This window comes from Pantoea sp., assembly GCF_028283705.1.
GTDB lineage: Bacteria > Pseudomonadota > Gammaproteobacteria > Enterobacterales > Enterobacteriaceae > Pantoea.
In genome coordinates this window covers 115,344-172,866 of record NZ_JAPWKD010000015.1, presented here as the reverse complement: position 1 = coordinate 172,866, position 57,523 = coordinate 115,344, and the positions used below count along the sequence as shown (strand labels likewise).

The following is a 57,523-nucleotide window of genomic DNA, read 5'->3' as shown; positions in this document are numbered from 1 at the left end:
CTGCCAGGCTTTTTGCAACGCTTCCAGCTGTTCGTACTGCGGTGTCAGGCCACATTTCGACGCCACATTCACCACCAGCAGGACCTTACCCTGCCACTGCGCCAGTGTGGTTTTTTCACCATCAAGCGTCACCAGTTCTGTTTGATAAATGCTCATTGTCAATTCCTGTTGTGAATACAAAGGGAGCCAGCCGCAGCTAGCGCGAGGATTTTACTAATAACACGATAAAGAGCGGAGCACCGAGTGTGGCCGTGACCACACCAATCGGCAATTCAGCTGAAGTCAGTACCAGCCGGGCGATGATGTCCGCGCCCAGCAACACCACCGCACCGGCGAGCGCGGCGGCTGGCAGTAGATAGCGGTGATCGCTAAAGCCACTCAACCGCAACAGATGCGGGATCACCAGCCCGACAAAACCAATGGCACCGGCCATCGCCACGCTGACCCCTACCAGCCAGCCCATGGTCAGCACCAGCAGATTGCGCCACAGTAACAGCGGTAATCCCAGCTGACGTGCAGATGTTTCTCCCAATGCCAGCAGGTTGAGCACGCGCGCTGTCGCAATCAGCGCAAGGATGGCGGGGATTAACGCCAGCATCATCCAGCCATAGCGCCAGTCGATGCCGCTAAAACCGCCCATCATCCAGTACATTAGCTGGCGCAGGTCTAGGCTGGTGCTGAAATAAACCGCCCAAGTCATGACTGCGCTGCAAATAATGCCCAGTGCCACACCGGTCAGCAGCAGACGACTGACGGAAAGATGGCGATGGGCGAAATGTAGCAGGATCAGGGTAATCACCAGCGCCCCGGCCATTGCTGCCAGCGCCAGACTCCATAATGAGCCATTACCGAGCATCACGCCAAGCACCAGGCCAATACCGGCACCATTGGACACCCCAAGCAGCCCCGGCTCAGCCAGCGGATTGTTGAACAGCGCCTGCATCACGACTCCGCATACTGCCAGCGCTGCGCCCACCAGTAGCACCGCCAGCGTACGGGGCAAGCGTAATTGCCAGACAAACAGCTTCGCATCGCTGGAGAACCAGCGCGTTGGCGCAATCCAGCTATCGCCTGCGCACAGGCTGATAACCATCAGGATGATAAGTAACGCGCAGAGCGCAATAAGCCAGCGTTGGCTGCGGCGATCTGCCCGGCGGCCCAGCTGATCCAGCAGAGTCATAAATAAGATTGGCTGAGAAAACAGAGATTTGATTGTAGTGAGATTACAGCAAAAAGAAAGGTCACGATTGCGGCGTCAGGGCGACGCCGCAGGATCAGGCATTAATTCCGTGGCGGAATCGGCTGACCATTGTGGTTGTCACGTTGGTCATGCTTCGGCTGTTGCTGAGGTTTGTTATCGTGCTGCGGCTTGTTATCGTGCTGCGGCGCACGTTGCTGCGGTGCTTTATTGCCCGGATGCTGTGCCTGCCAGCCGTTACCGTTCCAGTAACCGTGCGGGCCTTTGGTACCGACGCGGCGGTTGTGGTGTTGCTGCCACCATGACGGTGAACGCCAGTCATAACCATCCCAGAAGTAACCACGTTTATCCTGGTCACCGATATGAATCGATACGCCCGGGGTGTTGATATTTACGGAAACATTCGCATTGGCGAGCAGCGGCAACCCTAACAGGATGCTTAATAAAAGTGCTGTCTTTTTCATCAGCTTAACCTCTTGTTTTGTGTTGCCGCTGTTATAACAAAAGCGCGGAAGAGGTCACTATCAGTAAGTGCCGATTTTCATGCTATTTTCTGCGCACTGACGAAATCCTGACATTGTGGAAAAAGCATGGAGAACGTTGATTTTCTAACCAAAATAAAAAAGGCCGCTAAGCGCGGCCTTTTTGTTTTACTGAAATCAGTCAGCATCCTTGGGTGACGCGTTCTCGACGCGGCTTTTCAACTTCTGACCGGGACGGAAGGTCACCACACGGCGGGCCGTAATTGGAATATCTTCCCCGGTTTTCGGGTTTCTACCCGGACGCTGGTTTTTGTCACGCAGATCAAAATTACCAAATCCGGACAGTTTAACCTGTTCTCCGTTTTCCAACGCGCGGCGAACCTCTTCAAAAAATAGCTCGACCAACTCTTTGGCGTCGCGTTTGCTCAGCCCGAGCTTTTCAAACAGGTACTCTGACATTTCAGCTTTTGTAAGCGCCATAGGTTCAATCCCTCAAGGTTGCCTGGAATCGCTCTTTTAATGCCGCAACACATTTGGCAACGGTCGCGGCAATCTCCTCTTCTTCGAGTGTCCGGCTGGTATCCTGCAAAATCAGGCTAATCGCAAGGCTCTTTTCACCTTCGTTTACGCCCTTACCACGGTACACGTCAAACAAGTTTACGCCAACTACCTGATTTACGCCAACTTTCTTACACTCTGCGATGATATCTGCTGCGGGCACGTTTTCAGCCACTACCACAGCGATATCGCGACGGTTCGCCGGGAAGCGTGAAATCTCGCGCGCGTCAGGCAGGACGCGGTCTGCGACCTTATTCCAAAGCAGTTCAAACACTAAGGTGCGGCCGTTGAGATCCAGCTTACGTTCCAGTTCCGGATGAACCACCCCGATAAATCCGATTCGTTCGTCGCGTAAATAAATTGCGGCGCTTTGTCCCGGATGCAGGGCAGGATTCGCTTCTGCGCGGAAAGAAATCTCATCCAGTTTGCCAGTTAAATCCAGCAGCGACTCTAAATCGCCTTTTAAATCATAGAAGTCAACCGTCTGACGCGCCAGATCCCAATGCTCTTCATAGCGATTTCCGCTCAGCACGCCCGCCAGCATAAGATCCTGACGGATACCGAGATCGGCCTGAGTATCAGGAACAAAGCGCAAACCGCTCTCAAATAGACGTACACGGCTCTGTTGACGGTTCTGGTTATACACCACCGCACCCAGCAAACCGGTCCACAGGGACAGGCGCATCGCCGACATATCGCTGGAAATCGGGCTCGGCAGAATCAGCGCTTCTTCGCCCGGATGCAGCAGTTGCTGCATTTTCGGATCGACGAAACTATAAGTAATCGCTTCCTGATAACCTTTATCTACCAGCAGGGTTTTCGCACGTTTCAGCGACAGGTCTGCTTCACGGTGCTGGGTCATCACCAGGCCCGCTTTCACCGGCACATCAGGAATATTGTTGTAGCCGTAGATACGCGCGACTTCTTCAACCAAATCTTCTTCGATCGCCATATCGAAACGCCAGCTCGGTGCAATTGCCTGCCATTCACCGGCGGCAACGGTCACTTCACAGCCCAGACGGGTCAGAATATCAGTCACCTGCTCATCAGCAATCACATGACCAATCAGACGATCCAGCTTCTCACGACGCAACGTGATGGTGGCGCGTGGCGGCAATGCAGCCGCGTCAGTCTGATCGATAACCGGGCCAGCTTCTCCGCCGCAAATCTCCAGCAGCAGTTGGGTAGCACGTTCAATGGCTTTGTATTGCAGTGCCGGGTCCACACCACGCTCGTAACGGTGCGAAGCATCGGTATGCAGACCCTGACGGCGTGCACGGCCAGTGATCGCCAGCGGATCAAAGTAGGCACATTCGAACAGAATGTTTTGCGTCTCTTCATTTACACCGGAATGCTCGCCACCAAAGATGCCACCCATTGCCAGCGCTTTATGGTGATCAGCAATCACCAGCGTATCGCTGCTGAGTTTTGCTTCACTACCGTCCAGCAGCGTCAGGCTTTCACCCTCTTTCGCCATGCGTACTACGATGCCACCGTCGATACGGTCAAGGTCGAAGGCATGCATCGGCTGGCCCAGCTCCAGCAGAACATAGTTGGTGATATCCACGATCGGATCGATAGAGCGGATACCACAGCGGCGCAGTTTTTCACGCATCCACAGTGGCGTAGCGGCCTTCACGTTGACACCTTTAACGACACGGCCAAGGTAACGCGGGCAGGCAGCTGTCGCATCAACGCGAATCGGGAAAGTATCAGTAATGGTGGCCTTCACCGGCTCAATAACCGGTGCATTCAACGGTAAACCATTCAGCACCGCCACATCACGGGCAATACCAATGATGCCAAGGCAGTCGGCGCGGTTCGGCGTTACGCTGATTTCGATGGTATTGTCGTCGAGTTGCAGATACGCACGGATATCAGTACCAATTGGCGCATCAGCAGGCAGTTCGATGATGCCGCTGTGGTCGTCGGAAATACCCAGCTCAGAGAAGGAACACAACATTCCTTCTGACGGCTCGCCACGCAGTTTGGCGGCTTTGATTTTGAAGTCACCCGGTAACACCGCGCCTACGGTGGCGACGGCGACTTTCAGGCCCTGACGGCAGTTCGGTGCACCACAGACGATATCCAGCAGGCGATCGCCGCCAACATTGATTTTGGTGACGCGCAGTTTATCGGCATTCGGATGCTGGCCACATTCAACCACTTCACCCACTACCACCCCATGAAAGGCACCGGCAACCACATCCACGCCGTCCACTTCCAGACCTGCCATGGTGATCTGTTCAGCCAGCGCAGCGCTGTCCAGGGCTGGATTTACCCATTCGCGTAACCAGAGTTCACTGAATTTCATTGGATAACCTGCCCTTATTTAAATTGTTTGAGGAAACGTAAATCATTTTCGAAGAAGGCGCGCAGATCGGTCACGCCATAGCGCAGCATGGTCAGACGCTCCATGCCCATACCGAAGGCAAAGCCAGAATAGACTTCCGGATCAATACCCACGTTGCGCAGCACATTCGGGTGCACCATGCCGCAACCCAGCACTTCCAGCCATTTGCCGTTTTTGCCCATCACATCCACTTCAGCGGAGGGTTCGGTGAACGGGAAGTAAGACGGACGGAAGCGAATCTGCAGGTTCTCTTCAAAGAAGTTATTCAGGAAATCGTGCAGCGTGCCTTTCAGATTGGTAAAGCTGATGTCTTTATCCACGATCAGCCCTTCCATCTGATGGAACATCGGGGTGTGCGTCTGATCGTAATCGTTACGATACACACGACCCGGCGCGATGATGCGAATCGGCGGCTGCTGGTTTTTCATGGTACGAATCTGTACGCCAGAGGTCTGCGTGCGCAGCAGGCGGGTTGCATCGAACCAGAAGGTGTCGTGATCGGCACGCGCCGGGTGGTGACCCGGAATATTCAGCGCGTCGAAGTTATGATAGTCATCTTCAATTTCCGGCCCGGTGGCGACCGCGAAACCCAATTCACCGAAAAAGGTTTCGATACGATCGATGGTACGGGTTACCGGATGCAGCCCACCGTTCTCAGAACGACGACCCGGCAGTGAGACATCAATCGTCTCTTCTGCCAGACGCGCATTCAGCGCCGCGCTTTCCAGCGTATCTTTGCGCGCGTTGAGGCGATCCTGCACCTGTTGCTTGGCTTCATTAATTACCGCACCGGCAGCAGGACGTTCCTCTGCTGGCAGCTCGCGCAGGGTGGTCATCTGCAGTGTCAGATGTCCTTTTTTACCCAGGAATTCGACGCGCACGGCGTCCAGAGCGGCGATATCCGACGCCTCGTCGATGGCGGCCGTGGCACGGGCCACCAGGTCTGCGAGTTGGGACATGATTTCCTCTTCTTCCAGTCAGGCTGGTCTGTTCTCGTTGGGATCCGTGGATCCAATGTAGTGTCGCCAGAAACAAAAAAGCCTCCACGAGGGAGGCTTTCAGCGCGATTTTTCGTTTCTTTTCTTATGCGCAAAAGCCCCCGAATGTCAGGCGCTAAAGTAAAAAAAGAAACGGAAAATAGCAGCGTGCATGCTTGCGTTACCTTGTCATGATTTCAACGGCACTATTGAAAAGCGCGGCGCGTAAAATGTCAATCTTTTGCGTGGCTTGCGGATAATAAAAAAGGGAGCAAGCTCCCTTTTTTACCTGACTTACGCCAGAGCTGATTTTGCTTTTTCAACCAGTGCAGTAAATGTCACTTTGTCGAATACAGCGATGTCAGCCAGGATTTTACGGTCGATTTCAATGGACGCTTTTTTCAGGCCATTGATGAAACGGCTGTAAGAGATGCCGTTCTGACGCGCCGCAGCGTTGATACGTGCGATCCACAGCTGACGGAACTGACGCTTACGTTGACGACGGTCACGGTAAGCATACTGACCAGCTTTGATAACAGCCTGGAAGGCAACGCGGTATACACGTGAACGTGCACCGTAGTAGCCTTTAGCTTGTTTTAAGATTTTTTTGTGACGTGCGCGAGCAATTACACCACGTTTTACGCGAGCCATGTGACTCTCCTGTTTCTATATTCTGAATTTTCCCTTTATCTTTCGTGCCGCAGCGGCGTTGGCTGCCTTCGTTCATCCCAGTCACTTACTAATGTAAGCTCAGGTCTTCACTCAGTTGCCGCCTTGCTGCAACCCGAAATCTATCGGGACTGAAAAAAATTAAACTTATGCGTACGGCAGGCAGGCAATAACCAGACCCAGATCGCCTTTAGACACCAGGCCTTTCGGACGCAGGTGACGTTTACGCTTAGTTGATTTTTTGGTCAGAATATGACGCAGGTTCGCGTGCTTACGCTTGAAGCCGCCAGAAGCGGTCTTCTTGAAGCGCTTAGCCGCGCCACGTACAGTTTTAATCTTTGGCATTTTTACAAATATCCACTTCGCATTGTTAATAAAATGAATCAGACAGGCGAATAAAAAACCGCACAACGCGAACGCTGCGCGGAATTTATTACTTGAAAGCCTACTGTTTCTTCTTAGGTGCGAGCACCATGATCATCTGGCGGCCTTCGATCTTCGATGGGAAGGATTCGACCACTGCCAGTTCAACCAGATCTTCTTTCACGCGGTTAAGCACTTCAATACCGATCTGTTGGTGCGCCATCTCACGACCACGGAAACGCAGCGTGATTTTGGCTTTATCGCCCTCTTCCAGAAAACGAATCAGGCTGCGGAGTTTTACCTGATAGTCGCCTTCGTCGGTACCCGGTCGGAATTTAATTTCCTTAACCTGGATAACTTTCTGCTTCTTCTTCTGTTCCTTAGAAGATTTGCTCTTTTCATAGAGGAACTTGCCGTAATCCATAATACGGCAAACCGGCGGTTCGGCGTTAGGGCTGATTTCAACTAAATCTACGCCAGCTTCTTCTGCTTTCTCGATAGCTTCGCGCAGAGACACAATGCCAAGTTGCTCGCCATCAACGCCAGTCAGGCGCACTTCAGTAGCGCGAATTTCGCCGTTGATACGATTAGGACGCGTCGGTTGTACTCGTTTTCCGCCTTTAATACCTTATTCCTCCAATTGGTGAAGATGTCGGCTGCGAATTTCTTGTTGCAGCTTCTCAACAAACACATCTACGTCCATGCTTCCGAGGTCTTTACCACGGCGGGTACGCACGGCAACTTTGCCTGCTTCCACCTCTTTCTCGCCGCAAACCAGCATATAAGGGACGCGACGTAATGTGTGCTCGCGGATTTTAAAGCCTATCTTCTCGTTTCTCAAGTCTGCTTTGACACGAATGCCCGCATTTTGCAATTTCTTTGTCAATTCGGTGACATATTCTGCCTGACTGTCGGTGATATTCATCACCACAGCCTGGACCGGAGCCAGCCAGCTTGGGAAGAAGCCAGCAAACTCTTCGGTCAGAATGCCGATGAAACGCTCCATCGAGCCAAGAATCGCACGGTGAATCATTACCGGCGTCTGGCGATCATTGTTTTCACCAACATAAGTGGCATCCAGACGCTTCGGCAAAGAAAAGTCTAGCTGAACGGTACCACACTGCCAGGCGCGATCAAGGCAATCATGCAGGGTGAACTCAATTTTCGGGCCATAGAATGCACCTTCACCCGGTTGATATTCAAACGGAATCTGGTTTTCATTCAGTGCTTCCGCCAAATCCACTTCCGCACGGTCCCACATTTCGTCAGTACCGATACGTTTTTCCGGACGAGTGGAGAGTTTCACCACAATTTTTTCAAAGCCGAAGGTGCTGTACATGTCGTACACCATACGGATACAGCTGTTCACCTCATCACGTACCTGATCTTCGGTACAGAAGATGTGAGCATCATCCTGGGTAAAACCACGTACGCGCATCAGACCATGCAGCGCGCCTGACGGCTCATTGCGATGGCAGCTACCGAACTCCGCCATACGCAGCGGCAGATCGCGATAGGATTTCAAACCCTGATTGAAGATCTGCACATGCCCTGGGCAGTTCATCGGCTTGATGCAATATTCACGGTTCTCAGAAGAGGTGGTGAACATCGCTTCTTTATAGTTTTCCCAGTGCCCGGTTTTTTCCCACAGCACGCGGTCCATCATGAACGGACCTTTTACTTCCTGGTACTGGTACTCTTTCAGCTTACTGCGTACAAACACTTCCAGCTCACGGAAGATGGTCCAGCCGTCGTTGTGCCAGAACACCATGCCCGGTGCTTCTTCCTGCATATGGTAGAGATCGAGCTGCTTACCGATTTTACGGTGATCGCGCTTCGCCGCTTCTTCCAGACGTTGCAGATACGCAGCCAGCTGCTTTTTATCCGCCCAGGCAGTGCCGTAAATGCGTTGCAGCATTTTGTTGTTGCTGTCACCGCGCCAGTAAGCACCAGAAATTTTCTGCAGCTTAAAGTGATGACAGAAGCGCATATTCGGCACGTGCGGACCACGGCACATGTCGATGTATTCTTCATGATGGTACAGGCCAGGATGGTCATCATGGCTGATGTTTTCATCAAGAATGGTGGTTTTATAGTTCTCACCGCGTGCGGCAAAGACGTCACGCGCCTCCTGCCAGCTCACTTTTTTCTTGATGACGTCGTAATTCGTTTCAGCCAGCTGGTGCATACGCTTTTCCAGCTGATCCAGATCTTCCTGCGTCAGGGTGTGTTCCAGATCGACATCATAATAGAAGCCATTATCAATCACCGGCCCGATCGCCATTTTGGTGTTCGGCCACAGCTGCTTGATAGCATGGCCCAGCAGGTGCGCACAGGAGTGACGGATAATTTCCAGACCTGCGTCATCTTTAGCGGTGATAATCGCCACCTGCGCATCGTCATGAATCAGATCGACTGCGTCCACCAACTCGCCATTCACACGACCGGCAATACAGGCTTTCGCCAGACCAGGGCCGATGTCCAGCGCGATATCCATCACGCTTACCGGACGATCAAAACTGCGCTGGCTGCCATCAGGAAGAGTAATTACTGGCATTTCATATCCTTAATTGCAGTGGTAAGCCACACGAAAGCCTACATGCAACATTGAGTTTAAATAAGGGTAACCCGGCGTAATGTCAGACCCACATTGTCGGAATGACGCCTGGGAGATAAAGCGCCGGTGATGATAACAGCTTTCACCGGCGAGCAAAACCCGCAGAAAATGCGCTAAGCCTGCGTCAGCTAAAAAAAAACCGCTGCGTGGCGCAGGCCAGGCAGCGGTGTTCACCTTTAGCTGGTTACATTGCGTAAGTCAGCTGGATGGTAGTTTTGGTATCGGTACGATCCGGCGCAGATTCCGGCGGATTGTTATTCCAGGTCACGTTGTAGGCCAGTTTCAATGCGAAATGTTCGTTGATCGCCACCTGCAGACCGGTTTCGGAGTTCAGGGTGGTATCTTCGCCAAAGCTGGTCAGAACAGACACGCCCTGAATAAATTTGGTGGTGTCAGTCAGCTGCCACTGGTAGCTCAGCGCGCCATAGCCCAGCGCCTTGGTCTCATGTCCACCGTCGTGGAAATCGTCATAACGCACACCCGGACCGAATTCAGCACGCAGTGAGTGAATCGGACCGCTCATCAGCTGACGACCATAACCGGCAGTCAGTACATCACGTGCGTCGTAGCCGTTGAAACGATCGCTCAACCAGCTGGCCTGACCGAACAGATAGTCAGCGCTGTTGAGGTTATAACGGGAACGGCCACCGATGTTGTAAGTCTCAGAAGAACGCACATCGTTGGATGAGTTGTTCGCCGCGTTACCCCACAGACTGAATGCGGTACTGGTTTGGTACCATGTCATAGAGGTTGCTGCACTCAGTGAGGAGCTGGTGGTGTTACCGGTCTGCGCCATGTAACCCGCTGACGCGCTGCCTTCAAACGGCTTTTTCGCCGTTGATGGGTCATCCATGGAAGTGAATACGGTGTTATCTGCAAATGCCTGGTGACAAAATGCTCCAACAGAGAGCAAGAGAACAGCGGACAGCTTATTAAAGGCTTTCATTTAAGTGTGACCCGTACGACGGTTTAAAAAGTGATGAGTCTGAAGAGTTTTCCCGGACGATCAACGCAATTTACTGTAAGTTTTGTAAAAAAGTATGAAGTCACCGGAAAAGCCAGGTTTTGCGCTGAGGCCGCGCCGCTAATGGGATTATTCTCATTAACGGCGCGCATTATAGAGGGCAATTAGCGAAATAGCAGCCGAATTGCTACAAGAATTTTCTGAACCCCGGGCAGAGAAAATCCGGCCATATACTTCCGCTAATTGCTGCAAATTCGCTCAATTCATCACGCTGGTCTACGCTGAAATCTGTTCCAGAACAATGAGGTGAAAGATGAGCGACCTGAAGCGTTACATTGTGACCATCCTTTATCAGGAAAAAGGTCTGAGCGATGTGCAATCGCTGAACAGTGTCATGGTCAATGGCGGCTACAACACCACCTTGAATGATGCCGATGGACATCCGCACGAGCTGGGCACCAACAGTTTTGGTTTGGTCAGTGCGCTGGAAGAACAAGAGCTGGCTGAGCAGGCCGCCGGGTTAGCCTCCGTTGCGCTGGGCGAGAAACCGGAGGTTGCAGTCACCACCCTGGAAGCTTTTTTGAAAGAACAATCCTGATTGGTGTGAAAAGCGCGCGTCCATACTGGTTTTGTTCAGGTTTTGAGCGTTACAATTGAACTCAGGCAGCGAATAAAGAGGATTACCCCCATGTGGTCAGCCATTAGTCGACTGTTAAGCGAGTATGCCGGCGATGCCGAAATCACCGAGCGCCATGAACTCCCCGGGGGTGATGTCCATCCTGCCTGGCGCATTCGTTATGGCAAGCTCGACGTGTTCGTCAAATGCAATACCCGCGATATGCTCACCCTGTTCAGTTGGGAAGCCGACCAGCTGGCACTGCTGGCGCGAACCCAGACGGTACGCGTACCTCAGGTATACGGCGTAGGTAACGATCGTGATACCAGTTTTCTGCTGCTGGAGTATCTGCCGCCCGACCCGCTTAATGAACACACCGCCTTTCAGCTTGGCCAGCAGCTGGCGCATCTGCATAAGTGGAGCGAACAGCCACAGTTTGGCCTTGATTTCGACAACAACATCACCACCACGCCACAACCCAATAGCTGGCTGCGCCGCTGGTCAGTGTTTTTTGCCGAACAACGTATCGGCTGGCAGTTGCAGCTGGCGGCGGAGAAAGGCGTCAGCTACGGCGATATGGATCGGATCGTTGACTGCGTGCAACGCGCCCTGGCGAACCATCATCCGCAACCTTCATTATTGCATGGCGACTTGTGGCCAGCGAATTGCGCCGGTAGTCCCGGCGGCCCCTGGATTTTTGACCCTGCCTGCTACTGGGGCGATCGCGAGTGTGACCTGGCAATGCTGAGCTATTACGCCGATTTGCCGCGGCAGATTTACGAAGGCTATCACGCCGTATGGCCGCTGGCGGAAGGTTTCTCGCAGCGTCAGCCGGTGTATCAGCTTTACTATCTGCTGAACCGCGCTAACGTATTCGGTGGCAACTGGTCGGACGAAGCGCAATTCGCCATCGACCAGTTGCTGGATGAAGATGCGGTGGTACAACGTCAGGCCAGACCGGCCTGACGGTTTACAGCAAACCGAGCAATTTCAGTACGAAGTAACCGGCAATCGCGATCACAATCGGCAGGATGTACAACGGAAAGACCTGCAACAGAATGGTATGACGCGGCACGTGGATTTTCTCCTCCAGCTGTGCACGGTTACGTCCCTCGCTGCCTTTCGCCTGCTCCAGAATCAACTGGTCCTCAATGCCTTCCTTTATATGGCGTGACTGACGCCACATGCGTGCGCCTGAGGCCTGCATCGCAATACCAACGAAAATCAGAAAGTAGATAATCCAGAAACCAATATTTGTTTCCCCTTTAAACTCCGGCACCGGGGAGTTTTGCCAGAAAAAACTCAGAAACGGCGTATTAAACTTCACCATATCAATCATGACATGCACAAAATCGAGCATCACCGCATCGATACCGGGTTGCTTTTCGCTGTGCTTAAACATGAAACCTAAGACGGAGATGATGGTGGACAAAAGCGCCGGAATAAAAATCACCCAGCCAGCCACTCGCTTAAGGATGGCGATGCGGCCAGCCTGTTGGTAAGTCATGGTGTCTCCCTGAACAGAATAAGATTTGCCCTAAGTCTACCTGTACTGCGGCTTTTTTTCCTGAAAAATGCGCGGCATGGTGGCGGGTCGGTTTTCATGCTGAGTCGTGTTAAGGTTAGCCAAATTTCAAACGGAGCCGCTGTATGTCATATCGTCGCCCTGTTCTGGCCGCCATTTTTGATATGGACGGATTGCTGATCGACTCAGAACCGCTGTGGGATCGCGCCGAACTGGATGTTTTTGCCACCCTGGGGGTGGATCTCACCCGCCGCCACGAATTGCCAGACACCTTAGGTTTGCGCATCGATCAGACTGTTCGCATGTGGTACGAAGCGCTGCCGTGGAACGGACCGGACCAGCAGGAAGTCACCGACCGTATCATTGCGCGCGCACTGACGCTGGTGGAAGAGACCCGCCCGCTGCTGCCTGGTGTTGAGCAGGCTCTGCTGTTATGCCGCCAGCAGGGATTAAAAATTGGTCTCGCCTCCGCCTCACCGATGCATATGCTGGAGCGAGTGCTGGAGATGTTTAACCTGCGTCACTATTTTGACGTGCTGGCTTCAGCGGAGCGGCTCCCCTACAGCAAGCCGCATCCGCAGGTTTATCTTGATGCGGCGGCAAAGCTGGCTATCGACCCCCTGAACTGCGTGGCGCTGGAAGATTCCTTTAACGGCATGGTTGCCAGCAAAGCGGCGCGAATGCGCTCAATCGTCGTCCCGGCAGCCGAACATCGCGCTGATGCGCGCTGGGCGCTGGCGAATGTTCAGCTGGACGACCTCACCCAGCTTACCGCTCCCCATCTGCATGGCTGACAGCCCGATAGCCCGCTCTGACAGCGGGCTTTTTTTTGCCGATTTGATCGCTAACACAAATAAATAAAACAACGTTTCATTTTTATTGAATTCATGTCTCATCCTGCCTAAGATGCCAACAGACCCGCATCGGGACCTATTCCTTCTTTAATCAAGAGGCCTGAGATGGACGTACGTCAAAGCATTCACAGCGAGCATGCTAAAACCCTCGATACTGCCGCCCTGCGCCGCGAATTTCTCATTGAAAACATTTTCACCCCGGATGATTACACCCTCACCTACAGCCACATTGACCGAATCATTATTGGAGGCGTGATGCCGCTTCAGCAGGCAGTCACCATTGGCAGTGAGGTGGGTAAGCAGCTCGGTGTGAGCTATTTTCTTGAGCGCCGTGAGTTGGGGGTGATCAATATCGGTGGCCCCGGCCTGATTGAGGTGGAGGATAAAACCTGGGAAATTGGTCATCAGGAAGCGCTGTATGTCGGCCAGGGGGCAAAGCAGGTTATTTTCCGCAGCAGCGATGCCAGCCATCCGGCGAAGTTTTATTACAACAGCGCCCCGGCACACACCCGCTATCCCGATAAAAAAATCACGCTCGATAACGCCGTAAAAGCCACGCTGGGTGATGCTGCCACCTCTAACCGTCGCACCATTAATAAATTTATCGTGCCGGATGTGTTGCCAACCTGTCAGCTCACCATGGGGCTGACCCGTCTTGACGAGGGCAACCTGTGGAACACCATGCCCTGCCACACCCATGAACGCCGAATGGAAGTCTACTTTTATTTCGATATGGCCGCCGACAGCGCGGTATTCCATATGATGGGCCAGCCGCAGGAAACCCGTCATCTGCTGGTACATAACGAGCAGGCGGTGATTTCACCCAGTTGGTCGATTCATGCCGGTGTCGGTACCCAGCGTTATACCTTTATCTGGGGCATGGTCGGTGAAAATCAGGTGTTTGATGACATGGACCACGTCAGCGTCAGCGCGCTGCGTTAAGGCACAGGGGAAATACCATGATTCTGAATGCATTTTGTCTTGAAGGAAAAGTGGCGCTGGTCACCGGTTGTAATACCGGGCTGGGCCAGGGGATGGCGCTCGGACTGGCGCAGGCTGGCTGCGATATTATCGGGGTAAACCGTGCCGGGCCTGATGATACGGCAGAAAAAGTCATCGCGCTGGGTCGCCGTTTCTGGTCAATTCAGGCCGATCTCACTCAGCCGTCAACCGTGCCGCGCATTGTGGAACAGGCGGTGGCACAGGCAGGTCACATTGATATTCTGGTCAACAACGCTGGGATTATCCGCCGTGAAGATGCCCTGAATTTCAGTGAAAAAGACTGGGATGATGTCATGAACATTAACAGCAAGAGCCTGTTTTTTCTCTCACAGCAGGTCGCCCGACAATTCATTGCTCAGGGGCATGGCGGTAAGATCATTAACATTGCCTCGATGCTGTCGTTTCAGGGGGGCATTCGCGTCCCTTCCTACACGGCGTCCAAAAGCGCAGTAATGGGGCTGACGCGGCTGATGGCCAACGAATGGGCGAAGTATGGCATCAATGTCAACGCCATTGCCCCCGGCTATATGGCGACGAATAACACGCAACAGATTCGCGATGATGAATCGCGCAGTGAAGAGATCCTCGCCCGTATTCCGGCCGGACGCTGGGGGTTGCCGGACGATATGATGGGGCCAGTGGTGTTCCTCGCCTCCAGCGCTTCTGACTACGTCCACGGCTACACCGTGGCAGTGGACGGTGGCTGGCTGGCGCGCTAAGCCTCTCATTTCCCGCGTCATTCTGGCGCGGGTATCGTCTTAAATTCACGCCTGGTTACAGCGTCACATATTCTCATTCACTGGATAAATCCCTATACTGGATGCATCGACAGTTTGCAGCCAGGTTTTATCATGACGGCCGAAGGCCACATCATTTTCGCCATTGCCAGCGCTATTTTTGCCAAACGCGCCGAGCTGACACCCGTGATGGCCAGTGCCGACTGGTGGCATCTGGTGCCTGCTACGCTGCTGACCTGCCTGCTGCCGGATATCGATCACCCTAAATCGGTGCTGGGACAACGGCTGCGATGGCTTTCTCAGCCGATTGCACGTGCCTTTGGTCATCGTGGCTTTACCCACAGTTTACTGGCGGTGGCGGTGAGTATCTGGCTATTCCAGATTAATGTTCCCGCCAGCTGGCCGATTCCTGCCGATGTATTGCAAGGCATGACCCTCGGCTATCTCAGCCATATTGTCGCCGATATGCTCACCCCGGCGGGTGTTCCCCTGCTGTGGCCCTGCCGCTGGCGCTTTCGCCTGCCAGTGCTCAATAGCCAGAAAGGCAACCAACTGGAGCGCGCCCTGTGCCTGGCATTGGTGGGTTATGCCCTGTGGTTTCCCCCCGGCCTGCCATCTTTTGGTGCAAACGGCTGGCCGGAACAGTTGTTCAGCACGTTACAAAATGGCGTCAGCCGATTAATTAATAGCCAGAATGAACGATAATCAGACAAAAATCAGCATATTGTTATAATCAATTCCATTTGGATATAAGCCTGCTGTTTTATGAACTGATAACATGCCGCCATTCCTGTTAAGGAATCACCCTGTATTCCGCGCCCGTACATGCGAAGGCGCGGCAAATCTCTGGAGTAGAGCATGGATTTTCCCCTGATTATTAATCTCGTGGTGTTCGCCGCGCTGCTGGTGCTGCTGGCTCGCATCGGTAACGATCGCTGGAGCCTGTCAAAACGCGTTCTGACAGGCCTGGTCTTCGGCGTGCTGTTTGGCCTGGCGCTGCAAACCCTTTATGGTGAGAACAGCCCTGTGGTTAAAGCCTCGATCAGCTGGTTCAATATTGTGGGCAATGGCTATGTGCAGCTGCTGCAAATGATTGTGATGCCGCTGGTTTTCGCCTCGATCCTCAGCGCGGTAGCGCGTCTGCATAATGCCTCTTCGCTGGGTAAAATCAGCGTCCTGACCATTGGCGTGCTGTTGTTTACCACCGCTATCTCAGCGCTGGTCGGCGTGATGGTAACCGGCCTGTTTGGCCTGAGTGCCGAGGGTCTGGTGCAAGGGGCGCAGGAAACCGCGCGTCTGAACGCAATTCAAAGCAACTACATTGGCAAAGTGGCCGATCTCTCGGTGCCGCAGCTGCTGCTCTCCTTTATCCCGAAAAATCCGTTTGCGGACCTGACCGGTGCCAGCCCGACTTCGATCATCAACGTGGTGATTTTTGCGGCCTTCCTCGGCGTTGCCGCCTTGCAGTTGCTGAAAGATGACAAGACCAAAGGCGAGCGCGTACTGGTTGCCATCGATACCCTGCAATCCTGGGTGATGAAGCTGGTGCGTTTGATCATGAAGCTGACGCCTTACGGTGTGCTGGCGCTGATGACCAAAGTGGTGGCGGGTTCTAATCTGCAGGACATTATCAAGCTCGGCGGCTTTGTGGTGGCATCGTACCTCGGTCTTGCCATTATGTTTGGCGTGCACGCGCTGTTGCTGTCAGTTAATGGTATCAATCCGCTACGCTTCTTCCGTAAAGTCTGGCCGGTGATTACCTTTGCCTTCACCAGCCGTTCCAGTGCTGCCAGCATCCCGCTGAATGTGGAAACCCAGACTCGTCGCCTTGGCGTGCCGGAATCTATTGCCAGCTTCTCCGCCTCTTTCGGTGCCACCATTGGCCAGAACGGCTGTGCCGGTTTGTATCCGACCATGCTGGCAGTGATGGTCGCACCGACGGTGGGGATCAACCCGTTTGATCCGCTGTGGATTGCCACGCTGGTAGGCATTGTGACGCTGAGCTCAGCGGGCGTTGCCGGTGTCGGCGGTGGTGCCACCTTTGCCGCGTTGATTGTGCTGCCCGCGATGGGCCTGCCCGTGACGCTGGTTGCGCTGCTGATTTCCATTGAACCGCTGATCGATATGGGCCGTACCGCGCTCAACGTCAACGGTGCGATGACCGCCGGTTCACTGACCAGCCGCTGGCTCGGTCTGACCGATAAGAAAGTGCTGGAAAGTGACGAACACGCCGAACTGGCGCATCGTTAAGCCATCGATACCAGATGCGACTCAGTGCGCATCTGGTCAATCCCCCTCAGGTTTTCCTCCCTAATCCCTACCAATCATGGCGCTACCGTCAGGAAAGTGTTAAACATGGTAAATAGAGGAAAAATCAGCCACTTTTAGCTTGAGTTTTACCGGTGAAAAGCCAATCCTGCTACCAGTCATAGCAGGAGAACTACTCATGAAAAAAGTTATCGCCTCGGTGCTGGCGTTAACGTTATTAACGCCAGCCATCGCCCTCGCCCATCCTGGTCCCTGGGGACCCGGTCCAGGACCACACTGGGGAGGACCCGGCCCGCTGCATTTCTTACCCGATGCCGCGACAGCAGTGTTGATTGGCGGCCTGACCTACTATCTGCTCAATGGCAGCTATTATCAGCGTCAGGGAGAAAACTATGTGGTGGTACAGCCACCGCAGCCAGTGCCGGTAGAAGGGATGCGCGTACTCGATTTCAACGGCAGACGTTATTACGTGCAGGAAGGTCATTACTACCAGCGCGATATCAACGGCAGCTACACTGAAGTTCCCCGCCCTTATGGTTTGTAAGCCCCAATGAAAAACGGCCCGTCAATGACGGGCCGTTTGTTGTTTTGCTGCGCTTACTGTGCGGCCTGCGGATCGGTATCGTAATCTTTACAGCTCTGGAAACCGTAGTTCATTACACGACCGGTGTCGCTATAGCTGACAAAATAGGTCTGCGGCTTACCATCGCGCTCACCCAGAACATAAGTCTGGCAAGTCCCACGCGCATGCACCATGGTGATTTCCGTTGACGGCGGCCCGGCAATCTGACGCACCTGGTCACGGGTCATGCCTTTTTTCACATCCTTCACCACAGGCTTCGTCACGAAGCTTTCAGCGCGATCGTAAGCTGTACACCCAGAGAGAGCAGCCAGCGTCATCGCGGCAACGATACATCCCAGCACTTTATTCATCTTGTTGTTCCTCATCGCTTTGTCCATGTAGCTATAAGCCTGGAACATAAATCCAGATTAATCAACTTTATGGCTGCGGATTCGGTCAGTTCCGAAGCGTCAGGATTGCGTAAAAGTACCTGTGATCATCGATACGCCACCGTATAATCGCCCAATGAGAATAAGCACTCTCAAAACTATTTTCAGGGCGGTTATGACCAGACAACGCGAAAACAAAGACCAGCGCCACCGTCAGCGCCAGGATGAAATCATTCGCGCCGCACGCGAGTGTTTCCGCCGGGAAGGCTTCCATGCCGCCAGTATGGCGCGCTTAGCCTGCGCGGCGAATCTTAGCGTCGGGCAGATCTACCGTTATTTCCCCAGCAAAGACGCCATCATTGAAGAGATGGTAAAACGCATCGTTGATGGGCGCGTGGCAGCAATGCGCGATCGGGTCGACAGCGATCAGCTCGCCGCCCTGCTCGCCGGACGTGAAAACCTGAATAGCGAAGATGACTTGCTGATGCTGGATGTCGCTGCCGAAGCAGGTCGTAATCCGCGCGTCGCCGCCATGCTGGAAGCCGCCGATGCCCGTATGTTTAACCATGCCCGACAGAAGGTTCGTTCCAGCCATCCGGAACTCAGCGATGACCAGGTTGATGGCTGCGTTGAAGTATTGGCGGTGCTGTTTGATGGCACCGCTCTGCGCCGACTAACGCCACAGAAAGCGTCAGCGGTAACCCTGCAACACCTTTATCAGAACCTGATTTCACACTTAATAAAAACAGAGGATAAATGACACCTGCACATTCGAATCGCCTGGTTTACGCCATCATCCTTGGCCTGCTTGCAGCACTTGGGCCACTGTGTATCGATCTCTATCTCCCCGCGCTGCCTGAGCTGGCGCAGGATCTGCATACCCAAACGGCCACCGCGCAGTTAAGCCTGACAGCGGGCCTGCTCGGCCTCGGAGCGGGTCAGCTGTTGTTTGGCCCGATGAGTGACAAATTTGGCCGCCTGCGCCCGTTACTGCTCTCGCTGGTGTTGCTGTTTATTGCCTCAATTGGCTGTGCACTGGCCAAAGATATTAACCAGCTGCTGGTGGCACGTCTGTTTGAGGGCTTAGCCGGTGCCGGTGGTGCAGTGCTGTCGCGTGCCGTGGCGCGTGATATGTACAGCGGTCACGAACTGACGCGCTTTTTTGCGCTGCTGATGCTGGTCAACGGCCTGGCACCGATTGCCGCTCCGGTACTGGGCGGCGTACTCCTGACGCTGCTTAACTGGCGCGGTATTTTTGTCGTGCTGGCCGCAATCGCGATTGTGCTGATCCTGCTGGCACGCTGGAAATTGCATGAAACGCTGCCAGCGGAACGACGCAGTAAAGGATCGGTGTTCTCCGCCTGGGCGGCACTCGGCCAGGTCATTACCCATCGTCCCTTTATGGGTTTCTGTTTGACCCAGGGCTTTATGATGGCGGGCATGTTCGCCTATATCGGCGCCTCCCCCTTTGTATTGCAGCAGATTTATGGTTTGTCACCGCAGGCGTTCAGCCTTTGCTTCGCTGCGAATGGCGTCGGTTTGATTATTGCTTCGCAGACCAGCGCACGCCTGTGTCCATTGTGGGGCGAGTATCGGGTGTTGCAGGGCGGACTGGTGCTGGCCTTTGTCGCCTCACTCGGCCTGCTGCTGGCAGGCATCAGCGGCGCACCGCTGCCGCTGCTGTTGGTGGCCTTGTTCTTCACCATCGCCAGTAACGGCGTCATCGCCACCACCGCTTCATCACTGGCGATGCAAAGCCAGGGACATCGCGCGGGCAGTGCTTCAGCGGTTATCGGCGTGACGATGTTCACCCTTGGTGCCATCAGCGTGCCGGTCACCGGCCTCGGCGGCACCTCGGTTATCAGTATGACGGGTACGATTTTCGGCTGTTTTATGCTGGCGATTGTGATGTTTTTCCTGCTGGCAATGAAGCCGAAAAGCGCCTGATTTACCAGCAAATAACTGAGACAACAAGCCATACGGCTTGTTGTTTTGGCCCAGCCGCGTTAGCTTTAGGACATCATTCGTATTGTGCCGCCCGGCAACTGACTTGAGGAGAGGTTCATGTCACTGCAGCAGGAAATCATTGAAGCCTTAGGCGTTAAATCCGTTATCGATCCCCAGCAGGAAATCCGCGTTAGCGTTGATTTTTTAAAGTCGTACCTGAAAACCAATCCGGGGATCAAAACCCTGGTGCTCGGTATCAGCGGCGGTCAGGACTCCACGCTGACCGGTATCCTGTCGCAGACCGCCATTCGCGAACTGCGTGAAGAAACCGGGGATCAGGACTACACCTTTATCGCCGTGCGCCTGCCGTATGGCGTGCAGGCAGATGAGCAGGATTGTCAGGATGCGCTGGCGTTTATCCAGCCGGACCGTTCGCTGGTGGTCAACATCAAAGAAGCGGTGCTGGCAAGTGAGCGCGCCTTGCAGGACGCGGGCATTACCCTTTCCGATTACATTCGCGGCAACGAAAAAGCGCGCGAACGAATGAAAGCGCAATATAGCATTGCCGGAATGACCAAAGGCGTGGTGGTAGGTACCGACCATGCGGCAGAAGCGGTCACCGGTTTCTTCACCAAATACGGTGATGGCGGCAGCGACATCAACCCGATTTTCCGTCTGAATAAAGGCCAGGGCAAACAGTTGCTGAAGCTGCTGGGCTGCCCGGAGCATCTCTACCTGAAGCATCCCACTGCCGACCTCGAAGACGATCGTCCTGGCCTGCAGGATGAAGTGGCACTCGGTGTGACCTATCTGCAGATTGATGCTTACCTGGAAGGGAAAACCATCGATGCCGCTGCGGCTAAAACCATCGAAGGCTGGTATCTGAAAACTGAACACAAACGCCGCCCACCGATTACCGTGTTCGACGATTTCTGGAAAAAATAACCCCATCCGGCGTTTTCCACCCCTGGACGGAAAACGCCTTTCTCAGCCTCATTTGAAACGTTGCTATGCCTGCAAATTTACCGCGTGCCACCCTGGTAGGGCTGAGCGCGATTTTACTCTGGAGCACCACCGTTGGTCTGTTACGCAGCGTCAGTGAAGCCTTTGGTGCGACGGGCGGGGCAGCATTGATTTACACCACTACCGCCGTATTGTTATGCCTGACGCGCGGCCTGCCGGATTTGCGTCAGCTTCCTGCACGTTATCTGTGGGGTGGCGGGGTGCTGTTCGTTGGCTATGAAATCTGCCTCGCACTGGCGATTGGTCTGGCACAGGATCGCGCTCAATCGCTGGAACTGGGGATGATCAACTATCTCTGGCCGTGCCTGACGATTGTGTTCGCTATTCCGATGAATCAACAGCGGTTTCGTGTGTGGCTATGGCCGGGGTTACTGTTGTCACTGGCGGGTATTATCTGGGTGTTGCAAAGCGGCGGAAGCAGTTCACTCAGCCAACTCGGACATAACCTGCTCAGCAATCCGCTGGCTTATGGGCTGGCATTTATCGCCGCGATCGCCTGGGGGCTGTACAACAATGTGACGCGTCGATACGCCAGCGGCAAAAGCGGCGTCAATCTGTTCTTTGTCATCACTGCACTGGCGTTGTGGATCAAATTTGTTGTGACGGAAGATTTCAGTTCGCTGCATTTCAGCCTGATTCCGGCGCTTGAGGTGCTGTTTATGGGGATATCGACCGCCGTTGCCTATTCAGCCTGGAACCACGGCATCCAGCACGGCAACCTGACGCTGCTGGCGACCGCCTCCTACTTCACCCCGGTGCTGTCTGCCTTGCTGGCCTCGCTGTGGCTGGGTCTGACGCCCTCGCTGGCCTTCTGGCAGGGCGTGTTAATGATCACCCTGGGTTCACTGGTTTGCTGGCTGGCAACGCGCCGCCTGTCGTCGCTGGCGAGAAAAACGCCCGGCTGATACACTGGATAGGTAACCAGTAATCGGAGTGTTCTTTGGTCAGACAATCCACCCGCAGCCGCCTCGAATTTGATGCGGCGGCCATTTATCAATATCCCGAACATTTACGTCAGTGGCTGGAAGGTTTACCCAACCAGCCCGGCGTCTATGTTTTCCACGGCGAGAGTGACAGCCTGCCGCTGTATATCGGTAAGAGCGTCAATCTGCGTAGCCGCGTGATGTCCCATTTCCGCACCCCCGATGAAGCCAGCATGCTGCGCCAGGCCAGGCGCGTCAGCTGGATCCCGACGGCGGGTGATCTCGGCGCGCAGTTGCTGGAAGCGCAGATGATCAAAACGCAACAGCCGTTATTTAATAAACGTCTGCGAAAAAACCGCCAGCTTTGCTCGCTCCAGCTGAGCAATGCCGCCCCGCAGGTGGTTTATGCCCGCGATCTCGATTTTTCCTCTTCCCCCAATTTGTATGGCCTGTTTCGCAGCCGCCATGCGGCGCTGGAAAAACTGAAAAGCATCGCCGATGAACAACGACTGTGCCACGGCTTGCTCGGTCTGGAGAGTCTGCGCAGCGGTCGGGGGTGTTTTCGCGCTGCGCTGAAACGCTGTGCCGGAGCCTGCTGTGGTAACGAGACGATCAGCGCACATCAACAGCGTTTGCAGTCGGCGCTGGAGGATTTACGCGTAGTGTGCTGGCCATGGCCAGGCGCCGTCGGCATGGTCGAACGTGGTGAGGGGATGACGCAGATCCATGTGATTGATCACTGGTTCTGGCTGGGTTCGGTGAGCAGCGAAGAAGAAGCGCGCCAGCTACAGCGGGCATCACAGGGCTTTGATCACGACGGCTATAAAATTCTCTGCCGCCCGTTGTTGTCGGGCGATTACCCATTGATTCCGCTGTAAAAACAAAACCGCCGACGCTGCCCAAAGCACCTGGTGCGATGGACAATGTCGGCGGTCTCAAACCGTCAGGCTAAATGGATTATTCGCCATCAGCCGGTGGTGGTGGCATTTTACCGTCGTGCGGGCCTTTCTCTGTCAGACGTTTCTCAAAATTGGCGTTGAACTGTTTTTTCTGTTCAGGCGTCAAGACGTTATAGAGTTTGTTCTGGGTTTCCATCATCGCCACGGCACGGTCTTTCGCGTTGGCGGTCATTTTCTCTGCCTGCGCTTCGGCTTTCGCACGGTCGAAGCTGTCAGACGCAATGATGGCGTGGTTAGCGCGGCGCTCTTCCAGCGACGGGCGTTTAAAGTCTTTATGGCTTTCACGCATGATGTCATGCATCTGCTTTTTCTGTGCGTCGGTCAGGTTCAGACCCTTGAACATCATGTCCATGCCACCATGGCGCATCATCGGCGGCTTATGCATGGGTTTCTCGCTGCCGGCTGGCGGAGGCGTCAGGTTGTCTGCCGCAGCATGGACGATATTGGCAGCACCGAGAGCCATCGCGGTAGCCAGGAAGAGGGAAGTCAGTTTACGCATAATATTGTCCTTACTTTTCAGTTTCATGACGACAGCCTGTGTCGCGTCTTCGGAAACAAGCATACGACGCTGAACGTCAACTACTCAGAGGCTGAGTAAAGCCCTGAAAGCATAAAAGACAGATATCAGGCGATCATGGAGAGATTGAGAAGAAATGCGTGAGGAATTGCAAAAGAGTATGACAAATAAGGTAAAAAGCGCAGGAATTAAGGAGGAGTGTAACGTTCTTGTCGGTAAAACGAAAGGGTGCAGCGCGATAAATCGCGCTGCTACGGCCTGGTGCGATCGTTACAACGCCAGCGCCTGTGTCTGTTCGTTCTCTTCCACCAGCATCAGGCCAGCGCGTAAACCCGGTGCGACATTCGGATTGGGAAACAGCACATATTCCCGTGCCTGCTGCACGTAATAACGGGTATCCCCCTCCTCCGCCAGCAGGGTGCCCTGCGGAAATGCGGTAAAATTCAGGGTTTCCGGCCCCATATGCAACACGAAATCTTCCCCATGTCGGGTAATTTGCTGGGCAACACGATAATGACGAGGCGACGCCTCGATCGCCGGCAACGCATCACCGTATAACAACGCCGCCAGTGCCTGCTGTGCCGCACTGAACTGGGTAAGATCATTTTCGCCAAACGGCAGCGCTTTACCCAGTTCCAGCGTACAGCTGGCCGCAGAGAAATGTTCGCAGCTGAAATGGGTAAAAGTACCGCCAGGTGAACGATGGAACACCAGCGCTTCCAGACCCGCCGCCGCCAGCCAGTGCATAAAGTCATCCGGCCACGGACGCAGATTTTGTGGCATCACACCAAAGCGGGCATGATACGAACCGCGAATCGCGGTATGCAGATCGAGATGCCAGCGCGTCTCAGTGCCGATGCAGTTATGCCAGAAGGTTTCCAGTGCCTGTTCCAGCCGCATCGCACGTCGCGCTTCCGCTACGTCAGATACCTGCTGCCAGCGGCCACCAAATAACCGATTGATATCATATTGCTGATAGCGCTTGCCGCTACGCAGCGCCTGTGGATTCCCCAGCAACACCAGCAGGCGCACCGCCAGCGGTTTTTCTCCCCGCAGCAGGGGCGTGAGCAGCAGGTTAAGGATCTCAACCGGGGCGGTTTCATTACCGTGGATCCCCGCCGACAGTACCAGCGCCTGAGACGTCGGTGCGTGCGGGGTTAAGGACAGAATGCCCTCATCAAGCCACTGCCAGCTCAGGTGGGCATTTTGCCCCTGACGTTCCTGCGGTACCCGGCCAGACAATGTTTGTTGTAAAAAATCCTGCATTCTCTCTCCTTACGTAAAGCCAGGGGCGAAATATTCGCCCCCGACATTAGCGCTGAAACGCGTAGACACTGCCTAAGTCTAGCAGCTGTGTCAGTTCATCCAGTGCCGTGCGTCCTTCACGTAACAGTTGCGGATCGGCCAGGTCCGCCTGGGTTAAGCGATCACGATAATGACGATCGACCCAGTCATTCAGGGTGGCAAACAGGCGATCGTTCATCAGTACCGCTGGATTCAGTGCCTGACGCTCCGCTTCAGTCAGCACCACGCGCAGACGCAGACACGCCGGACCGCCGCCGTTGTACATACTTTCACGCAGGTCGAAAACCTTCAGTTCGCGAATTGGCCCGCCGCTCGCCACCAGCTCGGTCAGATAACGCCAGACACCGCTATGCTGACGCGACTCTTCCGGCAGCACCAGCAGCATGCCGCCATCGGCGCGCTGCAACAGCTGGCTGTTGAATAGATAAGTATTCACCGCATCGGCAACGGAAACCTTGCTGCCCGGTACTTCAATCGCGCAGAAACCCGGCACCCGAGACGCTAAATCGGCAAGCAGCTGTGGCTGATTGACGAACGCCTCTTCATGGCAAAACAGCACCTGCTGATTACTGACGGCGATCACATCGTTATGGAACACTCCCTGGTCAATCACGCGCGGATTTTGCTGCGCGAAAACCGTCCGCTCCGCGTTGAGCTGATGCAGACGCGCCACCGCCTCACTGGCTTCACGCGTCTGCCGCGCCGGATAACGCGCCGGTTCAGCCCCCGGCTGCTTCCCGTCACGGCCATAAATAAACAGCTGGACCCCGGCGTCACCATAAGCCGCACCGAAGCGGTTATGGTTAGCCGCGCCTTCATCACCAAAGAGTGCGACCTGCGGCAGCGCATCATGCACGCTGAAGTGTTGCGGATCGCGGAAGATCGCCCGCAGCAAATCGGCGGTTTCCGGCGCTTCAATCGCGCGATGAAACTTGTTGTTGAGATTGGCAACGGTGAAGTGCACGCGACCGTCGGCGCTGTCGGCGGAGGGAGAAACTGTCGCAGCGTTGGCGACCCACATCGCCGACGCTGAACTGGCTGCCGACAGCAGTTGTGGCACCTGCTTTGCCGCCTGGGCCAGTACCTGCTCATCGCTTCCGCTGAATCCGAGCTGACGCAGTAACGGCAGATTGGGCCGCTCATGGGGTGGAATAACCCCCTGTACATAGCCCATATCCGCCAGCGCTTTCATTTTCAGCAGTCCCTGTTTCGCCGCCAGACGCGGGTTCGAGGGTTGCAGCTGATTGCGCGTCGAAGCTTCGTTACCAAACGACAATCCGGCGTAATGATGCGTCAGGCCGACCAGGCCATCAAAGTTAGCTTCGAACGCATTCATTCAGAGGCCTCCGCCGCAGAAAAATCGAGACCCGGCGATAAACTGCCCGGCAGATTAAGGTTGGGACTTTCCAGCGATGCCATCGGCCAGGCGCAATAATCCGCCGCATACCAGGCGCTGGCACGATGGTTGCCGGAGGCACCAACGCCGCCAAACGGTGCAGAGCTGGCTGCCCCGGTCAGTGGTTTGTTCCAGTTAACAATGCCAGCGCGCGCTTCCAGCAACAGTTGATCGAACTGCGCGCGCTGCGGTGAAATCAGGCCGCAAGAGAGGCCATAACGGGTCTGATTGGCGAGACGAATCGCCTGCTCAAAGCTGTCATAGCGCACCACCTGCAATAACGGGCCGAAAACTTCCTCATCCGGTAATGCGCGCACATCGGTCATATCAATGATGCCCGGCGTGATGATGGCGCTGTCGCGATCTGGCCAGTGCATACCCAGCAGCACTTTCCCGCCCATATCCACCCGCTTCTGCCAGGCAGCAAAGATCTGTCCGGCTGCGGCCGGGGAGATCACACTACCCATAAACGGCTGAGGTTCAGCATTCCAGGCCGCAGGGTGTAAACGGCCACTCACTTCTACCAGACGTTGCAGAAACGCATCACCCGCCGCTCCGCGTTTCACCAGTAAGCGACGCGCACAGGTGCAACGCTGCCCGGCGGTGATAAACGCCGACTGAATGGCGATATGCACCGCACCGTCTATATCAGCCGGTTCCTCAACAATCAGGGCATTGTTACCGCCCATCTCCAGCGCCAGCATTTTCTCCGGCTGTCCGGCAAACTGCTTATGCAGGTGATAGCCCGTCGCGGCACTGCCGGTAAACAGCAGGCCATCAATCTGGCTTTCCGCCGCCAGTGCCTGGCCGGTGTCACGACCGCCCTGCACCATACCGAGTACCCCGGCAGGGATGCCCGCTTTCTGCCACAGCTGCACGGTTTTTTCTGCGGTCATCGGCGTCAGTTCACTGGGTTTGAACACCACGCAGTTACCTGCCAGCAGCGCCGGTACAATATGACCATTCGGCAAATGACCGGGAAAGTTATAAGGGCCAAATACCGCCAGCACCCCATGCGGACGATGGCGCAACGAGCTTTCACCTTCAGCCTGCTCGCCGGTGCGGGTATGGTAGGCCTTTACGGAAATAGCGATTTTGTTGATCATCGCCTGCACTTCCGTCAGCGTTTCCCAGCGGGGTTTACCGGTTTCCCGGGCGATGGTGGCCGCCAGTTCGTTCTTATGGGCTTCCAGCTGGCGACCAAATGCCTCCACCAGCGCCTGACGCTCGGCAAAAGTTTTGCGCGCCCAGTGCGGAAACGCGGCACGCGCCGCTTCGCAGGCGGCGGCGACCTGAGACGCCGATGCTGATTTGCCCTGCCACAGGGTTTCACCGCTGACCGGGTTTTGTTTGCTGAAGGCGTCTGCGCCACCGGTCAGCCATTGACCATTGATAAAATGCGTCATGCTTTTTTCTCCTCGCGACCGAGCGTCACAACACGCAGGTTGTCGCCATAGCCACAGCACAGCGCATCACGCTGGCTGTCGTTGAGGCGCACGCGACCAGAGGCGATATCCACCGGCAACAGCGCAACACGAAATTGTTGATAATTGAGGTTCGCTACCAGACACAGCGGCCATTCGTCGCTGGCTTCTCCGGCTACCGCCGTCAGCAGCTGGCTTTTACGGATGGCGCGGATGCGGTCGATTTCGCACTCCAGGGTCGGGCCACCGTCAAAAATATCGACATAGTTGAGGTAGCGAAATCCTTCGGCTTCAAGCACCGCCCGCGCAGGCGCAGTTTTGGGATGGGTCACTCCAATCACCTGTTGTGCGGCTTCGCTCAGGTAATGGATATACAACGGATGCTTCGGCATCAGTTCAGCGATAAAGGCTTTCTGCCCGGTGCCGCTAAGGAAGTCAGCTTTGCTGAATTCCATTGAGAAAAAGCGGCTGCCGACACTATCCCAGAACGGCGAATGGCCGTTTTCATCACTGACACCTCGCATCTCCGCCACCACATGCTGCATAAAACGGTTGCGGAAATTAGCCATAAACAGAAAACGCGATTTAGACAGCAGGTAGCCATTCTTACCATCGCGATAATCAGGATCGAGAAACAAGGTGCACAACTCGCTGCTGCCGGTATGGTCGTTACTCAGCGACAGCGTTGGCAGGCTGGCATAGACATTCAACTCTTTTGACGCATGCACCTGCGTACCCACACGAAAGTTGTACCAGGGATCCTGTAACCCCACGGCCACCTCAATCGCGCAAATCCCCACCGCACGATTATCCTCGCTGTCAGCCAGCACAAACACATAGCCCTGTTCGGCACGCGGCAGAGCGTCCTGCCACGTCAGCAATGAGCGTTCGATACGGGCCTGCAGGGTATGGCTATCCGCCGGCAGCGACGTCAAGCCGCCACCGGTTTTGCCCGCCAGCGACAGCAACTGCGCCAGGTCGTCACGTTCGACGGGACGGATTACCATCATAATGCTGCTCCTTTGAGCACGCGTTCACAGGCACGGGCGAAACGCGCCAGCCCTTCTTTCGCTTCCTGCTCACTGATATTGAGCGCCGGGGCGAAGCGCACCACGCTGGCACCGGCAATCAATACCATGACACCTTCTTCCGCTGCGGCCAGATTGAACTGTTTAGCTTTACCGGCGAAATCGTCGTTCAGCACCGCGCCAATCAACAGACCAAGTCCACGGATTTCCTTAAACAACGGCAGACGTCGATTCAGTTCTTCCAGGGCATCAACAAACCACTGATGGCGTTCACTCACTCCGGCCATAAAGGCGGGCTGGTTAATCAGTTCCATCACTTTGCCCCCGACCGCGCCAGCCAGCGGGTTGCCGCCATAGGTGGTGCCGTGGGTACCCACTCCCATCACCAGCGCCAGGTCCTCACGCGTCAGCATCGCGCCGATCGGGAATCCGCCACCCAGAGCTTTGGCGGTAGTGAGAACATCCGGGGTCACGCCGTAGTGCATATAAGCGTAAAGCGAACCGGTACGGCCTACACCGCTTTGGACTTCGTCGAAAATCAGTACGGCATGATGCTGGTCACAGAGTGCTCGCAGGCCGCGCAGAAACGCGGGATCAGCCGGTACCACACCGCCCTCACCCTGAATCGGTTCAACGATCACCGCACAGGTTTGGTCATTGATTAAGGCCGCTGCCGCTGCAAGATCGTTATAAGGCGCGTGCTGGATATCCGGCGGCAGCGGCGCAAAATCGCGGGAATAGGCAGGCTGACCACCCGCCGAGACGGTAAATAAGGTGCGACCATGGAAGGCGTTATTAAAAGCGACGATACCGCTTTTTTCTGCACCGAAGCGGTCATGCGCCACTTTACGCGCCAGCTTCAGCGCCGCTTCATTGGCTTCAGCACCGGAGTTACAGAAAAACACGCGGTCAGCAAAGGTGGCATCAATCAGTTGTTTTGCCAGACGCAGGATAGGTTCATTGGTGTAGCCGTTACCGGTATGCCACAGTTTGCTGGCCTGTTCCTGCAACGCCTGTTGCAGTGCCGGATGCGCATGTCCCAGCGCATTGACGGCAATTCCTCCGGCGAAATCGATATAATCCTTACCCTGCTGATCCCAGAGTGTTGAACCTTCAGCGCGCACCGGAACAAACACGGCGGGTGCATAAACTGGCATCATCCATTGATCGAAATCGTGACGTGAAACCTGCATTGACATAACCCTTCTCCTGCTCCACTTAACGTGAAGCCATTGTTTTAAAAATGTTAAAAACTGGTAACCCTCGGCTTAACTGTATATTGCAGTAACCATGCCAGCCAGAGGAAAAAATGCATAAACGGATCCATGCAACGAAATATCAATGAGTTACACTATGTCATTATTCACTTTAAATGCATAAAAAGTGAATATCAGTCTGATGGCGTCTATATGTCAGAGAATTCTTAAGAGGATTTATGCATTCACAAAATGAAATATTGCTTTTGTGACCGGCCAGCAAATATTTCGCCAGTGCGAGGCAAAACAAGCACCAATTCAGGGCGCAATGATCACTTATGGTGCGTAACGGCACGATATTAGTGCGCGAAAACGCCCCATTGAACTGGCTACTTTTAATACAGATTTTAACAAACAAATAACGCCATTGCGGTTATTTTCGCCATTGTGGAATGGCGCGAGGATGGAAAGTTTTTTAGTGACTAAGGTTATTATAATTTCAGAAATAAACAGAAACAGCGTATTTATAGAAAAAGTGATCAGGCTAACTATTAGGTGACTTCGCTAATATGTTATTGAACAAAATCACATAGACAGATCCTATATACGGACATTAGAAAATCAAATAACATGGCAAAGTCAAAAAACAATAAAATGATTAATTTCATTATGTTAGTTATTTTAAATTCATGATTTCGGTTATGTTCATAGATAAGTAAAAACAATAACTATTTCCATATATTGGAATACGCGAACGACATTCGCACAAAAAGCCAACACGAAATAAATTGTTACATTTATTGCACTTTCGATCTTGAACCTTTTGTGTCATTTTCGTTTCGCCCCATAGCAGGGCAACAATTAAAAAATAACATAGGGTAAAAATTAAATGATGAAGCGTTCTTTACTGGCAGCAGTAATGCCGTTACTGCTGGGACTTTCTACTGCTCACGCCGCGGAAATCTATAACAAAGATGGCAACAAACTTGACCTGGTCGGGAAAATCAACGTTTCACACCTGTTTTCTGATGATGACAACAACAACGGTGAAACTTCCTCTTACACCCGTCTGGGTTTCAAAGGCGAAACCAAAATTACTGATCAGCTGACCGGCTATGGTTTCTGGCAGTATCAGTACAGCCTGAGCAACTCCGAAGGCGGTACTGATTCACAAACCGGTAACCGTACCCGTCTGGGTTACGCAGGTCTGAAATATGGTGAGTTCGGCTCACTGGACTACGGCCGTAACTACGGTCTGGTTTATGACGTGCTGGGCTACACCGATATGCTGCCGTTCTTCGGTGGTGACTCAGGTTACACCGACGCCTTCCTGTCTGGCCGCTCTACTGGCGTGCTGACCTGGCGTAACAAAGATTTCTTCGGTCTGGTTAAAGGCCTGAACGTTGCTGCTCAGTACGAAGGCAAAAACGACCGCACCGATTATTCAACCATCGCGGTACGCCGTTCCAATGGTGACGGTTTCGCCCTGTCGACTTCTTACGATTTCGACTTCGGTCTGAGCCTGGTTGGTGCTTACGCCAGCCTCGATCGTACTGAGACACAGAATGCCGCAACCCGTGGTCACGGTGATAAAGCGCAGCACTGGGCAACCGGTATCAAATACGACGCTAACCAGATCTATCTGGCGACCATGTACGGTCAGACCATGAATGCCACGCCGATTTCTGGTGGTTTCGCCAACAAAGCGGTGAACTTCGAAGCGGTTGCGCAGTATCAGTTCCTGAACGGTTTCCGTCCGTCTGTGGGCTACGTGTCTTCGAAAGGTAAAGACATTGAGAGCATCGGCGATGCGGACATCATCAAGTACACCTCAATTGGTGCAACTTACTACTTCAACAAAAACATGTCTGCTTATGCGGAATACCGCATCAACCTGTTGAAGGACAACAACCCACTGGGTCTGGCTACCGACGACATCACTGCTGTGGGTCTGGTGTACCAGTTCTAAGTTGGTTTACCCTCATTGTCGTCCGGCCCGTGTCAACCGGACGCCCCAAAGGGCAGCGCAAGCTGCCCTTTTCTTTTACGGCTCCAGCACATCAAAACGTGTGCCTTCGGTTTGATTTAGCGTGAACGGTTGTTGCAGCTGTAACGTGATCCAGTTAGACGTCACACGATTATGCTTACTGTCCTCCAGCGTTACCGCGAGGCGATAATGATTGCTCGCCCCTGGCGTGTTGTCCCACGCGGGCATAATGATGCTCCAGCCCTGGGGATCATTCGGGTTGGCTGGCGGGGTAAGACTCAGCGCCTGGGTATCGCCTTGCCAGCTGACCGCGATGATCGGATTGACCGAGTGGATTTGCAGCTTCAACGGTAAACTTTCACTCCCGTTCAGCTGCCACGGCGGTGTGGCAAGAAATACCGCCAGCGTTTTGCGCTGCCGGTACTCCATCACCGGCGTGTAATTACGCGTGACTGTGTCGTAGCGGCTACCGCGAAGCGAACGGGCAGCGGCCACATTAGCGGCATCCAGCTGCTGGCTTAAGGCCACGCCAAAACGATAATTCAGCCGCAGGCCGAACTGGTCCTGACTCTCCCCTTCACTGCCGGTTTTGTGGCTGGCGGAGACGGTAACCAGCGGCACCGGCGTGTAGGAAAGACCGAAGGTCAGTGCCGAGGGATTGTGATAGCGGGTGCCTGAATTAAACAGATCCACATCCTGCCCCAGATACTGTTCCCAGCTGACCGAGACGCCGAGCTGACGATAAAACGGCAGATACCCCTGAGTCGTAAAATCATAGCCACGCGCCATGCGTTGCTGCTGATTAGGATCGCCGTTGTGCCAGCCCGAAAGCGGATAATAGTAGTTAGCAGAAAAACGCAGATAATCCGCCCAGGCCTCCGTACCCAGCGAACCGCGTTGCAAACTGCTATCGAACATATGATCGACAAATGCGTTGTAACCGAGCAACCAGCTACCGGCCACCCAGCGCTGGCCCAGTCCGACGTTGGCCACCAGGCCATCGTCCGTCTGATGAAATCCCAGCTGGCTAAAGGTGAGATAACGCTGGCGATCGGCCCAGGGTGTCAGCAATTCGGCACCACTGCCGGTAAAGTTGCCATCCATATCGACATTCAAATCAATCTGCGCAGTGCCATAAGGTGAGAGCATTGACTGTCCTTCGCTCTGCACCCGTTCTGCTACTTCATCGCGGAAATGGTTAAATGCCCAGACGCCCGCCTGATGGCCAAAAGTGGTATCGCTGCTGCTCTCGCTCGCCTCGCCGATGCTTTTCGCCATATCTGCCAGCTTTTTCGCGAGGTTTTCACTGTCAGCCTGGTAACCAAGGGCGGGTAAATCATCGGCCATCTTCACGAAATGCGCCGCGTCACCAAATGGGGTAGCGGAAATATTGTTGTCAGGCATCAGCGCCTGAGCAGCAGGCACAGCCATAAGCAGTGCCGCAGCACCGAGGGTAAAACGCAGGAATTGAGGTATCAAAACAGCTGGTAACATAACGAAATCGGGTTCAATTCAGATAAAAATTAGAGGTCTCTCACAAAACAGCGTAAAGATAACCTTAACATATTTCTCAATTTCCGCAGTGTCACTCTGTCTGAATAGCCGATTTGATTTCGTGCAATATTTTCCTGGTCGGCATAAATGCCGACCCTGGATTTGTCACGTGCGAATTCATTCGCACCAGGTGGATTGACGTTCAGGCTAATTGCGACGCCCCATCACGTTGTTCACGAAAAGATCAAACCACCGTCCACATTGATGGTTTGCCCGGTGATATAACGCGCATCATCCGATGCCAGAAATGCCACCAGCCCGGCAACGTCCTGCGGCTGTCCGGCACGTTTCAGTGGGATATTCTCCACCCACTCCGCCATCAGCTCGCCTTTGCCATATTGCTTCTTATCATTGCTGAGGATCTCGCCCCAGACGCGGTCGTTGTAATCCCACATTTCGCTCTCGATAATACCGGGGCAAAACGCGTTAACGGTGATGTGCCAGGGAGCCAGTTCCAGCGCCAGGCTTTGTGTAATGCCGATCACCCCCATCTTGCTGGCAGCGTAATGTGGCGTGTAGATAAACCCCTGCCGCCCCTGCCCGGATGAGGTATTGATCAGACTGCCGCTCCCCTGCTTCACCATATATTTTGCCGCTTCACGGCAGCACAACCAGACGCCCGTGGTATTGACCGCCAGAATCTTTTCAAAGTCACTTTTCGGCATGCTGTCGAAGCGATCGATGGTGATCACCCCGGCGTTCTGGATCGAGACATCAATGCTGCCAAAACGCCCAACAGCCTGCTGATACAGCTGCTGCACTTCGGTTTCATTGGTAACATCCACCTGCAGTGCGAGGATCTCGCTGCCATATTCCTGCGTTAATTTTTCCGCCGTGGCAAATACCCGTTCGGCATTGGACACCATCACCAGCCGGGCACCGTCGCGGGCAAAACGTTCGGCGATGCCTGCCCCAATGCCGCGACAGGCCCCGGTAATCACCACTGTCTTCCCACTAAAATCGCGTGTCATATTGCCTCCTGTTATCCATGAGTGACTTCAGACAGGGCGGCTGATTGCTGCTTTTTTTCGTGTCTGCGCAGCAGCACCACCTTGCTTTGTAATTTTTGCTGGAACTGATCGATAACCACGGCGGTGACAATCACCAGACCTTTGATCACCATCTGCCAGAAATCGCTGACGCCCATCATCACCATGCCATCGGCAAGGAAGACGATAACGAAAGCGCCGATAATCGAGCCAGACACCCGGCCACGTCCGCCCGCCAGCGCCGTGCCGCCCAGCACCGTGGCCCCGATGGCATCCATCTCAAACATGTTGCCAGTCATCGGGTGCGCGGTTTGTAACTGTGATGCCACCACTAACCCCACCAGCGCCGCACACAGACCAGAGAAGGCGTAGACAAACACCTTCACCTTGATGATCGGCACCCCGGCCAGCCGGGCAGCCGATTCATTACCGCCTGTGGCATAGATATAACGACCGAGCGGGGTTTTACGCGTCAGATAGAGGCCGAGCAGCAGGAAACCGACCATCAGCCAGATAGGGATATAGATGCCCAATACGGTGCCCGAACCCAGCAAAGCAAAACCGGTATTACCCAGTTCCGGCATCCCCACCAGGTTGGCGTAAGTGCTGCCATCGTTAAACAGCAGCGCCGAACCGCGTGCGACATACATCATGCCGAGGGTACAGATAAAGGGAGCCACACCCAGCCGTGTCACCACCGCGCCATTGATCAGACCGAGAGCGATACCGAACAACGCCACCAGCAGAATCACCTCCGGGACGTTGAAGAACATCACGTTACCGCCCCACAGCGGCAGTCCATTGGTGAGCAATGCACCGGCCACCATGCCGCAAATCCCGGCCACCGCCCCCACCGACAAATCAATGCCCCCGGTCAGGATCACCAGCGTCATGCCGATGGCCAGTAAGCCGGTGATCGCCACATGTTGTGTCATGATCAGCAGGTTGGAGGTGGTGAGAAAGTTCGGCACCATCAGGCTGAAGAAGCCAATAACGATCAGCAGGGCAATAAACGTGCGCGCCTTCAGCAAATACATATACAGCAGATATTTTTGATTCATTGTTCGCCTCACTTAATCATGCGGTGTCGAAGCGCTAATCAGGGCTTCCCTGGTCGCTTCGCTTCGGGGCAGATCGGCGGTGATACGGCCATCGGCCATCACCAGAATACGGTCAGCCAGTGCCATCACCTCATCCAGCTCGGAAGAAGAGAACATCACCGCCAGCCCACGTTGCGCCAGGTTGCCAATCAGGTGATAGACATCGGTTTTCGCCCCCACGTCAATGCCGCGCGTGGGTTCATCCAGCAGTACCACCTGTGGACCGGTCATCAGCGCTTTGCCCAGCACCACTTTTTGCTGATTCCCGCCGCTGAGTGAGGTGATGGGAAGTTCCGCATCGCTGACTTTAATCGCCAGCTGACTGATCATCTCATCCACCCGGCCCCGCTCCTGCTGCGGATTGAGCATCCGCAACGCACGACGAAAACCGCGCAGGCTGAGTTCAGTAAGGGTCATATTGGCGGTGATCGACATTAGCTGTACCACACCCTCGGTCTGACGATCTTCCGGCACCAGGGTGATGCCTTTTTTCAGCCGCTGCTGAAAGCTTTGTTTGTCGAGGGTGGCACCATTCAGACAGACACTGCCCGACTGACAATGCATCATGCCGATCAGCCCCTTAAACAACTCGGTACGCCCGGCACCGAGCAGACCGTAAATGCCGATAACCTCACCTTTGCGCAATGAAAACGACACATCATTCAGTTTGTAGCCGCCGTTCTGATGTAACGCCGTCAGCCCCGTGACATCGAGCACCGTCTCGCCCTGTGGTGCAGGCTGGTAATCAAAATGTTTTTTCTTGTCCCCGACCATCTGTTCAATGATCCACGGGATAGAGGCATCGCGAACTTCGCGTTCACTGATAAAACGTCCGTCACGGAAGATGGTGATGTGATCACCAATTTCCATCAGTTCCTCCAGCCGGTGCGAGATATAGATGATGGTGACGCCACGCCGCTTCAGTTGGTCAATCACGTTAAACAGCACTTTGACCTCGGACTGGCTCAGGGCGCTGGTAGGTTCATCCATAATGAGTACCCGCGTGTCTTTCGACAGCGCCCGGGCAATTTCCACCAGTTGCTGATGGCCGATGCCCAGCTCCCCCAGCGGAGCATAGGGATCCACATCCAGCTCCAGTCGCTCCAGCAGGGATTTCGCCAACGCATACTGATATTTTTCATTGATCACGCCACGCTGGAAAAACTCGTTGGCGATGAAGATGTTGTCCATCACATTCATATTGGGGAACAGGTTCAGCTCCTGAAAGATGATGCTGATACCATGCTGTTCCGCCTGATGGGTGGAACTGAGCGTGACCGGTGCTCCATCAAGCCAAATCTCACCGGACGAGGGCGTCTCCACCCCCGCCAGCATTTTCATCATGGTGGATTTGCCCGCGCCATTTTCACCAATCAGCACGTTAACCTTGTTGCGGTAGACACGATAGTTAACCTGATCCAGTGCGGTGACGCCGGGATAAATGCGCGAGACATTGCGGGTTTCGATAATCACATCCGGCTGTCCGGCGGGCTGAGGATTGTGCATCGCCATCTCCTTATTGCCGGGTGATTTGCGCCGGGGTGATATCCGGTGCCTGTTGCGGAATATCCCAGCTGCTGAACACGCCAGCCAGCACCACTTTATCGCCGGTTTTCGGTTTAAAGGTCTGCATCATGTTAGACGCCTGTTGATTGATGGCCCGGCCATAGTCACCAAACAACACCTGATCGTTGAAGTCCTGATAGCTGGCCCCTTTGTAAACATCGCGCAGGGCAGTACCGCGAATAATTGGTCCCATCTGCACCGTCACCGTTTCGCCGGACGCATCTTTCACCATCATTTTTCCACTGCGTGAAGTGGTGTTAACGCCGGTGACTTCGCCCTGCACGCTCACACTGAATACGCAGGGATTCTCTTCCTGACTGCGATAACCCAGGGTTTTACAGGCGGTATCAAAATCCTTCGCGGATTGCAGTTCTTTCATCAGTTGCGCCAGCGGCTTCGCGTCATGCGCCACCTGTGGCACCAGCTTTTGTTGCCATGTGCCCGCAATATTTGTCATTTGCGGATTGGGGGGATTCTTCAGGTCGGCCAGCTCCTGCTGCGACACAATGCGGCAGCCGCTGAGGATCACAACAGGAAGCAGCAGCCAGAGTCGTCTGTACATCACATTCTCCCTGGCGCCCGACGCGCGGGCGCACCTGCGTGAAATTAAGATTTGTAGTTAAAATCCTGAACGTTTTTCGCATTTTCCGGGGTGATCAGGATGCCGCGGAACATCACGCGCTGTTTCTCAGGTTTGGTGCCTTTCTGGATATAGTTATCAAGATCGGTCACGCCCTGTGCGGCAATTGCCTGTGCCTGCAACATCACGGTGGCTTTCAGTGATCCCGCCTCGACCGCATCACGTTCGTCGTTGCTGCCATCAATCCCCACCACGGTGACATCATTACGTCCGGCCGCTTTCAGCGCGGCGATTGCCCCCAACGCCACCGGGCCATTGCCACAGATCACCCCTTTCACATCCGGATGCGCTTGCAGGATGCTGTCCATGATGCGTTTGCCATCGATCAGCGTACCTTTGGCATCCTGGCGCGCCACGCTCTGCATATCGGGGTATTGATCGAGGACCTGATGGAAGGATTTGGAACGGGTGACACAGTTATTGTCGGCGAGGTTACAGGTCAGTTCAGCGTATTTGCCCTTCTCACCCATCTTCTCCACAAACACATTGGCCACGTCTGAACCCGCCTGGAAATTGTTGTGGGTGATTTGTTCCAGCGCCACATCGTCAACCGGGATTTCACGGTTAATCAACACCACCGGAATACCGGCATCTTTCGCCTTTTTGATCGCCGCGACGCTGGCGGTGGAATCGGCGTTATCCAGCACGATGCCCTGCACCTTTTTGCCGATGGCCGCATCGATCAGCTCACTCTGTTTCTTCACATCTTCACCGTGCGACAGCACGCTGGTTTTGTAGCCGAGTTCCTGCGCCTTCAGGTTGGCCCCTTTCGCTTCAGAGGCGTAATACGGGTTATCCAGGGAATTCACCAGAATCATAATGGTGCCTTTGTCCGCCGCGAGGCTGACATGCGAAACCAGACAGCTGGCAATGGCGGTTAACAGCAGGGTACGGGTTTTCATGGTGATGTCTCTCATTGTAATTATTACGTTTGCAGGGTTGTCGCCTTCTCTGGTGCGGGCGCGGAACTACCAAATAGTGAAGCCACCGTCGATCATCAGATCGGCGCCGGTGATCATGTCGCTGCCATTGCTGGCGAAGAACAGCACTGCCGCAGCGATTTCATCGGTGTAGGCGAAGCGACCCAGCGGAATCAGGGTTTTCATTTGTTCCCCCTTCTCGCCACGCCAGGCTTTTTCACCCATGGGGGTCAACACCACCGTCGGCGACAGGGTGTTGACGTTAATACGATATGGCGCAAACTCTTTCGCCATCACTTTGGTCATACCCAGCAGCCCGGCCTTGGCCGAGGTGTAGGCCACATGGTTATCGATAGCAATAGACGCAGCTTGTGAGGCGATGTTAATAATCTTGCCGCCCTGACCGGCGCGGATCATGCGTCTGGCTGCCGCCTGCGAGCAGAGAAAAGGCCCGGTGAGATTGACGGCAATTTGCTTCTGCCATTCGGCAAACTCGGTTTCCAGCACCGGTTGCAGCATCACGTAACCGGCGCAGTTCACCAGGATATCGAGATGGCCGTAATGCTGTTCAACGCGGGAGAAAGCCTCCTCCACCGATTGCGGATCGGTGACATCACAGCAGACCAACAACACGCGCTCAGCATCAAACTGGCTGCTGACGCTGGCGACTTTGTCGCTTTCGAAGGGAGGATAAAGCAGCGCCAGGCGGGCACCTTTTTCCAGCAGCATCTGGTTACTGGCCATGGCGATCCCACCGAGTCCCCCCGTCACCACCGCGACTTTACCGGTCAGGTCCTGGTCTGAATTCACGCCGTAGCGCAGATTTACATCATATTCCCCACTCATCCTTACTCTCCCTGGTTGTCAGTCGATAGCTCTGGTTATGGCTGGTCAGCGGATGACACTCGCCACTCATTTTCGAACAAAAATATAAGCTATCGTTTGTTAATGGTTTGTGGGTGAGATCAAATTTCATACAAATTACCAGAATAATTTTTATCTTAATGTATTTATTGATATTTATAAAATAACGCGAAAATCAGCATGGATAAAAATGCTGCTTTGTCATTGTGAAATCAATTCCATATCGATTTTATATTTTCGTTCGAAAATCAATGTTTGTATGAGTCACCTCGCAAATCCTCTGTGCGCAGAGTAAAATCAGCTCGGGTTTCTTTTCGCAACGATCAGACCGTGATTGGAAAAAGGGAGAGTTTCGATTGAAAAGTAAAACTGAGCAGCTGGCCGACATGCAGCAGCGCCGTGAGAAAATACTTGAGATGATCCGTGAAGACGGCACGGTCACGGTAAAAGCGCTGACAGAAACCTTTGGCTTAACGGAAGCGACGATTCGTACCGACCTGCGCATGTTGCAGAAGGCCGGGCATGTGCAGCGTTATCATGGGGGGGCCACCCTGATGACCGGTAAGCAAAATACCGGTGCATTGTTGCTGGAACGTCAAACGCATCTGGACGAAAAGGAAGCAATTGGTCGACTTGCCGCGCAGTATGTTGAGAACGGTGATACGGTGATTTTCGATTCCGGCACCACCACTACGGCGATTGCCGAAGCGATTGGCCATATCCGCCGTCTGTCAGTGATCACCACAGCGGTAAACATTGCGTTGAAACTGGGAGGGGAGCCGGGGATCAATATCCTGCTGACCGGAGGGACGTTTAAGTTTCCCACGCTGTCGACGTCGGGAGAAAAAGCCGCCTCGTTTTTTGAGAACGTGCTGGCCGAAAAGCTGTTTCTGGCGACGGCTTGTATCTCTCCTCGTCTGGGTTTAAGTTTCCCCAGCGAGACCGACATCAAGGTGAAGATGGCGATGATTCAGTCAGCCAGTACCGTGTTCGTGGTGGCCGACTCGAGTAAAATTGATAAGGTTTCGATGTTCGCCCTGCCCTGCGACTGGAGCCATATTCACTATCTGATTACCGATAGCGGCATTACGGCCGCGCAAATCACTGCCTTTGAAGCGCTGGGTGTGCAGGTGCTGGTTGCCCCGCCACTGGCCGTGGCGCAGCGTCGGGCGATGTGATCCAGGTACGCATGAATGCGTACCCTACGAATGTAGGGTCGCCATTCATGGCGACCTGGCAACATTAAAACCCTAAACTATCCAGCAAATCATCGACCTGGTCCTGGTTCGCCACCACACCCGGTGCATCGGTGTGAATCTGCGGTCCATTCAGCAGGCTGTTGCTTTGCTTACGCTGCTCGGCACTCACTTCTGGCATGTTTTCCAGCAACACCATCAACAGCTGGCGTTCAATTTCCTGGATAACATCCATCATGCGCTTAATCACCTGCCCCGTCAGATCCTGGAAGTCCTGCGCCATCATGATTTCCAGCAGCTGCTTGTTGGTAAACGCGGTGTGCTCCGGTACGGCGGTGAGGAATTCGCGCGTATCCGAAACCAACTCGCGAGCATCCGCCAGCTCAATCGGGTTTTCAAACCAGGCATCCCAGCGGCCTTTCAGCTGGTTAGCGCCGGCTTCCATTTTGTCCTGGTGCGGCTGCGCCGCTTCAACGCAGTTCAGCGCACGATCTGCCGCCTGTGCCGTCATCTGCACCACATAATCCAGACGATCGCGCGCATCAGGAATCGCTTCCGCCGCTTCAGCAATCGCCTGATCCAGCCCCAGCTCACGCAGGCTGTCACGCAGCATGCGCGTCAGCGAGCCGATGCGGGCAATGATATCCTGTGCCGAGACTTCTTCTGTTGGTTTCGGAAGGTCGCTCATCACATCTCCTTACATACCCAGTTTTTCGAAGATCTTGCCTAATTTTTCTTCCAGTGTGGCCGCGGTAAACGGCTTCACTACGTATCCGCTGGCTCCGGCCTGCGCCGCCGCGATGATGTTTTCTTTCTTCGCTTCTGCGGTTACCATCAGCACCGGCAGTTTGCCCAGCGTGGCATCGGCACGAATGGTTTGCAGCAGTTCCAGACCGTCCATGTTGGGCATGTTCCAGTCAGAAATTACAAAATCAAAGCCGCCTGCGCGCAGTTTGGTCAGCGCATCCGCGCCGTCTTCTGCTTCTTCAACGTTATTGAATCCCAGCTCTTTTAGCAGGTTGCGGACGATACGACGCATCGTATTGAAGTCGTCCACCACCAAAAAGCGCATATTTTTATCAGCCATATCTACTCCTGTGTTGTCTTGCCCGGCAGGACGGGCCTGTTAAATTCGCAATGCCTGTCCGGCGCTAATTTTTGCCAGCATGTGCTGGCTGATGTGGCCTAAATCAACCACTTCACTGGCTCCGCCGAGGGCAATTGCCTCTCGCGGCATACCAAATACCACGCAGCTGGCTTCATCCTGGGCGATGGTCCAGGCACCGGCACGATGCATTTCCAGCATCCCCGCCGCACCGTCGTTACCCATCCCGGTCAGAATCACTCCCACTGCATTTCGTCCAGCGTTAACCGCTACCGATCGGAACAGCACATCCACCGAGGGTTTGTGCCGATTAACCGGCGGTCCGTCGTTCAGTTTCACCACATAGTTGGCACCGCTACGCCCCAGCTCCATATGCATCGCGCCTGGCGCGATATAGGCATGGCCGGGCAGAATGCGCTCGCCATCCTCCGCTTCTTTCACGGTAATCTGGCACAGCTTGTTCAGCCGTTCGGCAAAGGAACGGGTAAAGCCTGGTGGCATATGCTGGGTGATCAGCAGCGCCGGGCTGGTAGCCGGTAACGGTTGAAGGACATGACGAATCGCTTCGGTGCCACCGGTAGACGAACCAATGGCGATCAACTTTTCACTACTCAGCAGCGGTACCGCTTTCAGCGTGACGGGTGGCGGCGTTGCCGCGCGGGCATGCAATTTGGCACGCGCCGCCGCACGGATTTTGTCGGCAATCATCTGGCTATAGGCCAGCATTCCCTCACGGATACCCAACTGCGGTTTGGTGACAAAATCCACTGCGCCCAGCTCCAGCGCACGCAGCGTGATTTCTGAGCCTTTACCGGTCAGTGATGACACCATCACCACCGGCATTGGCCGCAGACGCATCAGCTTTTCGAGAAAATCGAGGCCGTCCATGCGCGGCATTTCCACATCCAGCGTCAGCACTTGCGGGTTGTACTGCTTGATTAGGTCACGTGCCACCAGCGGGTCCGGCGCAGTCGCGACCATCTCCATATCGGGATGGCTGTTGATGATTTCTGTCATCAACTGCCGCATCAGCGCAGAGTCATCCACGCACATCACGGTGATTTTGCTCATCGTCTTTCCTTGGTCAGTCCATAGACTGTCTGTCCACGCAGCCAGAACTCTTTACTGATCTGGCTGAAGTTCTCTGAATGCCCGGCAAACAACACACCGCCCGGCTTCAGCAGGGGAACAAACCGGCGCAGGATTTGCTCCTGCGTCTCTTTATCGAAATAGATCATCACGTTGCGACAGAAAATCGCATCAAACGGCCCCGGCAGCGACCAGTCATTGGCCAGCAAATTCAGCTGCGCATAACTCACCTGACTGGACAATTCAGAACGTACCCGCACCATGCCTTCATGTGGACCCGTGCCGCGCAGGAAAAAGCGCTGTAGCTGTGATTGCGACAGTGTGCGCAGTTCCTCCTGGCGATAAACGCCCGCCACCGCTTTTTCCAGTACCTGGGTATCAATATCGCTGGCATGGACCTGGTATTTCCCCGGCCCGGTGCCCAGCGTTTCCGCCAGCGTCATGGCGATAGAGTAAGGTTCCTCACCGGTTGACGCGGCAGCACACCACACGTTGTAGCTGCCACTGCGCTTACGTGCATGGTCGGCTAAAATCGGGAAATGATGCGCCTCACGGAAAAACGAGGTCAGGTTAGTGGTCAGTGCATTAATAAATGCCTGCCACTCGGCGCTGTTCGGATCCTGCTCCAGCAGACCCAGATAGCGGCCAAAATCATCAATATTCAGCATGCGTAGCCGACGTACCAGACGGTTATAAACCATCTCGCGTTTGTGGTCGGCCAGCACGATACCGGCACGCTGATAGATCAACTGGCTGATACGACGAAAATGCGCATCGGAAAGCGGCAGACGCTGTACCATTTGCGTCAGCAGCGATGTCGCTTCATTTTGATCCAATAACGTCGATTTCTTCATCTCAGGTCACCCGGCAACAAACTGATTAAATTATGGTTACTGCGGTTGCTACTGTGCTGCCAGTGCGCACCCAGGTATGTGGGCCGTGTTGCCACGGCCTCAGGGCTTAAAAGGTTTCCCAGTTATCGTCAGCGCGGACGCCCGCCGGTTGAGCCAGTGCTTTTGGCGCCGCCGGATGCAATAATTTTGGCGCTGTAGATACGTTAACGGCCTGGGCGACAAATTCTTTACCAATATTGAACACCGCGACCGACTGTTTCAGTCGGCTGGCCTGATCTTCCAGCGCGGCAGCTGCGGTGGCAGACTCTTCCACCAGTGCGGCGTTCTGCTGTGTCACGCGGTCCATTTCGTTAACCGCCAGACCCACCTGGTCAATCCCGCGGCTCTGCTCATCCGACGCCGAGGCAATCTCGCCCATAATGTCCGTCACCCGCGTGACCGCGTTGACGATATTGGTCATGGTCTCGCCTGCACTCTCCACCAGCACCGAACCGGTGTTGACGCGGTTTACCGAGTCCTCGATCAGCCCTTTAATTTCTTTCGCTGCCTGGGCGCTGCGCTGTGCCAGGCTGCGCACTTCACCGGCCACCACCGCAAAACCACGACCCTGTTCACCGGCGCGCGCGGCTTCGACGGCGGCGTTCAGTGCCAGGATATTGGTCTGGAAGGCAATGCCGTCGATCACGCTGGTGATATCAGCGATTTTCTTCGAGCTACCGGCAATTTCTTTCATGGTGGTGACCACGCCATCCACCACTTTGCCGCCCTGCTGCGCGGTGTCGGAGGCAGTCAGCGCCAGCTGGGAAGCCTGACGGGCGTTTTCGGCATTCTGTTTCACCGTGGCGGTCAGCTGCTCCATGCTGGCTGCGGTCTCTTCCAGCGAAGCCGCCTGTTGTTCAGTACGTGAGGAGAGATCGTTGTTGCCCATGGCGATTTCGCTGGCACCGGTATAGATGGCGTCAGAGCCATCACGCACGATGCGTACGGTACGTGCCAGTTCCTGCTGCATATGTTGCAGCGAGCTGAGCAGATCACCCATTTCGTTAGTGACGCTGACCTCAACCTGCTGCGTCAGATCACCACGCGCAATATGGCGAATATGTTCGATACTCTGCTTCAGTGGGCGAATCAGTGCCGCACGCATGCCACTCCAGACCAGCGCGATCAAGACCAGAGTGACCGCCAGCAGGGCGACAATCAGCCAGACGGACTTGTGATACGCCGCCAGGTTGTCATCAATACCGCGCTGCGCGAGGATTTTGTTGTAACCCAGCCACGCGTTGTAATCCTTTTCAAATTTGTCCTGGAAGCCCTGAGTCGGCTGGTCGACAAAGCCTTTGAAATTACCGACGCTGAGAAAATCAATCAGTTCCGCCAGTGCACCGTGGAACGCGTTGTAGTTGGCCTGTAACGTCAGCACGTTTTCTGCCGTTTTGCCTTTTTCTGACAGATTGGCGTTAAATTCGGCAAAGCCCTGATCGGCCGCCTTCAGTTCCTCGCTAGCCAGCGCAACCAGTTCTTTCACCGTTGCGCCCGATCCCGCCTGCTGGCTATCCAGCAGATAACGGATTCCGGCACGGTTCAGCGTGTTACGCGCCTGAACCAGAGAAACCCATGAGGTGCCCATCGCCCGTTGCAGAGTGACGAGGCGCTGGTTATAAGCAAAATTGTCCTTATCGGCTTTCACCGTTTGAAAAAACATCCCTCCGGAAAACAGCTGCAGCAAGGCAAACAACACCAGCACGCACAGCAGGCCGGAAACGACACGAATACGACTAAACATAAACACCTCATTGGTTGGCGGATCGCTTCTGTTATCGGCGTGTGAAGTGTGATCTTTATGTTGAAAGGAAGGGGTTGGACCAGCTGTGACAATTGTGCCGCTACCCTGCGGTGCGATTTGTAGCGGCGCAATTTATTGCGCGGGTTTTAAAAGACGCGCGATAAATCACGCCGCTACGGTAAGGCGTCAGTGGGTGATGGTGTTAAAACGTTTCCCAGTTGCTGTCGCTGACCGGTACGGTCACCGCTTTACGTGGCATATCGGGTACTTTCGGTGCAATCTGCGGATGGCGCGTCATCATGGTCGCTTCCTGCGCACGCGGAATCTTAAACACCGATACCGACTGGCTCAGGCGGCTGGCCTGATCTTCCAGTGAAGCCGCAGCGGCCGCAGATTCTTCCACCAGCGAGGCGTTCTGTTGTGTCACGCGATCCATCTCGGTCACCGCCTGGCCGACCTGATCGATACCACGGCTCTGCTCATCGGATGCCGAGGCAATCTCGCCCATAATGTCCGTCACCCGCGTGACCGCGTTGACGATATCGCTCATGGTTTCCCCTGCCGTCCCTACCAGCGCCGAGCCGGTATTGACGCGATTCACCGAGTCCTCGATCAATCCTTTGATTTCCTTCGCCGCCTGCGCGCTGCGCTGTGCCAGGCTGCGCACCTCACCGGCCACCACGGCAAAACCACGCCCCTGTTCACCGGCGCGCGCCGCTTCCACCGCAGCGTTCAGCGCCAGGATGTTGGTCTGGAAGGCAATGCCGTCGATCACGCTAATAATATCGGCAATTTTCTTCGAACTGCCGGCGATGTCATGCATGGTACGCACCACACCATCCACCACACTGCCGCCTTTCTGCGCGGTTTCTGATGCGCTGAGCGCCAGCTGCGAAGCCTGACGGGCATTTTCGGCGTTCTGTTTCACCGTGGCCGTCAGCTGTTCCATGCTGGCAGCGGTCTGCTCCAGCGAAGCAGCCTGTTCTTCGGTGCGGGCAGAGAGATCGTTATTTCCGGCGGAGATTTCGCTGGCACCGGTGAAGATGGCATCAGAACCGTCACGCACGTTGCTGACGGTACGCACCAGCGACTGCTGCATTTCCTGTAAACCTTCTGCCAGCTGGCTCATTTCGTTGCGTCCTTCCACCTGAATCGGCTGCGTCAGATCGCCGGAGGCAATGTGGCGGATATGCGACAGCAGCTGTTGCAGCGGCAGGATCAGCACCGAACGTAAACCAAACCAGCAGCCAATAATCACGGCAATCACCAGCAGTGCCACCGTTGCCAGCAGCCACATCATAGTGTCGAACGCGCGCTGATTCTGCTCTGCCCCGGCTGCCGCCAGCTCGCTCTGTTTGGTACGCCAGACCTCATACGAGGCTTTCATCTTCACCTGTTTAGCTTCGATGTTTTGCGCGAACATGCCTTGCAAATCATCCGCTTTTAACCGCTCCAGCATCGCTTTCAGGCCGTCGTTATAGGCCGCGTAGTCCGCCTCCAGCCGATCGCGCAGTTCCACCGGAAAACCGGGCGTTGCGGGCAGATTGTAATAACGCTGGAAATAGCCTGACGCCGCATCAAGTTGTTTTTCCGTTTGCGCGATAAGCGCACTGAGCTGGCCGCCATTGGTCTGCGCAGCCATACTTCCCTGCATACGTAACATCGCGCGGTTCAGCACCGTGCGTGTCTGGTTAAGTTCAATCCAGGCATCACTCATCGCCGCAACGTTGTCGGTGGACACCTGTGCGACAGCAAATGCCTCCTTATCTTTTTGTAAAGCAGACCAGAACAGCCCGCCAGAAATTAACTGCAAAGCACCAAATACCAGCAACACGGCAATCAGGCTGGTGACTACATTGATTCGTTTTAACATGGGTTCCCCAAAAAGGTGTTTTCGGCTCCCCTGTTATCGACCGCGCCGCTGAATTTCTGAGGATGTTTAAGCCACTTTACAAAGTAAAATCCTGCCTTTTATTCTTGTGGCAGAGTTTTATAATTAAAAAAATTAACATTAAAAAAAATGCGCCTTTAAAAGGCGCATGAAGTTAACACGAATGACAACAACGTCAGAACGTTTCCCAGTTGCTGTCGCTCACCGGGGCCGTCACGGCTTTACGTGGTACATCGGCGACTTTCGGCGCAATCTGCGGATGGCGCGTCACGGCCGGAGCAACCTGGGTGCGGGGGATCTTAAACACCGATACCGACTGGCTTAAACGGCTGGCCTGATCTTCCAGTGAAGCCGCAGCGGCCGCAGATTCTTCCACCAGCGAGGCGTTCTGTTGTGTCACGCGATCCATCTCGGTCACCGCCTGGCCGACCTGATCGATACCACGGCTCTGCTCATCGGATGCCGAGGCAATCTCGCCCATAATGTCCGTCACCCGCGTGACCGCGTTGACGATATCGCTCATGGTTTCCCCTGCCGTCCCTACCAGCGCCGAGCCGGTATTGACGCGATTCACCGAGTCCTCGATCAATCCTTTGATTTCCTTCGCCGCCTGCGCGCTGCGCTGTGCCAGGCTGCGCACCTCACCGGCCACCACGGCAAAACCACGACCCTGTTCACCGGCGCGCGCCGCTTCCACCGCGGCGTTCAGTGCCAGGATGTTGGTCTGGAAGGCAATGCCGTCGATCACGCTGGTGATATCGGCAATTTTCTTCGAACTGCCGGCGATGTCATGCATGGTACGCACCACACCATCCACCACACTGCCGCCTTTCTGCGCGGTTTCTGATGCGCTGAGCGCCAGCTGCGAAGCCTGACGGGCGTTTTCGGCGTTCTGTTTCACCGTGGCCGTCAGCTGTTCCATGCTGGCAGCGGTCTGCTCCAGCGAGGCAGCCTGTTCTTCGGTGCGGGCAGAGAGATCGTTATTTCCGGCGGAGATTTCGCTGGCACCGGTGAAGATGGCATCAGAACCGTCACGCACATTGCTGACGGTACGCACCAGCGACTGCTGCATTTCGTGCAGATTGGTCGCCAGCTGGCTCATTTCGTTACGCCCTTCAATCACGATGGTCTGCGTCAGATCACCCTGTGCGATGTGCTGGATATGTTTGATGTTGCTGTTAAGCGGGTTAATCAGCACTTTGCGCAGACCAAACCAGCACAACACAATCACAGCCACGACGACCGCCATCACTACCCCCAGCAGCCACAGCATATGGTTATAGGCGGCGAGGTTGGCCGTGACACCGGCTTCGGTCAGGCGGTCCTGATCGGCACGCCACTGGGTGTAATCCTCCAGAAATGCGCTCTGCGAAGGGGCAACAGGCAGTTTACCGGCACCTTCAATATCGTTGGCTTGCAACGCATCCTGCATCTGGTTTAACGCCTTGTTGTAGGCACTAAAGGTGTCATCCAGATGTTTATTGAGTTGCGCATCCTGACCGGGGGTATCCGGAATGCTTTTAAACAATGAGTAGAAATCCGCTGCCTTACTCTGAAAGTTCTTGCTCTGCTCAAACATGCTGGCGAGATCGGCGGTCTCACCCGAAAGTTTGCTATTGGCAATACGCAGCATGACACGCGTCAGCAACACGCGGCTTTGGTTAAGACTCATATAAGCGTCGTTGATCGCCGCAGTATTTTTGCTTGCCAGTTGTGCAACATTAAAACTGCTTTTGTCATTGCTTAGCGCTTTGAAAAACAGCGAGCCAGAAGCCAGCTGCAAAAAACCAAATATCAACAGCACCAGTAATAAACTGGTGACAACACGGATTTTCGTAAACATACCTTGCCCTGAAAAGTGAAAAAATGCAGTGGATTTATCGGCCAGAGGGTGGCGAAATTGAGAGCAAAAAGTGAATTAATTGCAAACTTGATGTTGATTTATAAGGAATTATTTCTATCAGAAATGATAACGGGCCGGTCATCCCGGCCCGTGACACAACAATTATGCGCTACGCAGCGTGTCCATCAACGCCATCTCTTCACTGCTCAGCAGCTTCTCGATGTCGACCAGAATCAGCATACGTTCACCCAACGCGCCGAGACCCGTCAGGTACTCGGTTGACATGGTCACGGCAAATTCCGGAGCCGGACGGATTTGGTCCTGGGTTAGCGACAACACATCAGAAACGCCATCCACCACGATACCCACCACGCGGTGTTCCAGATTCAGCACGATCACCACGGTGTTTTCGTTGTAATCCACATCCGGCTGCGAGAACTTCACGCGCAGGTCGATAATCGGCACAATCACGCCACGCAGGTTGGTCACACCCTTGATAAACTCCGGGGTGTTGGCGATGCGCGTTACCTGATCGTAGCCACGAATTTCCTGCACTTTCAGGATATCGATACCGTACTCTTCATCTCCGAGGGTGAAGACTAAGAACTCCTGGCCCACGGTTTCGCCAGCGATTTTCGTCACGGTTGCCATTCCAGTCATTGTATTTACCTTTTCGTTATCGATTACGCTGCGGCACCGGCCACACGCTTTTCACGGTTCAGTGATTGCAGGGCTGAAACATCTACAATCAGCGCTACACTGCCATCGCCAAGGATGGTGGCGGCGGAAATACCCGGCACTTTGCGGTAGTTACTTTCAAGGTTTTTCACCACCACCTGGTGCTGACCAATCAGCTGATCCACCAGCAGGGCGTAACGACGACCCGCGCTTTGCAGGATCACCACAATGCCCTGCGTGGCATCGGTCTTGGCGTGCTGCACATCGAACACATTCCACAACTCGACCAGCGGCAGATATTCGCCACGCACTTCCAGCACACGCTCACCACCGGCCAGTGGCTTCAGTTCTTCGGCACGCGGTTGCAGCGATTCCATCACCGCGTTCAGCGGCAGGATGAACACTTCATCGGCCACACGAACCGACATACCATCGAGGATCGCCAGCGTCAGTGGCAGCAGGATACGGATAGTGGTGCCTTTACCCTGCTTCGAGGCGATTTCAACGTGGCCGCCCATTTCCTGAATGTTTCGTTTCACCACATCCATGCCGACGCCACGGCCCGATACATCGGTGACCTGCTCAGCGGTAGAGAAGCCCGGTGCGAAAATCAGCATGCCGACTTCTTCATCGCTCATGCTTTCGCTCACCGGCAGACCCGAAGACATCGCTTTTGCCAGGATACGTTCACGGTTAAGACCGGCACCGTCATCGATCACTTCGATGCAAATGTTGCCACCCTGATGTTCTGCGGAAAGCGTCAGATTACCGACGGCACTTTTACCCGCACCCAGACGTTTTTCCGGCGATTCGATACCGTGGTCAAGGCTGTTGCGGACCAAATGGGTTAACGGATCGATGATGCGTTCGATCAGGCTTTTATCCAGTTCGGTCGAGCTGCCGAGTAGCGTCAGCTCCACTTCTTTACCCAGCTTACTGGCCAGATCGCGTACCAGACGGGGGAAGCGACTGAAGACATACTCCATCGGCATCATACGAATCGACATCACCGATTCCTGTAAATCGCGCGCGTTACGCTCCAGCTGACCCATGCTGTTCAGCAGGTCGCCATGCGCCACCGGATCCAGTGCGCCAGAACGCTGTGCCAGCATTGACTGAGTAATCACCAGTTCACCAACCAGGTTAATCAACTGGTCAACTTTCTCGACCGCAACGCGGATACTGCTGGATTCGCTGGCTTTGGCAGGGGCTGCCGCGCGTTTGTTTTCACGCTTCACTGCCGGGGTGATCTCGGTGACGGTGGCGCTTTGTACCGGTTCAGCCACGACAGGTGCTGCTGGTGCGGTTTCCACCGGCGCGCTGCTGCCTTCCGGGAAAAGAATCTGCGCTTCTTCAAGCACAAAACACAGCACAGCGACGATGTCATCTTTGCCGACACCTTCAATGGTGGCTTCCAGCGCGTTGGCGCTTTTCACCACATCGCTTAGCGTGCCAAGGTTGCCCAGTTCTTCCAGCAACAAATCCGGTTCTTTCTCTTTCAGATCAACCAGGTGCAGGCGTAAACCCGCGCTGCTGACAGTGGGTGCAACAGGCTCGGCGACTGCCACCGCCGCCGGGGCTGCCGGGGCTCCCCCTTTGGCTTCAAGGGCCAGCTGACGCAGTGCTTCGCAGATATAGTTGAAGCTTTCTGCATTCGGTTCCTGCGCGGTTTTATAGGCATCGAGCTGTTCCTGCATAATATCTTTGGTTTCCAAAAACAGGTTGATGATGTCGGTGCTGAGCGCCATTTCACCACGACGCGCACCGTCCAGAATGTTTTCCAGGATATGAGTGGTTTCCTGTAAAACCGTAAAGCCAAACGTACCGGCTCCGCCCTTTATCGAGTGGGCGGCGCGGAAGATGGCATTCAACTGTTCGGAATCTGGCTCCTGGGGATCCAGTCCCAACAGGTGTTGCTCCATGTCCGCTAACAGCTCATCGGCCTCATCAAAAAACGTCTGGTAAAAATCGCTGATGTCCATGCTCACGGGATCACCTCGGCTGTGAGGAGTGGTCAGTAGTCACCGCACTGGCGTTCGGATTGGCCGGAGCCGCTGGCGTCGTCGTGGCAGCCGGCGCTGCCGGTGTCGCTGATGTTGCCGGTGCTGTCGGCGCAGCCGGAACGGCGGGCGCGGTAATATCGGGAATGATCTGTGCCGGGTCGCTCACCTGAACGGCATCGCTCTCGGCATTTTCTTTTTCAATTGCCGCTTCGGTGTCATGGTTCAACACCAGCAGGCTAATGCGACGGTTTACTGCATCGTCACCACCGCGGTTTTTCAGCTTCATGGTGTCAGCCATGCCCACCACGCGTAGCATTTTGCTGCCATCAAGACCGCCCATCATCAACTCACGACGTGAGGCGTTGGCACGATCCGCCGAAAGCTCCCAGTTGCTGTAGCCGCGATCGCCGTTGGCATACTGGATGTCATCGGTATGACCCGCCAGACTGATTTTGTTGGGGATCGCATTGAGCAGCGGAGCGATGGCGCGCAGGATATCGCGCATATAAGGCTCCACCTCAGCGCTGCCGGTCTTAAACATCGGGCGGTTCTGGCTATCGATAATCTGGATGCGCAGCCCTTCTTCCACCATGTTGATAATCAGATGCGGGCGTAGCGCCTTCAGACGTGGATCGGCTTCGATCAGCTGATCGAGCTTTTCGCGCAGGCGATTCAGGCGGATATCATCCAGCTGGCGCTTCTGTGCATCCATATCCACGGCTTTCTTCACTTCACCTTGCTTCTTCGTCGGGTCATCCCCGCCGCCAGGAATTGGGCTGTCGCTATCACTGCTTCGCTGACCACCGGTTAACGCCACTTTAAGCGGCGTTCTGAAGTATTCTGCAATTTGTATCAGCTGCTGCGGGTTGGCGATCGAGAGCAGCCACATCACCATAAAGAACGCCATCATCGCCGTCATAAAGTCGGCATAAGCAATCTTCCATGAACCATGACCTCCCTCATGCCTTTTATGTTTGCGCCGTTTAACCAGCACAATGGGGCGATTGCCATGCTTCATGAGGCTTCATCCGAGGTTTGTTTAGCCGGGTTTTTAGCATTACGGACGTGTTCTTCCAGTTCCTGGAACGACGGACGTTCGGTGGAATAGAGGGTCTTACGACCAAACTCCACCGCGATCTGCGGCGCATAACCATTGAGGCTGGAAAGCAACGTCACCTTAATGCACTGCATCATCTTGGTGGATTCAGCACATTTCTGGCGTAACACCGATGCCAGCGGCGAAATGAAACCGTAAGCCAGCAGGATCCCGAGGAAGGTTCCCACCATGGCATGCGCCACCAGCGCGCCCAGTTCTGCCGCCGGACGATCCGCCGACGCCAGTGCGTGCACCACGCCCATTACCGCCGCGACGATACCAAACGCGGGTAAACCATCACCGACCGCGGATAAACTTTGCGCTGGCACTTCACACTCGTGCTCGTAGGTTTCAATTTCTTCATCCATCAACGCTTCGATTTCGAATGCGTTCATATTTCCGCTGACCATTAAACGCAAATAATCGGTAATAAAATCCACTAACTGTTTATCGGCCAGAATGCGCGGATAGTTAGCGAAAATTTCACTCTGGCTGGGATCTTCAATATCGCGCTCCAGCGACAACATCCCCTGCTGTCGTGATTTCGCCATCAGGCGATAGAGCAATGCCATTAAATCCATGTAAACGGCTTTGTTATATTTCGAGCCGCGCATTAACAAGGGCAATGCTTTTAAGGTCTTTTTAATTGCCTTGCCATTGTTACCGACCAAAAAAGCACCAATCGCGGCACCACCTATTATCAGCAGCTCAGACGGCTGATAAAGTGCCCCCAGATGGCCACCGACCAACATGTAGCCGCCTAACACGGACCCGAGGACTACGATATAACCCAGAATAATCAGCACAAAAAAATCCTTACGTCCGTAACGTGTTGGTGGAAGTTAAGCCAGAGAGCCGCAGGTGTTATTCGCAAACGCAGAGCAAAAAAAAAGCAGCGGATTAACCGCTGCTGGATGGCTTCCACGATACGAACAAACTTAAACGGCGTGTTTAACCTGTTCATCCAGCAGTTGTGGAAAGGTATCGGCAGATTCGACAGAAAGTTTACGTCTTTTTACGGCGCGTGATGGCGGCTGGCACAGGCTGCAAACAAAGCTGCCGACCGGCTGATGCGCGTGGTTGATAAAGCTGCCGTTACAGCATTTGCAGTCGGAGAGTTCCAGCATGCCACTTTCAACGAAACGCACCAGCGTCCAGGCGCGCGTCAGCGCCAGCAGCGGGCCTTCGTCTGATTGTGGGCACTGCTCAAGATAGAGTCGATACGCTTTAATTACGGCTTCCACACCGGTGCTCAAACCTGTTTTCAGCAGGAACTGCCAGGCGTTACAGAACATCGAAGCGTGGATATTTTGTTCCCAGGTCATGAACCAGTCAGTGGAGAATGGCAACATACCTTTCGGCGGCGGGCTACCGCGCAATTCTTTATACAACTTAATCAGGCGACCGCGGCTTAGCTGCGTTTCACTTTCCAGCATTTGCAGTCGCGCGCCCAGCGTAATCAGCTCCATCGCCAGCTGAATGTCACGCGCTTCCTGAACAATACTTTTTTCGCTCATTATACCGCCCTCTTTTTCGTGCCAACGTCGTCTTTCGACGCGTTACGCAGTAAACGGCTGGATAATAAAATACCGGTGTGGATTTGCTGTAAATCATCCACGCGGGATTCCTGAGTCAGGCGATTAATAATGTTGTGGTCAGTAAAGCGGAACTGGCAAACCAGTTGATTGGTTTCCGCTAATTTTACCATCTCAGGTAAAGTTAATTGTGCCAATGCATCTGCCATCGATTCATCGATGCCCAGACGAAACATTGCTGAAGCTTTTTCCTGGTTAATTAAACGCTGCGCAAGCAGTAAATATGACAGATTGATGTCATATATATGTTTTAGTAATTCTGATGTACCCATTTTTTCCATCCTGATAGACACGACATATATACGGCCATAGAAAATATTTCTCTATGGTTCGGATTGCTGGTTGGTAAATCTAAAGATGGCAAAAAATATTCAGGCATAAGCCAAACGTGTACTGAACTGTTTCACTTCCCACCGGGACACTGATCAGTAGTAGTCATAACTCCAGGCCAATCTTTTCTTGAGTTCTAACCATCTTCCGTGACGTCTGCTTACAGTTTTTTAAGACTAATCTGAAAACAAGGCAAATCTATATCGTCTGATTTCGACATACAACGTGATAAGTGTGAAATTTTAGATAAAGTGTGATCTACGTCACACTTTTAAGGCAAATTTTTTCTTCAACCCTTCAGCATTGCTTTTCTGTTGCTCATTTATTGAGCAGATCTGCTTTATTTCGCTAATATTTCATTGTCGTTTCGCTTACAAATAGCTATGCGGCATAATGTCAATATAAAGCGATCTTTTATCTGTATCGTTGCGATTAGGTCGCTACAATTCTCTGATCTGATAAAAATACACAGCATAAAACTCCAAAACTCAGTGGAATTATTCGCTGACAAATTAATCACTTACGGGGAATATTGCGAAAAGGCACTAACAGCAAGGTGCTAGCATTATGTGAAGAGTCGGCGCGGTGCGGCAACTTATCGTTAACGGTTTGTAGGGAGTGTTTAGTGAACGGCAGTGGATGTAACAATGCGTTACATTAGAGATATGAATGAATCGCTGCGCTTACGCATTGATGTAACCAAACTATCGGCACATTACGCTCAGGCTTTAGGGTTGCATCGAAAAAAAAGCCGTATTCTGCCCCTGATCGTTTACTTTTTCGCCAGATGTGCGCAAATCTCCTGTCTGGCAGGATTTTTACTGGTTAAAGAAATAACGTCGATTGCGTCGGGTGACAGTGAGCAGGATAAGCGTGTGGAAACGCTGTGCAGTGTGTTACAGCACAGCGGAAAACGCGCGATAAATCGCGCCGCTACGAATACGTGCAAATATCGTAGCGGCGCAACGCCTTCATTACGCCAGCTTCGGGAAGGTCGCGACTTTATGCGCAGTACTGTGATCGGCACTGCGCTGTGGCAGCGAGTTCAAATCGCGCAGGAAGCTCTCACGCCAGTGTGAGATATCATGCTGGCGTAATACCGTCATCATGTCGTTATAGCGTGAAATACGCTCGGTACGCGGCATGGACAGTGCCCGGTCCAGTGCTGCCGCCACTTCGTCGCGATCGTAAGGATTGACGATCAACGCTGAGGTCATTTCATTGGCCGCGCCGGCAAAACGCGACAGAATCAACACACCCGGATCATCCGGGTCCTGCGCGGCCACGTACTCCTTGGCCACCAGATTCATACCATCGCGCAACGGCGTGATTAACCCGACATCAGTCAGCCGGAAAATCTTCATCAGCAGACGGCGGTCGAAGTGCTGATTAAGGTAATACAGCGGCGTCCAGCCCAGGGTGCCATATTTGCCGTTGATGCGGCCAGCTTCCGTCTCCAGTTGATGACGAATATCCTGGTACGCCTGCACTTCGCCACGCGAAGTGGGCGCAATCTGCGAATAACGGATTTTGCCGCGATGCTGGGGATAGTGCTCCAGCAGCGCCTCATAAGCGAGGAAACGTTCCGGTAAGCCTTTAGAGTAATCCAGACGCTCACAGGCAATGATGTTTTGCACATCCCCCAGTTCACGCTTCATGGCCGCCATTTTCGGTGGCAGCGCACCTTCCGCCATCTCTTTAATACTGTCCGGTTCGATACCAATCGGATACACCTCAGTCATAAAGGTGTTGCCGAACGCGCGATGTTTCTTCTCGCCTTTATTCTGCAACTGCGTCAGCTGACTCAGACTATCGAGGAAGGCCACGCGATCGGATTCTGTCTGGAAACCCAGCAAATCGTAGTCGCACATCATTTCCAGCAGCGCTTTATGTGGCGGCAGCGCGTTGAAAATCTCTGGCGTCGGAAATGGGATATGCAGAAAGAATCCGATGCGATTATTAATGCCCTGTTTGCGCAACTCGGCGGCAAATGGCAACAGGTGATAATCGTGAATCCATAAAATATCATCCTCCTGTAACAGCGGTTTCAGGCGATTGGCCAGCAGCGTATTGACGCGGCAGTAACCCTCCCAGGCTTCGCGCTGAAATTGCACCAAATCGAGGCGATAGTGAAAGGCAGGCCAGATAACGGTATTGGAAAACTGGCAATAATAGAGATCATAATCGTTTTGATTCAGCGGCAGGGCAGCGTAGGTAATGCCGTCATACTCGCTGACGCTGACCTCCTCCTCTTCTTCGCCAGAAATCTCACTGATTTCGCCGTTCCAGCCAAACCACAATCCCCCGGTGGTTTTCAGTGCATCCAGCAAACCGACGGCGAGACCACCCGCACTGGCTTTTGTCCCATCAGGAATGGCGATACGGTTAGATACGACCACTAAGCGACTCATAACCCAGACTCCTTACCGACGTTGTCATGCTTTGATTGTAATAGTAATTGTTCAAGCCAGCTCCACACCGCATCTACGCTGCTGAGGCGATAGCGCGCATGGCTTGTACCCTCTCCGACCTTGACAGAAATTCCCCCCAGCGCATTAACGGCCAGAAATCCCTTCTCATCGGTCAGA

General features: G+C 54.2%; 57 protein-coding genes and 1 other annotated feature (2 of these 58 only partly in view). Of the genes, 15 read left to right on the top strand and 42 right to left on the bottom strand.

What is annotated here, in order from left to right:
- From PW844_RS13565 to PW844_RS13510, 12 genes are all read right to left on the bottom strand, one after another.
- A protein-coding gene (locus tag PW844_RS13565; protein WP_299452478.1) for a glutathione peroxidase crosses the window boundary here: on the bottom strand, positions 1-156 show its 5' portion. It extends 387 nt beyond the left edge of the window; only the first 156 of its 543 coding nucleotides appear in the window; the start codon lies at positions 154-156; its stop codon lies beyond the left edge, outside the window.
- A 40-nt stretch (positions 157-196) separates the two neighbouring features.
- Positions 197-1,180, bottom strand: a complete 984-nt coding sequence (gene btuC, locus PW844_RS13560; protein ID WP_299452475.1) for a vitamin B12 ABC transporter permease BtuC — start codon at positions 1,178-1,180, stop codon at positions 197-199.
- A 101-nt stretch (positions 1,181-1,281) separates the two neighbouring features.
- Positions 1,282-1,662 (bottom strand): DUF2502 domain-containing protein, encoded by a 381-nt coding sequence (locus PW844_RS13555; protein ID WP_299452473.1) that lies wholly within the window; start codon positions 1,660-1,662, stop codon positions 1,282-1,284.
- Positions 1,663-1,857: 195 nt separating this feature from the next.
- Positions 1,858-2,160: an integration host factor subunit alpha gene (ihfA, locus tag PW844_RS13550; RefSeq protein WP_021506246.1), complete on the bottom strand. Its 303-nt coding sequence runs from the start codon at positions 2,158-2,160 to the stop codon at positions 1,858-1,860.
- A 4-nt stretch (positions 2,161-2,164) separates the two neighbouring features.
- Positions 2,165-4,552: a phenylalanine--tRNA ligase subunit beta gene (pheT, locus tag PW844_RS13545; protein ID WP_299452465.1), complete on the bottom strand. Its 2,388-nt coding sequence runs from the start codon at positions 4,550-4,552 to the stop codon at positions 2,165-2,167.
- 14 nt (positions 4,553-4,566) lie between these two features.
- On the bottom strand, positions 4,567-5,550 hold the full coding sequence (gene pheS / locus PW844_RS13540; RefSeq protein ID WP_084874040.1) for a phenylalanine--tRNA ligase subunit alpha: 984 nt from the start codon (positions 5,548-5,550) through the stop codon (positions 4,567-4,569).
- Positions 5,551-5,621: 71 nt separating this feature from the next.
- Positions 5,622-5,747 (bottom strand) — a sequence feature (Phe leader region).
- Entirely contained in the window at positions 5,698-5,742 is a 45-nt protein-coding gene (gene pheM / locus PW844_RS13535; RefSeq protein ID WP_121626058.1) for a pheST operon leader peptide PheM, read from the bottom strand. (Overlaps the previous feature by 45 nt.)
- 115 nt (positions 5,748-5,862) lie before the next feature.
- Positions 5,863-6,219, bottom strand: coding sequence for a 50S ribosomal protein L20 (gene rplT / locus PW844_RS13530; RefSeq protein ID WP_007892678.1), 357 nt, complete (start codon positions 6,217-6,219; stop codon positions 5,863-5,865).
- 165 nt (positions 6,220-6,384) lie between these two features.
- Positions 6,385-6,582 carry a 50S ribosomal protein L35 gene (gene rpmI, locus PW844_RS13525; protein ID WP_010275699.1) on the bottom strand — a complete coding sequence of 66 codons (198 nt, stop codon included), beginning with the start codon at positions 6,580-6,582 and terminating at the stop codon, positions 6,385-6,387.
- Positions 6,583-6,682: 100 nt separating this feature from the next.
- A complete protein-coding gene (gene infC / locus PW844_RS13520) occupies positions 6,683-7,225 on the bottom strand; it encodes a translation initiation factor IF-3 (protein WP_084874039.1) in 543 nt (180 codons plus the stop codon).
- 3 nt (positions 7,226-7,228) lie between these two features.
- Positions 7,229-9,157 carry a threonine--tRNA ligase gene (gene thrS / locus PW844_RS13515; RefSeq protein WP_299452401.1) on the bottom strand — a complete coding sequence of 643 codons (1,929 nt, stop codon included), beginning with the start codon at positions 9,155-9,157 and terminating at the stop codon, positions 7,229-7,231.
- A 244-nt stretch (positions 9,158-9,401) separates the two neighbouring features.
- Positions 9,402-10,163, bottom strand: coding sequence for a DUF481 domain-containing protein (locus tag PW844_RS13510; RefSeq protein ID WP_084874037.1), 762 nt, complete (start codon positions 10,161-10,163; stop codon positions 9,402-9,404).
- A gap of 331 nt (positions 10,164-10,494) precedes the next feature.
- On the opposite strand from PW844_RS13510, the gene ghoS reads away from it, so the two are divergent.
- The gene (gene ghoS, locus PW844_RS13505) at positions 10,495-10,779 is read left to right on the top strand and encodes a type V toxin-antitoxin system endoribonuclease antitoxin GhoS (protein WP_299452398.1); all 285 of its coding nucleotides are present in this window, start codon (positions 10,495-10,497) and stop codon (positions 10,777-10,779) included.
- Positions 10,780-10,869: 90 nt separating this feature from the next.
- Positions 10,870-11,763 carry a fructosamine kinase family protein gene (locus tag PW844_RS13500; RefSeq protein ID WP_299452394.1) on the top strand — a complete coding sequence of 298 codons (894 nt, stop codon included), beginning with the start codon at positions 10,870-10,872 and terminating at the stop codon, positions 11,761-11,763.
- A 4-nt stretch (positions 11,764-11,767) separates the two neighbouring features.
- Here PW844_RS13500 and PW844_RS13495 read toward each other — a convergent pair whose 3' ends face one another.
- Positions 11,768-12,304, bottom strand: a complete 537-nt coding sequence (locus PW844_RS13495; RefSeq protein ID WP_299452391.1) for a YniB family protein — start codon at positions 12,302-12,304, stop codon at positions 11,768-11,770.
- Positions 12,305-12,447: 143 nt separating this feature from the next.
- On the opposite strand from PW844_RS13495, the gene hxpB reads away from it, so the two are divergent.
- From hxpB to PW844_RS13465, 6 genes are all read left to right on the top strand, one after another.
- A complete protein-coding gene (hxpB, locus tag PW844_RS13490) occupies positions 12,448-13,116 on the top strand; it encodes a hexitol phosphatase HxpB (RefSeq protein ID WP_299452389.1) in 669 nt (222 codons plus the stop codon).
- 165 nt (positions 13,117-13,281) lie between these two features.
- Positions 13,282-14,118 carry a 5-dehydro-4-deoxy-D-glucuronate isomerase gene (gene kduI, locus PW844_RS13485; protein WP_299452387.1) on the top strand — a complete coding sequence of 279 codons (837 nt, stop codon included), beginning with the start codon at positions 13,282-13,284 and terminating at the stop codon, positions 14,116-14,118.
- Positions 14,119-14,135: 17 nt separating this feature from the next.
- Positions 14,136-14,897, top strand: a complete 762-nt coding sequence (kduD, locus tag PW844_RS13480) for a 2-dehydro-3-deoxy-D-gluconate 5-dehydrogenase KduD (RefSeq protein ID WP_299452385.1) — start codon at positions 14,136-14,138, stop codon at positions 14,895-14,897.
- 132 nt (positions 14,898-15,029) lie between these two features.
- Positions 15,030-15,620, top strand: a complete 591-nt coding sequence (locus PW844_RS13475) for a metal-dependent hydrolase (protein WP_299452383.1) — start codon at positions 15,030-15,032, stop codon at positions 15,618-15,620.
- A 153-nt stretch (positions 15,621-15,773) separates the two neighbouring features.
- Positions 15,774-17,165, top strand: a complete 1,392-nt coding sequence (locus tag PW844_RS13470) for an L-cystine transporter (RefSeq protein ID WP_299452381.1) — start codon at positions 15,774-15,776, stop codon at positions 17,163-17,165.
- Positions 17,166-17,361: 196 nt separating this feature from the next.
- Positions 17,362-17,727, top strand: coding sequence for a DUF6515 family protein (locus PW844_RS13465; RefSeq protein WP_299452378.1), 366 nt, complete (start codon positions 17,362-17,364; stop codon positions 17,725-17,727).
- Between the two features lie 53 nt (positions 17,728-17,780).
- Here the strand turns inward: PW844_RS13465 and osmE are convergent, their stop codons facing one another.
- Complete coding sequence (gene osmE / locus PW844_RS13460; RefSeq protein WP_299452376.1) at positions 17,781-18,116, bottom strand: osmotically-inducible lipoprotein OsmE; 336 nt, start codon at positions 18,114-18,116, stop codon at positions 17,781-17,783.
- A 193-nt stretch (positions 18,117-18,309) separates the two neighbouring features.
- Here osmE and PW844_RS13455 point away from each other — a divergent pair, with 193 nt between their 5' ends.
- The 5 genes from PW844_RS13455 (at position 18,310) to cho (ending at position 22,905) form a co-directional block, all read left to right on the top strand.
- On the top strand, positions 18,310-18,894 hold the full coding sequence (locus tag PW844_RS13455) for a TetR/AcrR family transcriptional regulator (RefSeq protein ID WP_299452373.1): 585 nt from the start codon (positions 18,310-18,312) through the stop codon (positions 18,892-18,894).
- Positions 18,891-20,081: a multidrug effflux MFS transporter gene (locus PW844_RS13450; RefSeq protein ID WP_299452372.1), complete on the top strand. Its 1,191-nt coding sequence runs from the start codon at positions 18,891-18,893 to the stop codon at positions 20,079-20,081. The genes PW844_RS13455 and PW844_RS13450 overlap by 4 nt, the downstream gene beginning before the upstream one ends.
- A 117-nt stretch (positions 20,082-20,198) precedes the next feature.
- Complete coding sequence (gene nadE, locus PW844_RS13445) at positions 20,199-21,026, top strand: ammonia-dependent NAD(+) synthetase (RefSeq protein ID WP_299452370.1); 828 nt, start codon at positions 20,199-20,201, stop codon at positions 21,024-21,026.
- Between the two features lie 65 nt (positions 21,027-21,091).
- Positions 21,092-22,009: an aromatic amino acid DMT transporter YddG gene (yddG, locus tag PW844_RS13440; protein WP_299452368.1), complete on the top strand. Its 918-nt coding sequence runs from the start codon at positions 21,092-21,094 to the stop codon at positions 22,007-22,009.
- Between the two features lie 35 nt (positions 22,010-22,044).
- Positions 22,045-22,905, top strand: coding sequence for an excinuclease Cho (gene cho / locus PW844_RS13435; RefSeq protein ID WP_299452366.1), 861 nt, complete (start codon positions 22,045-22,047; stop codon positions 22,903-22,905).
- Between the two features lie 79 nt (positions 22,906-22,984).
- Here cho and spy read toward each other — a convergent pair whose 3' ends face one another.
- From spy to PW844_RS13405, 6 genes are all read right to left on the bottom strand, one after another.
- Complete coding sequence (gene spy / locus PW844_RS13430) at positions 22,985-23,485, bottom strand: ATP-independent periplasmic protein-refolding chaperone Spy (RefSeq protein ID WP_299452364.1); 501 nt, start codon at positions 23,483-23,485, stop codon at positions 22,985-22,987.
- Between the two features lie 288 nt (positions 23,486-23,773).
- Complete coding sequence (gene astE, locus PW844_RS13425; RefSeq protein ID WP_299452363.1) at positions 23,774-24,769, bottom strand: succinylglutamate desuccinylase; 996 nt, start codon at positions 24,767-24,769, stop codon at positions 23,774-23,776.
- Between the two features lie 46 nt (positions 24,770-24,815).
- On the bottom strand, positions 24,816-26,144 hold the full coding sequence (gene astB / locus PW844_RS13420) for an N-succinylarginine dihydrolase (RefSeq protein WP_299452361.1): 1,329 nt from the start codon (positions 26,142-26,144) through the stop codon (positions 24,816-24,818).
- A complete protein-coding gene (gene astD, locus PW844_RS13415; protein WP_299452360.1) occupies positions 26,141-27,610 on the bottom strand; it encodes a succinylglutamate-semialdehyde dehydrogenase in 1,470 nt (489 codons plus the stop codon). The genes astB and astD overlap by 4 nt, the downstream gene beginning before the upstream one ends.
- On the bottom strand, positions 27,607-28,638 hold the full coding sequence (astA, locus tag PW844_RS13410; protein ID WP_299452358.1) for an arginine N-succinyltransferase: 1,032 nt from the start codon (positions 28,636-28,638) through the stop codon (positions 27,607-27,609). The genes astD and astA overlap by 4 nt, the downstream gene beginning before the upstream one ends.
- Positions 28,635-29,855 carry an aspartate aminotransferase family protein gene (locus PW844_RS13405; RefSeq protein WP_299452356.1) on the bottom strand — a complete coding sequence of 407 codons (1,221 nt, stop codon included), beginning with the start codon at positions 29,853-29,855 and terminating at the stop codon, positions 28,635-28,637. The genes astA and PW844_RS13405 overlap by 4 nt, the downstream gene beginning before the upstream one ends.
- A gap of 886 nt (positions 29,856-30,741) precedes the next feature.
- Here PW844_RS13405 and PW844_RS13400 point away from each other — a divergent pair.
- Positions 30,742-31,821: a porin gene (locus PW844_RS13400; protein WP_299452354.1), complete on the top strand. Its 1,080-nt coding sequence runs from the start codon at positions 30,742-30,744 to the stop codon at positions 31,819-31,821.
- Positions 31,822-31,896: 75 nt separating this feature from the next.
- Here the strand turns inward: PW844_RS13400 and PW844_RS13395 are convergent, their stop codons facing one another.
- From PW844_RS13395 to PW844_RS13365, 7 genes are all read right to left on the bottom strand, one after another.
- The gene (locus PW844_RS13395) at positions 31,897-33,333 is read right to left on the bottom strand and encodes a YchO/YchP family invasin (protein WP_299452353.1); all 1,437 of its coding nucleotides are present in this window, start codon (positions 33,331-33,333) and stop codon (positions 31,897-31,899) included.
- A 233-nt stretch (positions 33,334-33,566) separates the two neighbouring features.
- On the bottom strand, positions 33,567-34,364 hold the full coding sequence (locus tag PW844_RS13390) for a glucose 1-dehydrogenase (RefSeq protein ID WP_299452351.1): 798 nt from the start codon (positions 34,362-34,364) through the stop codon (positions 33,567-33,569).
- A gap of 11 nt (positions 34,365-34,375) precedes the next feature.
- The gene (locus PW844_RS13385; RefSeq protein ID WP_299452350.1) at positions 34,376-35,443 is read right to left on the bottom strand and encodes an ABC transporter permease; all 1,068 of its coding nucleotides are present in this window, start codon (positions 35,441-35,443) and stop codon (positions 34,376-34,378) included.
- Between the two features lie 12 nt (positions 35,444-35,455).
- The gene (locus tag PW844_RS13380; protein ID WP_299452348.1) at positions 35,456-36,988 is read right to left on the bottom strand and encodes a sugar ABC transporter ATP-binding protein; all 1,533 of its coding nucleotides are present in this window, start codon (positions 36,986-36,988) and stop codon (positions 35,456-35,458) included.
- 10 nt (positions 36,989-36,998) lie between these two features.
- Positions 36,999-37,610 carry a DUF2291 family protein gene (locus PW844_RS13375; RefSeq protein WP_299452346.1) on the bottom strand — a complete coding sequence of 204 codons (612 nt, stop codon included), beginning with the start codon at positions 37,608-37,610 and terminating at the stop codon, positions 36,999-37,001.
- A 44-nt stretch (positions 37,611-37,654) separates the two neighbouring features.
- A complete protein-coding gene (locus PW844_RS13370; RefSeq protein ID WP_084874010.1) occupies positions 37,655-38,590 on the bottom strand; it encodes a D-ribose ABC transporter substrate-binding protein in 936 nt (311 codons plus the stop codon).
- A gap of 66 nt (positions 38,591-38,656) precedes the next feature.
- Positions 38,657-39,454, bottom strand: a complete 798-nt coding sequence (locus PW844_RS13365) for a GolD/DthD family dehydrogenase (RefSeq protein WP_299452337.1) — start codon at positions 39,452-39,454, stop codon at positions 38,657-38,659.
- A gap of 374 nt (positions 39,455-39,828) precedes the next feature.
- Between PW844_RS13365 and PW844_RS13360 the strand changes: the two genes are divergently transcribed.
- A complete protein-coding gene (locus tag PW844_RS13360) occupies positions 39,829-40,650 on the top strand; it encodes a DeoR/GlpR family DNA-binding transcription regulator (protein WP_299452335.1) in 822 nt (273 codons plus the stop codon).
- A gap of 64 nt (positions 40,651-40,714) precedes the next feature.
- Here PW844_RS13360 and cheZ read toward each other — a convergent pair whose 3' ends face one another.
- The 15 genes from cheZ to otsB form a co-directional block, all read right to left on the bottom strand.
- The gene (gene cheZ, locus PW844_RS13355; protein ID WP_299452332.1) at positions 40,715-41,356 is read right to left on the bottom strand and encodes a protein phosphatase CheZ; all 642 of its coding nucleotides are present in this window, start codon (positions 41,354-41,356) and stop codon (positions 40,715-40,717) included.
- Positions 41,357-41,365: 9 nt separating this feature from the next.
- The gene (gene cheY / locus PW844_RS13350) at positions 41,366-41,755 is read right to left on the bottom strand and encodes a chemotaxis response regulator CheY (RefSeq protein WP_013508787.1); all 390 of its coding nucleotides are present in this window, start codon (positions 41,753-41,755) and stop codon (positions 41,366-41,368) included.
- Positions 41,756-41,794: 39 nt separating this feature from the next.
- Complete coding sequence (locus tag PW844_RS13345) at positions 41,795-42,844, bottom strand: chemotaxis response regulator protein-glutamate methylesterase (RefSeq protein WP_299452328.1); 1,050 nt, start codon at positions 42,842-42,844, stop codon at positions 41,795-41,797.
- Entirely contained in the window at positions 42,841-43,716 is an 876-nt protein-coding gene (cheR, locus tag PW844_RS13340) for a protein-glutamate O-methyltransferase CheR (protein WP_299452325.1), read from the bottom strand. The genes PW844_RS13345 and cheR overlap by 4 nt, the downstream gene beginning before the upstream one ends.
- Positions 43,717-43,822: 106 nt before the next feature.
- On the bottom strand, positions 43,823-45,499 hold the full coding sequence (locus PW844_RS13335; RefSeq protein ID WP_299452322.1) for a methyl-accepting chemotaxis protein: 1,677 nt from the start codon (positions 45,497-45,499) through the stop codon (positions 43,823-43,825).
- A 202-nt stretch (positions 45,500-45,701) separates the two neighbouring features.
- Entirely contained in the window at positions 45,702-47,372 is a 1,671-nt protein-coding gene (locus PW844_RS13330) for a methyl-accepting chemotaxis protein (protein WP_299452320.1), read from the bottom strand.
- A gap of 193 nt (positions 47,373-47,565) precedes the next feature.
- Positions 47,566-49,233, bottom strand: coding sequence for a methyl-accepting chemotaxis protein (locus PW844_RS13325; protein ID WP_299452318.1), 1,668 nt, complete (start codon positions 49,231-49,233; stop codon positions 47,566-47,568).
- A gap of 162 nt (positions 49,234-49,395) precedes the next feature.
- Complete coding sequence (gene cheW, locus PW844_RS13320; protein WP_084874001.1) at positions 49,396-49,893, bottom strand: chemotaxis protein CheW; 498 nt, start codon at positions 49,891-49,893, stop codon at positions 49,396-49,398.
- A gap of 23 nt (positions 49,894-49,916) precedes the next feature.
- Positions 49,917-51,893 carry a chemotaxis protein CheA gene (cheA, locus tag PW844_RS13315; protein ID WP_299453153.1) on the bottom strand — a complete coding sequence of 659 codons (1,977 nt, stop codon included), beginning with the start codon at positions 51,891-51,893 and terminating at the stop codon, positions 49,917-49,919.
- A gap of 10 nt (positions 51,894-51,903) precedes the next feature.
- Entirely contained in the window at positions 51,904-52,932 is a 1,029-nt protein-coding gene (gene motB / locus PW844_RS13310) for a flagellar motor protein MotB (RefSeq protein WP_299452316.1), read from the bottom strand.
- Entirely contained in the window at positions 52,929-53,816 is an 888-nt protein-coding gene (gene motA, locus PW844_RS13305) for a flagellar motor stator protein MotA (protein ID WP_208714734.1), read from the bottom strand. Before motA ends, motB begins: the two co-directional genes overlap by 4 nt.
- 132 nt (positions 53,817-53,948) lie before the next feature.
- The gene (gene flhC / locus PW844_RS13300) at positions 53,949-54,527 is read right to left on the bottom strand and encodes a flagellar transcriptional regulator FlhC (RefSeq protein ID WP_084873997.1); all 579 of its coding nucleotides are present in this window, start codon (positions 54,525-54,527) and stop codon (positions 53,949-53,951) included.
- Positions 54,527-54,877: a flagellar transcriptional regulator FlhD gene (gene flhD / locus PW844_RS13295; protein ID WP_084873996.1), complete on the bottom strand. Its 351-nt coding sequence runs from the start codon at positions 54,875-54,877 to the stop codon at positions 54,527-54,529. The genes flhC and flhD overlap by 1 nt, the downstream gene beginning before the upstream one ends.
- Before the next feature lie 1,032 nt (positions 54,878-55,909).
- A complete protein-coding gene (gene otsA, locus PW844_RS13290; RefSeq protein WP_299452303.1) occupies positions 55,910-57,346 on the bottom strand; it encodes an alpha,alpha-trehalose-phosphate synthase in 1,437 nt (478 codons plus the stop codon).
- Positions 57,343-57,523: the final stretch of a trehalose-phosphatase gene (otsB, locus tag PW844_RS13285; protein ID WP_299452300.1), read on the bottom strand. It continues 608 nt past the right edge of the window; 181 of the gene's 789 nt are visible here — the last part of the coding sequence; the start codon falls outside the window, past its right edge; it ends in the stop codon at positions 57,343-57,345. The genes otsA and otsB overlap by 4 nt, the downstream gene beginning before the upstream one ends.

What these genes read in the sequence shown, in the direction of transcription:
- PW844_RS13385 (WP_299452350.1), bottom strand. Translation starts at nt 35,443, where the DNA reads ATGAATCAAAAATATCTGCTGTATATGTATTTGCTGAAGGCGCGCACG.
- astD (WP_299452360.1), bottom strand. Translation starts at nt 27,610, where the DNA reads ATGACGCATTTTATCAATGGTCAATGGCTGACCGGTGGCGCAGACGCC.
- cheR (WP_299452325.1), bottom strand. Translation starts at nt 43,716, where the DNA reads ATGAAGAAATCGACGTTATTGGATCAAAATGAAGCGACATCGCTGCTG.
- ihfA (WP_021506246.1), bottom strand. Translation starts at nt 2,160, where the DNA reads ATGGCGCTTACAAAAGCTGAAATGTCAGAGTACCTGTTTGAAAAGCTC.
- PW844_RS13390 (WP_299452351.1), bottom strand. Translation starts at nt 34,364, where the DNA reads ATGACACGCGATTTTAGTGGGAAGACAGTGGTGATTACCGGGGCCTGT.
- pheT (WP_299452465.1), bottom strand. Translation starts at nt 4,552, where the DNA reads ATGAAATTCAGTGAACTCTGGTTACGCGAATGGGTAAATCCAGCCCTG.
- rpmI (WP_010275699.1), bottom strand. Translation starts at nt 6,582, where the DNA reads ATGCCAAAGATTAAAACTGTACGTGGCGCGGCTAAGCGCTTCAAGAAG.
- PW844_RS13380 (WP_299452348.1), bottom strand. Translation starts at nt 36,988, where the DNA reads ATGCACAATCCTCAGCCCGCCGGACAGCCGGATGTGATTATCGAAACC.
- PW844_RS13510 (WP_084874037.1), bottom strand. Translation starts at nt 10,163, where the DNA reads ATGAAAGCCTTTAATAAGCTGTCCGCTGTTCTCTTGCTCTCTGTTGGA.
- PW844_RS13475 (WP_299452383.1), top strand. Translation starts at nt 15,030, where the DNA reads ATGACGGCCGAAGGCCACATCATTTTCGCCATTGCCAGCGCTATTTTT.
- ghoS (WP_299452398.1), top strand. Translation starts at nt 10,495, where the DNA reads ATGAGCGACCTGAAGCGTTACATTGTGACCATCCTTTATCAGGAAAAA.
- spy (WP_299452364.1), bottom strand. Translation starts at nt 23,485, where the DNA reads ATGCGTAAACTGACTTCCCTCTTCCTGGCTACCGCGATGGCTCTCGGT.
- thrS (WP_299452401.1), bottom strand. Translation starts at nt 9,157, where the DNA reads ATGCCAGTAATTACTCTTCCTGATGGCAGCCAGCGCAGTTTTGATCGT.
- PW844_RS13495 (WP_299452391.1), bottom strand. Translation starts at nt 12,304, where the DNA reads ATGACTTACCAACAGGCTGGCCGCATCGCCATCCTTAAGCGAGTGGCT.
- motB (WP_299452316.1), bottom strand. Translation starts at nt 52,932, where the DNA reads ATGAAGCATGGCAATCGCCCCATTGTGCTGGTTAAACGGCGCAAACAT.
- PW844_RS13400 (WP_299452354.1), top strand. Translation starts at nt 30,742, where the DNA reads ATGATGAAGCGTTCTTTACTGGCAGCAGTAATGCCGTTACTGCTGGGA.
- otsA (WP_299452303.1), bottom strand. Translation starts at nt 57,346, where the DNA reads ATGAGTCGCTTAGTGGTCGTATCTAACCGTATCGCCATTCCTGATGGG.
- pheS (WP_084874040.1), bottom strand. Translation starts at nt 5,550, where the DNA reads ATGTCCCAACTCGCAGACCTGGTGGCCCGTGCCACGGCCGCCATCGAC.
- PW844_RS13405 (WP_299452356.1), bottom strand. Translation starts at nt 29,855, where the DNA reads ATGTCAATGCAGGTTTCACGTCACGATTTCGATCAATGGATGATGCCA.
- PW844_RS13330 (WP_299452320.1), bottom strand. Translation starts at nt 47,372, where the DNA reads ATGTTAAAACGAATCAATGTAGTCACCAGCCTGATTGCCGTGTTGCTG.
- PW844_RS13325 (WP_299452318.1), bottom strand. Translation starts at nt 49,233, where the DNA reads ATGTTTACGAAAATCCGTGTTGTCACCAGTTTATTACTGGTGCTGTTG.
- kduI (WP_299452387.1), top strand. Translation starts at nt 13,282, where the DNA reads ATGGACGTACGTCAAAGCATTCACAGCGAGCATGCTAAAACCCTCGAT.
- PW844_RS13500 (WP_299452394.1), top strand. Translation starts at nt 10,870, where the DNA reads ATGTGGTCAGCCATTAGTCGACTGTTAAGCGAGTATGCCGGCGATGCC.
- cheY (WP_013508787.1), bottom strand. Translation starts at nt 41,755, where the DNA reads ATGGCTGATAAAAATATGCGCTTTTTGGTGGTGGACGACTTCAATACG.
- kduD (WP_299452385.1), top strand. Translation starts at nt 14,136, where the DNA reads ATGATTCTGAATGCATTTTGTCTTGAAGGAAAAGTGGCGCTGGTCACC.
- cheZ (WP_299452332.1), bottom strand. Translation starts at nt 41,356, where the DNA reads ATGAGCGACCTTCCGAAACCAACAGAAGAAGTCTCGGCACAGGATATC.
- astB (WP_299452361.1), bottom strand. Translation starts at nt 26,144, where the DNA reads ATGAATGCGTTCGAAGCTAACTTTGATGGCCTGGTCGGCCTGACGCAT.
- PW844_RS13455 (WP_299452373.1), top strand. Translation starts at nt 18,310, where the DNA reads ATGACCAGACAACGCGAAAACAAAGACCAGCGCCACCGTCAGCGCCAG.
- PW844_RS13470 (WP_299452381.1), top strand. Translation starts at nt 15,774, where the DNA reads ATGGATTTTCCCCTGATTATTAATCTCGTGGTGTTCGCCGCGCTGCTG.
- PW844_RS13345 (WP_299452328.1), bottom strand. Translation starts at nt 42,844, where the DNA reads ATGAGCAAAATCACCGTGATGTGCGTGGATGACTCTGCGCTGATGCGG.
- PW844_RS13555 (WP_299452473.1), bottom strand. Translation starts at nt 1,662, where the DNA reads ATGAAAAAGACAGCACTTTTATTAAGCATCCTGTTAGGGTTGCCGCTG.
- PW844_RS13465 (WP_299452378.1), top strand. Translation starts at nt 17,362, where the DNA reads ATGAAAAAAGTTATCGCCTCGGTGCTGGCGTTAACGTTATTAACGCCA.
- astA (WP_299452358.1), bottom strand. Translation starts at nt 28,638, where the DNA reads ATGATGGTAATCCGTCCCGTCGAACGTGACGACCTGGCGCAGTTGCTG.
- hxpB (WP_299452389.1), top strand. Translation starts at nt 12,448, where the DNA reads ATGTCATATCGTCGCCCTGTTCTGGCCGCCATTTTTGATATGGACGGA.
- astE (WP_299452363.1), bottom strand. Translation starts at nt 24,769, where the DNA reads ATGCAGGATTTTTTACAACAAACATTGTCTGGCCGGGTACCGCAGGAA.
- flhD (WP_084873996.1), bottom strand. Translation starts at nt 54,877, where the DNA reads ATGGGTACATCAGAATTACTAAAACATATATATGACATCAATCTGTCA.
- rplT (WP_007892678.1), bottom strand. Translation starts at nt 6,219, where the DNA reads ATGGCTCGCGTAAAACGTGGTGTAATTGCTCGCGCACGTCACAAAAAA.
- yddG (WP_299452368.1), top strand. Translation starts at nt 21,092, where the DNA reads ATGCCTGCAAATTTACCGCGTGCCACCCTGGTAGGGCTGAGCGCGATT.
- PW844_RS13370 (WP_084874010.1), bottom strand. Translation starts at nt 38,590, where the DNA reads ATGAAAACCCGTACCCTGCTGTTAACCGCCATTGCCAGCTGTCTGGTT.
- PW844_RS13335 (WP_299452322.1), bottom strand. Translation starts at nt 45,499, where the DNA reads ATGTTTAGTCGTATTCGTGTCGTTTCCGGCCTGCTGTGCGTGCTGGTG.
- flhC (WP_084873997.1), bottom strand. Translation starts at nt 54,527, where the DNA reads ATGAGCGAAAAAAGTATTGTTCAGGAAGCGCGTGACATTCAGCTGGCG.
- PW844_RS13450 (WP_299452372.1), top strand. Translation starts at nt 18,891, where the DNA reads ATGACACCTGCACATTCGAATCGCCTGGTTTACGCCATCATCCTTGGC.
- PW844_RS13365 (WP_299452337.1), bottom strand. Translation starts at nt 39,454, where the DNA reads ATGAGTGGGGAATATGATGTAAATCTGCGCTACGGCGTGAATTCAGAC.
- PW844_RS13395 (WP_299452353.1), bottom strand. Translation starts at nt 33,333, where the DNA reads ATGTTACCAGCTGTTTTGATACCTCAATTCCTGCGTTTTACCCTCGGT.
- nadE (WP_299452370.1), top strand. Translation starts at nt 20,199, where the DNA reads ATGTCACTGCAGCAGGAAATCATTGAAGCCTTAGGCGTTAAATCCGTT.
- osmE (WP_299452376.1), bottom strand. Translation starts at nt 18,116, where the DNA reads ATGAATAAAGTGCTGGGATGTATCGTTGCCGCGATGACGCTGGCTGCT.
- btuC (WP_299452475.1), bottom strand. Translation starts at nt 1,180, where the DNA reads ATGACTCTGCTGGATCAGCTGGGCCGCCGGGCAGATCGCCGCAGCCAA.
- cheW (WP_084874001.1), bottom strand. Translation starts at nt 49,893, where the DNA reads ATGACTGGAATGGCAACCGTGACGAAAATCGCTGGCGAAACCGTGGGC.
- cheA (WP_299453153.1), bottom strand. Translation starts at nt 51,893, where the DNA reads ATGGACATCAGCGATTTTTACCAGACGTTTTTTGATGAGGCCGATGAG.
- PW844_RS13375 (WP_299452346.1), bottom strand. Translation starts at nt 37,610, where the DNA reads ATGTACAGACGACTCTGGCTGCTGCTTCCTGTTGTGATCCTCAGCGGC.